Consider the following 57,295-nt stretch of genomic DNA (forward strand, 5'->3'; position numbering starts at 1 on the left):
TTTCAGCTTCTCTTACGTCTTTGAATTTAAACAAAATATTCCAAATTTTCCTGTCATTGTTCGTGTATCTAGTCAATCCTCCTTAAATTTGTATTAATTATGAAATATATTTCAAAAGTTTTTATATTTTTCTAAACTCTCCACGTTCTAAATATCTTATAAATAGAAACATCTTATATTTTTTGTTAAACTGAAAACATGATATCTTTTCTCTTGTACAAAGATATTCCTGCCAAACAAATTATTAAAATTGAAATGCCTTGAAATATCCTTTCATTTTCATCAGAAATTTGCGTGTAATTGATTAAGCTTGGATTACTAAAGCTGGCAATATCCACAAGGAAGTAGTAACTGTTGCAATTTACTTCTTCAACATAGAAACTTTCTGAAAGGAGGATTCCCGTGTATTTATCATATATTATGCTTTTTGAACCTTCACCAAAATTTAGTAAAAATCTATATCCATCTACAAATTCATTATTTGAAATATAAAAAGGTTCTTCATCAATAAAGTTAAACTTCCAACCATTGTATGAACTGCTTCTTTCATAGCTAAATTGGTTTAATAAATAAGGGGGGACATAAAAATGTCCTATGGATGGGGAAATAATCATATCTTCTATAGTATCATTATCGATACACAAATAGCTTTTTAATGTTTCATTTTCAAAGGAAAGCGAAGTTATTGAAATATTGTCTCCAATTTTTTCTAAAGAGATAAAAATTGAAAGTTCAGCAGAATAATTACCAGTATTAAAGCTAGAAGCATTTGGAAATATGTATATATTATATTGTATCGTAGAAGGTATAGCTGAGGGACTGTCTTCACTTTTTGTGCATATATAAAAAGCTAAGTTCAAAAAGAAAATTGTTAATAATATTGCTACTAAAGACTTTTTCATTATTGTTCGCAACCTGACATTTATTTTTTATAAAATAATAAATCATCAGTCATAAAGTTTTTCAGTATTTGTCGCAAATTGGTAAAATTTTTCGATGAAACCTTACTCATTTTTTATGCTTAAAAATGATGCTTACTTTTCAATTGGAAAAGTTAAAATCTACGATTTTTTATTTATTTAATAAATGTAAAAGCTAAAATTTAGAGTGATTATTATGGAAAAAAGACCTGTTAAAGTTAAAGATCGTATCACTGGTAAAGAATATGAATTAGTACCAATAAAAGTGTGGAAGTTATCTCCTAATAAAAAAAGAGGAATAAAGATGGGCTTATTTCAAAATCCGGAGACTAAAATATATTTTAGAGCAAGAGTTCCCGATGACTATCCAGAATATTGAAATCACTTTTAAAATTGTGATTTTCACATAAAATATTTTATGTTTTTATATTATTGAGCGGTGAATTTCATGGTTTTAATAGCACATGCTGCAGATCTTCACTTTGGGCATACTAGAAGAGCAGAAGACATTGAAAGTTCTTTAAGAGAAATGATAGATATACTAAAAAAAGAGCATTTAAAATTTCTCATTATTGCCGGAGATGTTTTCGACCGAGATAGACCTGAAAACATTATATTAAAAAGATTTCATGAAATAATGAAAGATTTTTATGATTCAGGAGGAAGAGTTTTTGCTGTAAGAGGGGATCATGATACCCCCAAGGCATCTAAAAAAGGAAATCCACTTGATACAATTTCCACCTACATCGGCGGCAGTTTTTTAAACTTAGAAATTAACTTAAATGGAAATCCCGCTTACATAATAGAAGAAAGCGGAGAAAAGATATTTTTATATTCGTTTCCATTTGTGCCAAAAGCTGTTAGAAGAAGAGAAGATTATCTCAATATATTTAAGAAAATTGAAAAAAATGCAAAGGAAAATGGCGGAAAAAGTATTTTAATAGGTCACTTTCCAATTTCTGAGCTTTTCCCTTTTGAAGAAGGCTATTCCCTCTCCGAGCTTCCAGATTATATCAATTATTATGCTCTAGGTCACCTTCATTTTAGGATAATAGAGAAAGTAAAGAGAGGAATATTAGCTTACCCTAGTAGTATAGAGATACTTAATGTAAATGAGATAAATGACTGGAAGAAAAATGGCAAGGGATTTTACATAGTGGATTTCTCGGAAGATGTGCCGAACGTTCAAAAAGTGAACTTAAATATAAGACCTATGGAGCTTTTCAGAGGAGAGGATGTAAAGCTATTGATAGAAGAAGTAAAAAGATACCTTAGTGGAAATTTTAGCAAAAGTCCATATATTAAAATAGAGCTGAAGGTAGATAGAGGAAAGAAAAGAGAGGCTAGAATCGCGATTCGTTCAAGTATAAATAAAGAAAAGGTATACGAACTGGAGATAGAAATTAGAGAAAAAGAAGCAAAAGACTTATTTTTAAATAATGAAAGAGTGAGGAAAGAAAGTGAATCTGTTGATATTATAACAAGCAGGTTAGGAGATAAAAATTTAGCTTTATTGCTACTAGAGCTAAAAGAATGTGCTATTGAGAGCAAAGATTTTGAAAAAGAATGCAATGAAATATTAAATTCATTATTTCAAAATCCAACTATAAAGAAGATTTCTGGCTCCCCGTGCATTGAAGGTGTTTCTCAATTTTTGACAAAGCAAGAGGGAGAAAATAAGAACGGTTTACTCAGCTATGTGAGGTAAGATAATGGAGCCTAAGCTTAGCGGACTGATTTTATCTTCTGTTACATTAGAAAACTTTCGTAATTACAGTGAGAGGACTACTTTAAATTTTGGTAAAGGCATTACTGTGCTTGTTGGAGAGAACGGAGCAGGAAAATCAAGTATAGTAGAAGCGATACTTTTTGCGCTAACAGGTGAGCTTCTTAGAGGTACTATAGAGCAGGCTAGAACAAAGGACAGTAAAAAGAAATATTTTGAAGTTGAGCTAGAGCTGAAGGACCGGGATAATACTGTAATAAAAATACTGAGGAGAAGAAAGGAAACAGGAGAGGCTGAGGATGAGCTCAGGATATGCTACTGCTGTGATGAGGAAAAAAGATTTAAATTAATAGCAAGAGGCGCAAATGGAGTAAACGAGAAAATCAGAGAGCTACTACTTTCCGATGAGAACTCAAAAGAAAAGGATTTCTTTAAGAGCATAATAAGACTTTCTATAATAGGACAAGGAGAGCTAATAAATAGGGCAAATGCCCTTCAGTCAAATTCTGCTTCAAAGTTGGACTTTATAGACATCCCGCTTGGTTTATCTTCCTTTGAAAAAGCAAATAAAAAGCTGGGCGAATTTAGCATAAGGCTAGAAAACATTAGTGATCTTATAAGTAGCTTTACATACAAAGTAAATGATAACAGTCTTTCAAATTTATGCGGAAGTAAAAAACTATTGGGGAAAAAGCTCAGTGAGTTAAAAAATGATTATGAAAAGAAAAAAGCTGAGCTGGAGAGTCTTGAGAAAGAAAGAGCTATAGTTGAAAGAGAATTAAAGATGATGGAGGAAAAAGAAAAGGAACTTAATGCTACGATGGAAAATTTACTATCGAAGTCAAAAGAGTTAGAGCAGGCAAGAAGCAAACGTGATGAAAAGGAGGCAAGGTTTAAACTTTTAAAAAACAAATTAGAGGAAAACGAGGCTCGTCTGAAAGAGCTTGAAGAAAAAACCTCCAAGAAAGATGATATAATAAATAAGGTTCAGGCAATCAGATATCTGCTTTTGTATAACGAGGCAAAAAACTGTTTGGAATATATAAAGGAAATATATAATAACTACAAAGATTATTCAGCTTCGTTAAACGATTTGAAGTCAGTACAGGAAAATATAAAACAGTTAGAAAGGGAAGAGAAAGAGCTTGAACGAAATAGAGCTATGCTAGTGAGCAAAAGAGAACAAATAGAGAAAATAAAAGCTGACTTGGAGAAATATGAAAACGAAGCTAAAAAATATTTAAATATGTTAGATTCTAATGAAGCTGATACACTAAAGGGCAAAGATTTAGAAACGAAGATTGTAGAACTGAAAGACCAGTTTAAAGCTAAAATTGAAGACCTGCAAAGAAAGATTAGCTTCATTGAAAGTTCATTAAAAACGTTCAAAGAATATATAAATGAAATAAAAAGAGCTGAAGGGAGATGTCCCTTATGTGGCAGAGAGCTGAATGAGGAACACAAGGTTGAGCTGATACATAAATTTGAAGAAGCTATAAATAACAATATAAATGAAAAAAAGCGACTTGAAAATGAGCTGAAAGATTTAAAGTCAACATACGAAAAAGCATATGAAAGCAAAAATAGCCCTCTTATGAAATATCTCAGCTTTTTGCAACATGAAGCAGATGTCTTAAAAGAAGAAGATATAGAAAAAATTAATAGCGAAATTGAAGAAATTGAGAGAAAAATTTCAGAAAATGAGTCAACTTTAGAAATAATGAAAAAAATAGAAAACGCTTATAGAAATTCTGAAAGTTGCAAGAGGAATCTTATCAGCATAGGCAAGATGCTAGAATTTGAGCAAATCAGTGCAGAAAACATAGAGTTATTAGAAAAAATTGTAAAAGAATATGAAAAGTTAGGAGAAGAATATCTTTCTAAGACAAATGATGGCAATATTGAGATTAGCATTGAAGCATATAACAAGTATAAAAAAATACTTCAAGAAATTAGTAACTCAGAGAGTTTGCTAGATTCAAAGAAAAAGGATATGGAAAACATTAAAAATGAGTTTAATTCCCTTAAGTTGGAAATAGAAGAGCTTGATAAAAAAATCGAGAGCCTAAGAAGTGTGGAAGAAGAACTTAAAAAAGTTAGAAGCGAGATCGATGCAGTTGAAAAAGATATACAGAATAAGCAAAGGGAGAACGGAGAGCTAGTAATAAGTATAGATACGTTGAAAAAAGAGTTAGCTGAATATGAAGAAAAAATAAAGAGCTACGAAAGTGGATTGAGGCAAATAGATGATGCAATATATAAGTTAAATGTGTTGCTTAAAGTTAGAGAGCTATATGATAAGGAAAATATACCAAAGTGGCTCAGGAATGAAGCGATTGCCATTTTAAGCAACGAAATGTCCAATACTTTAAGTAAGCTCGATTTAACGTATACAGAAGTTGATATAGATGAAAACCTGAATATAGAGCTAATTGATAAAAACAGCGCAAGAAGTGTTCTTCTTTCTCAGGCGAGCGGCGGAGAGAGTGTTGCTGTTGCTATAGCTTTTGTTCTAGCAATGCAAAAAGTCATTCAGAAGATGATAGCTGGAGAAGAAGTATTCGACTTTCTTATTTTAGATGAGCCTACAACACATTTAGATGATGAAAGGGTGAGAGACCTTGTTGAAGTCTTTAGGACTTTAGGTGAAAGAGGAGAGGGAGTTCCTCAGCTTATAATAGTAACCCATGACGAACAACTAAAGGAAGCAGGTGATGCAATATATGAAGTCAAAAAAATACCTGGAAAAGGATCCTTTGTTAGTGAGGTGTTAGAGTAATGGCATTTCATGAGGATTTATTTGAAGCAGCTATACGTAAGAGAGATTTAATTATCAGCAAATTGAAGAAATTTATAGACATGTATGATAAAGATATCATTAAGCAATTCAACGAAGTTCAGGACTTTTCAAATACCAAGCGAGAAGACTTATACAGACCAACAAAAATCGCAGGAATTGACGGAGGCTCGCTTCCAAAATCTTTTCTCGGCTTTGATCTTTATTTTATCAAAACATACGCTATAAGGCTTCATCTTAATGAGGAAAAGAACGAATATGTTAGAGGGTCTACATATAAAATTGCCGACATTGATATGTTAATACCTCCAGGAAGCTTGCAAGATAGGATTACAGTTTATAGGCAGGTAACGGAGCTTAGAGCAATACTAGATTCTCTTAAAAATAATTACTTTACTCTTGAAGATGGGAGTGCAGAATCTCTAATTTCAAGGCCAACTCATATAAGACCTAGAATTCTTAACGGCTTGAGCGAATATAGTTGCGAAGACATAGGTAAAATTGTCAATAAAAGCTTTAATGATGAATTTACAAGCATGGGAATTAAATCCTTAATAGAAGAAATATATGAAAAGGAAAAGAAAAGCGATTTAAATGAATTAGCTTTTAAATTGGAGCTCGGCGAAAAGTTTTACTATATTTCTGAAATTTTAAAGGAAATAACAAAAGGCAAAGAGTTATTTTTTGTTACTAAAACAGGAAGAAGTAATGACTTTTTCAACTCCAGTCTTTCAGATCAATATATTATTTCTATGAAAACGAAGGTCGCGGGATTCATAACCAGAAGTCCTTTGCCGTTAAGCAAGGTAGTTGAAGAATCGAAGACCTCTTTCTGCGGAGTAAGCGATTTGATGGATGAAGTATATTTGCTTACAGGATATGCAAGACTTGAGAACTTCGGCCCGGTGCTAAAGGTTGAGTTGCTATTGCCGAAATTTAAAGCTGAATCTATAAGTGATCCGAATAAGTTTTATTATGAAAAGCTACTGCAGATAAGCAGTATATCGGTAAGCGGTTATCCTTATGTTCTGTCGCTTGCGCATCAAGAAGCTCATATATATTTAAATACTGTCGAAGTCATAGTTGATGCTTTGGGGTTGGGCGAAGAGCCTACCGGTAGGGAAGAGATTGAAATTTTATGATTTTCATTCAATTGAATAAAAAGAGTGGTAAGATATGAGTAAAGAAGAAATCGAAATAGATATAGAAAGTCAGGAAATCCTCGGATATGTGATTGGAGAAAGCACTCCATTTAGGATCACCTTTCTCTCAAATTCCCCACCAAGAGTAGGTGAGTATGTTTTTATAAAGCATGATGAAGATTATCTGCTTGGAATGGTGGACAGGTCTTACGCGGGGAATCCATACGTACCTGAAGATATAACAAATATAAATGTTTTCAAAAATTACATGGAAGCTATATCTGTTAGAGAATATTCGAGAGGTTCGGTTAAGATAATTACCAAACTTAAACCGTTGCTTGAAAGGGGGATCTCTGAAGCCCCAAAAACCCCCCCAAAATCTTCATATCCAGTTTATAGAGCATCGGATAAAATCCTGACAAAGATCTTTTCTCCTAATGTTGATAATTGCTATGATGATTATTGCTATGATCCTTATAGGAAAATAGGATACGTAAGAATTGGCGTTCTTTCTAACCATCCAAATGTCCCTGTTTTTGTAAAAGTTGATCCTATAGTATCTAGACACCTTGCAATTTTGGCTGTTACGGGCGCGGGAAAATCAAATAGCGTTAGTATACTCACTGAGAGAATTACTTGTGGACTAAATGGGACTGTGCTAATATTTGATATCCATGGAGAATACGCATCATCTGATATATGTAAAGACAAACAGAATATTGTCCCTCCGAAAATCAACCCATTTTCATTATCTATATTTGAGCTTTTCAGGTTAGCTAGAATAAGGGACGATGCTATAAAACAACAGAGCATTCTGAGAAGGGTATATAAGTACATAAAAGATAATTATAAACCAAGCGATCCTAATACAATAGAATATAAAAGAGAGTTTTTGAACAAGATCCTTGAGGTTTTAAAAAGCGAATTAGAAAAGAAGCTAAAAAAGAAAAATAATACAACAGCGGACAAAGGAATCTTAGGTGGGTTTAAGGATGATGAAATATTAAATGTTATAAACAAGTTAGAAGACTTAGAATCAAACTATTCGGCTGTATTAACACCAGATGCTCCGGAAGAGGTAAAAATTGCAATCAAACCGAATGAGCTAAACATTGTGGATCTTTCTGGAGTAGATGAAAACGGAAGCGATGTTATTGTGTCTTATTATACAAGAAGGCTTTTGGAAGAAAGGAAAAAATATGTTACTACTAGGAGAGAAGGTTATCCCTCGCCGATACTTATAATAGTTGAAGAAGCGCATATTTTAGTTCCCAAAGATGAGGAGACGCTAACTAAAGATATTATAGGAAAGATAGCTAGAGAGGGGAGAAAGTTCGGCGTAGGAATATGTTTGGTTAGCCAAAGGCCTAAAAATATAGATGAGAACTCATTAAGCCAAACCAATAACAGAATCATTTTGAAGATTATTGAGCCAAATGATCTTCAGTATATTCAAAGAGCTACCGAACAAATGAGTAGTGAGCTTTTAGAGTTGCTTCCAGGTTTAAGAACCGGAGAAGCTGTATTGCTAGGAGAGTTTACTAAGATCCCTGCTTTAGTTAAGATAGATGAACATTCTGGGAAAAAGATAGGGAAAGATCTGGAGATTTCATCCCAATGGATCTCCTCAGGAAAGGATAAAAGAGAAGAGTTCGAAAGAATTAAAGATGAGCTTGAAATGATAAAAGGTTAATGCTATGCAAAAAAAGACTCATCTTCTTTTTGGAACAGGTCTATCGCTATATATCATTTCCCTTTTTGGTCAAATTTCCCAAATTTCAATATTGTTCATTGTGATTTTTTCAATATTCCCCGACCTAGACTTAAAAAATAATCATAGAAAATTATTCCACAATATATTTGCACTCTTACTGATTCCTGCTATAGCAGTAGTTTTAAGCTACAATTATCTGATTGATTACCAGCTAACATCAGAATCGGAAATACTTATATACCTTTCAGCAGTAATTTCATATGGGCTTCATTTAATTCTTGATATGCTTACAAAAATGGGAGTATATCTATTTTGGCCTCTATCAAATAAAAGTATTGGTTTAAAGTTAGTTCGTACAGATAATAACTTATTAAATGCTGTGCTCTCAATTATAGGTATGCTCCTTATAATAAAAGTCTTCATTCCCCTATAGGTTTTTTATAAACATAACAGTTTACTAATTGTGAAAAAATATCGCAATATTCTTAAGTAGAGTTGATAAAACTACAGAAATAATTTCTGGAAATTTATTGGATAGTCAAAAGAAAAATTAATATTTATTGATAATATTATTTTATAACGTTAAACATCTAAATAATAGTAGGTGTTATAGAATGGCAAAAGTAAAAGTAACAATTGATAGAAACACATGCATTGGTTGTGGAGTATGTGCAAACCTTTGTCCTGACGTATTTGAGCTTAATCCTAACGACGGCAAGAGTTCAATTGTTGAAAAGTTTAGAGTTGGAGGAGATTTAGGAGCAGGAGAAGTAGATGAAAGCTTAGAAGAATGTGCTAATTCTGCCGCAGGGAGCTGTCCTGTTTCTGCAATTAAGGTAGAAAAAGCTTAAATTTTATAAATACACTTTCTTTTTTTAAATATCAAAATTAAAGGCTTTCTTTAAAATTAGGGAAGAAATCTTCTTATACTTTAAATATTTCTTCGACATTCTCACTGTACTGCATAGATGATCATTATGCATAAATAGAAATTAAAATCTTTAAAAATATTCATATTTCATCTTCCTCTTAAAATTCGAGGCTTTAGATTGCAATGCCTCGACAAGCTGTTTTGAGTTTCATAAAAGTTTATATTTTGATGTTAATGTTTTTTTGCTATTTATAAATCTCTCCGCATTTGAATTCTAGAGTTGAGCTGCTCTGTGAAGGGAAAAGAGCCCTTCCAGAGAACAGCGGTGAGAAGATTGTAGAATTTCTTTAGATGCTTCGCGATAAAATCTATAGAGCCCTCAGATGCTTTAGGATATTGTTGCATGCATAAACATGTTCTCCAAATACCTTGCTCTCGAAAGCCTTTAAGCCATATGCAGAACCAAGAAGGGATGCATCAACTAATATGAACTTATATGAGATCTGAATCCCTCCTGCAATTTAGGGTAATTAGGAGGTCAGATTCCTAACTCTTATAAGAAATTTGATTTTCTTAAAAATGAAGAAATTAATAAGCAAAGTAAATTAAAATGCTATTTTATTTTAAAACTTTGTCAGCTTTCTCACAATTTTATCATTATTATTCACACAAAAAGAGAGAGCAACTTATATGATATGAACGATACTACGATAGCAACATTTATCATATAGCCAGTTACTGCAACGACCCCTTTTATAGACTTGGTTTCTGAATATAAAACAGAAAGCGTAGCAATACAGGGAACATAAAGTGTAGCTGCAAGAAGTACTGCATATGCTTGAGGTGCAGAATATCCTAAGGCACTTATAGCTTCATTTACACTCACATTTCCTCCACTGAGCAAGACTGACGTTTCTAAAAATCCTTCTTTTGCCACAATGCCTGTTTCAAAAAGAAAAGCGGTTTTCCATGCAGTAACGTCATTCATTCCATACATTTTGCCAATTGGAGATAGGAAGCTTCCAATATATGATGCAATGCTGTCTTCTATTGATGGAGCATAATTTCCGCTCGGCGAAAAGTTTAGAAGAAACCAAACAACTATAGAAAGTGCAAATATAATAGTACCTGCTTTTTTAAGAAAATGCTTGCTGTTGTCCCAAACATGCCACCAAATGACTTTTACTATAGGTTTATGTATCGGAGGGACTTCCGCTATCATTTCAGATGGTTCTTTGCTTTTTAAAATAAACCTTCTAATCAATAGCGCAGATAAAAGGGCTATAAGTATGGAAATTGCGTATATAGAGACCATCACAGAAGCTCCTAAAATAGGAGATGTGAAAAATACCGATACAAATGCCATTATGATAACTAGTCTCGCTTGACATGGCACAAAAGGGACGGAATAAATTAGTGAAAGGCGCTCATTTTTATCTTCTAAGCTTCTAGTTGAAAGCACACCAGGAACATTACAACCCAAAGATAAAGTAAGCGGGAATAAAGACCTTCCGGTAAGTCCAAAGATTTTAAAAAACCTATCGAAAGATAATGCGATCCTGATACCTAATCCAGAATCTTCTAAAACGCCTAATAACGCATAGGTAGTCATTATTAGTGGCAAGAAGCTTAACACAGCACCAACGCCCGGTATTATTCCATCACAAATCAATGAGGCAATCCAATTAGGCACGTATAAAGATAAAAACGGAAAGAGAGTTGCAGAGAGCCTATTAAAACCTTCAGATATTATACCGCTTAAACTATAGTTCTCTAAAAGCTCGCCAACCTTTTCAAGTCCTACGTATTTGAATATTACATTTAAAGGAAAACCTATGTTGATTGTAAATGCTATAGCAAAAATCGTAAAGTAAATCAAAATTGAAAACAAAAATCCCAATACTGGAACAAAGAATATTCTTTCGATCATAGAAGGTTTCTTTTCTACAGCTTTTTGTGCAACGTTCTCTTTTACAATTTTTTCAACAAAATCATACCTTCTAGATATTACTACTTCTCTAGGAGTTCTGTTGTAGTTTTCTATATATTTCTTAATAAGCTCTTCAGCCTTTTTCTTTATTTCATCACTACCTAAAGCATTAAGAACATATTTTTCTACAAGCTCGTCTTGCTCTAAAAGCTTAATAGCTATCCATCTTAACCTCCATTTAAGCTTTGATTTAAATGGAATAAGAGCATTTTCCAGCTCTTTAATAAATGGCTCTAGTGACAGGTAATTTATGTTTAAACTTCCTTCTTTTTTGCTTTTATTTATCGATAAAATCTCTTTAAGCAACTCGTCTATACCTGACTTTGTCAAAGAGGATATTGGAATTAATGGAACTCCCAATTCTCTCTGAATTCCATCATATCTTATATGTATTCCCTTGCTATGGGTAATGTCACTTTTCGTAAATGCAAGGATTGCGTTAGAGTAAAGTTCAAGAACCTGCGCTGCAAAATAAAGCGATTTTATTAAATCTAAGGAATCTACGAGTATTAGTATCGCATCCCATTTACCATTTAATATATTTTCAAGCGTTATGCTCTCTTCAGGTGAAAAAGAAGAAAGGTTATAAGTGCCAGGCAAGTCTGAAAAGCATAAGACATTACCATTATATCTTACTCTTCCTTCTTTTTTCTCTACAGTTGTCCCAGGCCAATTTGCTACTGACACGCTCTCTCCTGTAACTGTATTGAAGAATGTCGACTTGCCTACGTTTGGGCTTCCTGCTACTAAAATTTTAAAGTTGCAGAATTCTTTGCTGTTTTCCTCTTTGGCATTGAAAGGCATCATATCTCACTCTTACTCACTCTCATTAAGGTATTTACGGATAAAGATAAAAAATATTGAATATATATATAGAACTTCATAATTATAAACAAAGTAGCTAATAAGCACATTAGTAGTTTTAATTTATTGCAGTTATTTTAATGAATATATATCGAATATAATATGGTGATACCCTTGATTAAAGCTTTAACTTTTGATGTATGGGATACAATACTCAATGAAGATAAATTTTATCAATTGCTATCAATAAATATAGGTAAAAAGCTGGGGAAAAGTGGTGAGGAAGTTTTTAAGAATATAATGAGCATTGATAGAGATGCAATTAAGATCAGACTCGAGGGTGGGTTTAAGAATATAATCTACGATACTGCCGAATATTTTTCAAACAGACTTGGACTAAAAAACCAAGAGGATTTATTTAACAGTGTAATTGAGATTATCGAAAGCGAAGAGATATGCTCTCTTGCTTTTGAAGACTCTATAAGTTCTATACATGAAATTAAAAAAATGGGAATGAAAATTGGATTGGTTGGAAATGTTTTATTTTGGCCTGGTATGATAACAAGGCTTATTTTGAAGCGCAATGGATTGCTTGATTACTTCGATGCTACAATATTTCAGGATGAGGTCGGTTACCAAAAGCCAAGTAAAGAAATATTCCAAATTGCTAGCAAAAGGCTTAATGTAAGTCTGAACGAGCTTGGCCATATCGGGGATTCGCTGGAAAACGACTTTGTCGGAGCAATATCTTCAGGAATGTACGGGTTCTTGATTAAGAGAGATCTGAACGCTAACTATATTGAGCTTGGTAAAAAAGCATATGCGATCAGATCTTTGTCATTCCTTTCAGAAATAATTAAAAAAATAAATAAGGCTTAAATTTCCACGCTTTCTATTTTTACTCCATCGGTTCCTAATTTAGTCCTGAAAGTTAGAGTTCCATGAAGCTTCATAGCTGTTTCAATAACATCTTGATTCTCAGGCGTTAATGCAATTACACATCCTCCCCCACCAGCTCCAGTAAGCTTAGATCCATACGCTCCAGCATCTCTAGCCACATAAACTAGCTCATTTAACCTTCGTGTTGATACTCCTAAAGCATCTAACAATGAATGATTTAGGTTCATGAAGCTTCCAAGCTCATGAAGATTGTTATTGAGAAGTGCGCTTTCCGCTTTTTCTACAGTATTTCCTATAAGCTCCATGATTTTCATATATATTTCTGGATAGCTTTCTATCTTTTTTCTTACCATTGCTACCATGTCTTTTGTTCTGCTTTCCCTTTCTACATAGCCTATAAGGAGAGGAATCTCTTCTTTGACTTCAATGGGGGTCCTTTCAACGGTTTTATCGATGTATTTAATTTTCAAAAATCCTCCAATAGCAGTAATGGATGTATCCATAGGAGAGGCTATTCCTTGGACTTCTTTTTCTACCTGCCATCCTAAGTTCGCTATTTCTTCTTTTTTAAGCTCATATTCATTTACATATGCATAAGCTGCTATTGTGCTCACCGCAACTGCAGCCGATGTTCCAAGCCCTGCACCGACAGGCATCTCTGATCTTATTTCAATATTAACTCCAGCTTTGGTTCCAATATATTTTGAAGTGACTTCTATGGCTTTGTTTATATATGCTATTGCTGGAAGTATGAGTCCATAATCAGTTTCAAGTACAACCTCATTGCCTATATAAGAAATTACAATACCTGGAACCCTTAGGTCTCTAGCATTAATCTTTATTACATCATCATTTCTTTTTTCTGCAATAGCATAAATTCTCTTGTCTATAGATACTACTAATGCGGGATAGCCGTACACAACAGCATGTTCGCCAAAGAGAGTTACTTTTCCAGGTGCAGATGCAATTACCTTTTTATTCATATAAACCACCTTTTCATATCGCCGCAAGAAGAGCTACAATAATTGATGCTCCAACTAGCGTCATAAATAAAACACCAAGAGAAACACCAAGCTTGTTAAGTGCCCCAGAAATAACACTTACAAGCAACATTCCAAAAATTCCTGGAATTCCTGCGTCATAATATGCTAATAATACTGCTATAGCGACAAATAGTCCGTAAAGGGACTCTGCGGAAATCCTATTAAAAACGAATAACGTTAGCCTTCTTGAATACTTCACTATAAGGGGGTAAGAGATTGCAAGGCTAATAATGACTGAATAGATCGCTATTAGTACAATGAAGGAATAAGAATAATGAGTAAGAATGTAGTGAAATGGTTTATCGTTTATTGTTGGTATCATCTGGAAAAATGGTGCAGCTGGTCCTGCGCTCATTGGACCTGTAGCCGCTCCTATTACTAAGAGAGGTATAAGAGTCCCACCTATATACGTTCCTAGCTTAATTCCTTCTCTAACAGTATAGGCAAGGACTGAGCCTTGAAGCCTATTCCTTTTAGTCTCCCTCAGTGTATCTCCAATTAATATTGTAAGCCCGACAGGGGACATGACAGTTGCTAGAATAGAGCTTATGGGCGACCATATAAAAATATGAAGAATTTCTTCTTTGGTTAAGTTTTTAAAGGGATTAATGCTTATTTTTCCTACCTTTGAAAGCTTCACAATTTTTTTGCCTTTCTTTTCCATGCTCTTTCTTAGTTCACCATTAAGAGAGGTGAATATTTCGTAAATTATAGGACCAATTGTAATCCCAAGAAATAAGCTAATGCTGACGGGCTTTCCATAAACTCCTCTTATACCCTGAACAAGAATTGCAAATGCTGGTATTGCAAATAGACCAAGCAACTTGTTTTTAGAAGTAACCGCTAAAAAGATAACGCCACCCAATATTAGCCAGAACCATCTTGCCACCTTGACGCTCATAATTAGATCTGTTGTATTTAACCAAGCCCCCAGCGGCATTAACACATAAGAGACCACTAAAACGAATATAGTAACAGTTATGGCTGCAACTAGAGCGGCTGAATTCCCCTTTCTTAGTAAAGTATCTGCTAGGCCATGCTCTTTCGCAACTAAGGCATCTGGAACTTGTGGAACCGCCATCACTCCTCCTGGGATCCCAGCTAAGGCCACAGGTATAGCGTCTGCAATCTTGAATGCAACTATAGAAGCCATAAACCACGCTAATACCACAATCGGATCAAGACCTGCAAGCAAAAGAGCTAAAGCTACTGGCGCCATTGTAGCTGTTTCATCTGTTCCTGGCAAAATTCCTATAAAAATGTAAATTATTGAAGAAATAGCAGCTAATACGGTAGAGTAAATGATTATGGATGCAACATCCATGTTAATTCTCCTCGATAATTACTCTTTTAACTTTTGTAATTGGTATAGAAATCAAAAAGCCTATAGATGCACCTATTGCTCCTAAAGTTATCTTCAACGCGTTAATGAGAGAGGGGTTAGATCTCATCGCAATATAAGGTGCAAAGTAATAAAGTAAAAATGCAAAAGCTATTGAAATAAGAGATGCAATCGTCAGCTCTTTTAATGATACGTACTCTCCGTACAATTCTATATATGTTTCGGCATCCTCGTCCAACAAATATTCCCTCCAATTACCAAAAATCTTAAGACAATTTCTGAAAAAAACTTTATAAATTTGTCGAATTTTAAAAAATTATTGAGAATCTCTATGCTTAAATGCGGTTTTAACTTGAATACCTGTTTCTACTAAAAATAACTCAACGTATGGGGAAACTTTGGCGGAAATTAGATGCCCTCCTGCAACCTTTTCATGCCCAGTAGCAAAAGTTGCATGCGCATGAAAAGCAATATTGCCATCGCTTTTCACAAAATAGTTACCTGTAATTGAAAGTAATTCTATGGTGCTGTCTCCATTTCTAGTGAATTTAGAAACTTCATACTGGTTCGTTTTTCTATTTAAAACGCCTATTTCAACTTCTTCCAAGCCGCCAATACCTACTAAATATCCTCCTTTTAAACCATTTACTTGTATAAAGGAAATAACAAAGTCAGGCAACTTTGATCCTTCTGGGATTTTTAAAGGTATAACTTGCATTATTTACACCTTAATTATAATTTTTATTTTCTAATTATTTGAACTTATTGTTATTATACAAATTTTTAAAATAATTTTAAAAAAATTAAATTTTTTTAAAAAAAATGTAAAAAAAGTAAAAAATTATCTTTATTAATAAAAAAATTTATTTTTTATATTAAAAATGAGAGGGTGAGAATCTTGACTAAAATGGCTGTAGCGGTATTTTCTGGAAGTATAGATAGATTAACTGGATTGGCAATGCTAGTTAGCGGAGCAGTAGCAATGGGATATGAAGTTGAGCTGTTTCTCCAACTATGGGGAGTATATGCATTTAAGAAGGACGTTGTAAAGAAAAACATGAACTTTAGCGAATTCCAGGACAAGGCTCCAGAAGTGGCAAAAAGATTGCAAGAGCTAAATGTCCCTTCATGGTTCGATATAATTAAAGAAGCAAAGGAAAATGGAAGTGTCAAAATTTATGCGTGTTCAGCAGCAGCTAGCATATGGAACGTTAAAAAGGAAGATCTTGAACTAGTAGACGATATAATTGGCGCTGCAACTTGGATAGAAAAAATGTCTAAAGCGGATATAACTTTATTTATTTAATAATTTTTCCTTTTTTTTAACCTTTTCCCAATCTTAAAGAGAAAAGGGTCTTTCAGGGAACTAGTAGGTTCTCTGCATTTATTCACGAATATTTTTTACTCTGCAGAGAAATGAGATGATCAGAGATCCTTCTGAAATTTTAAAATCCTTCTTGTAAGAAATTTTTATGTGTTTATCTGGGTTTATGTGAGCTATCTGCCCTGAAGGGTATGAGGGTTAGGTTTTCAATTAGAGCTTCACGCCCGCAACTTCATCTAGGGGTTCAGAAGTCTCACCGCTCCCCTTTTCGCAGGTAAATATTCCACGATTTTAATCACGAACCAAATTACTTAAAACCTTTGCCCATTCATTTTCTCGATACAATGTGAGGTTTCTTGAGCGTCCATCTTTATAAATTCTAAAATGAGCATGTTCTATTCCCTATATCATCATTAGCCTTAGGAAGAACTATACTTTCTAGAGAAGCCGGTTTCACCAAGTGTCTTATCCTGCCACTTCTAGGAGTGTATGGGCCAAATAAAATGTCCCTTTTTTCGATAATTTTTATCTTTTCCAACTTTTCTGAAGTTTTGAATCCACAATTATCGCATTTATATCCCTTTCCTTTTCCAGCACTTTTAAGCCTTTTTCCGCACTTAGGACACAGAGGATTAAGCTCCTTTACGGTCGGGGATAGAAAGTATACCCATAGTTTTTCGGCTTCAAATATAATACCTTCATCCTTTTTCTCAACGGCTCCTCCCAATATTCCTATGTTATCACCTTCCTTTAACCTAGAAGCTATCTCATTCATCGGATTAGTTTCAGAGTAAAAAATTACATCGATAGTTCCGCTTCCATCAGAAACTTCAATTAATACATGTCCTCCTTTCTTTACCTCCGGCTTTTTAGTTACAGTACCATATATGTAAGCAGCTTGATATACTCTTAGATCGTTTATTCTTCTGAAAACTTTATGTGCATCAGTATGCTGGTTTGTCTTAAAAATGCACCATTCCCAAATTTTTTCTTCTATCTTCAGTTTATAGAATGCATCAACCATATCTTTAGGCTCATATCCTCTTATGCCTATAAGCACGGGATCTGGACCCTTCGGTGAAGCAACTAAAAGTTTTCTTTTCTCGTCAAAATTGTTAAAAAGAGTTTTATACGAAAGTAAAACTTTTCCTGCAGTTAAATTATCTATCTTTCTCTCTCCGGTTTCTCCTGGCATTCTATATGCTAAAAGTTCGAAAGTTGAGTCATCTCCGCTGTACATATATCCTAATGCAGAAACCGCTCCTATAATGCTCTTTTCTCCTTCAAATACCAAGCCAAACTTGTCTGCAAATCTTATTCCCTCTATTATAGGAACGTAATCTGAAAGTGCTTTTTTATAAATGTTATACGCTTCTTTTTTGACGATATCTACCGGATCTTCAGAAATTAGTATTGTCCCCTTTCCATTTCTTTCGTTTGTGCTAGAATATTTCTCTGAGTATCTTCTATGCAACGACAAAATTTTTTCTACAGATGATCCGCTACTGACATCAACAAGAAATGAAACAGACGCGTTTCCTCTAGTTTTTAGAGGGATGTTAGGATTAAGCCTAACCAAATAAGGTCCTTTAACTAATTTTGCTCCATTTATCTCCTTTAAAATTTTTTTAATTAAAAAAATTGTGTAATGGGTTGTACACCCAGAAAAGTTAGTATCGTAACCATCAAGTGTTATTGCTAAATGCTTCACTTCCTCTTTAGCTCCTTCCCCTCAACAACTATCATTGTAAGGGTAGATCTTACTTTAGGCAGTTTTCTTATATGTGAAGCGATTATTTCTTTAAGTTTATCCATAGTATCTGCTTCAACCTTCGCGATTACGTCATAAACTCCATATACTACGTAAGCTTCTGTTACTTCATTTATTTTTGTTATATCATTGAATACTTCTTCTTCACTTCCAATTTCTGCATTAATTAGTACAATTGCAGATGGCATTTAATTTTCCACCTATATATTATTTCTATGTCATCATATTTAAATAATATGCTTTTATTCAATTTTAACTAATAGTTAAAATTAAATACAAAAAGAAAGACGGCCTTAAAATTAGAATATACTTTAGCGATATTAAATCTGAAATAATAAAGTCAATAATACAATAATCAAGCAGATAGCTTGATATAATGTCGATCCTATGAATCGTGAATTCCTAAAATGGTTGTTTTTCCATTAAAGATTTCTTGTGTTTCTTCAAAGTTTCTCTCTGATCTTATATCCGTGATTTCTTATTCCAGAAAAATAAACATCTGCATCTATATCTTTTTTATAAATTTCTTTCTCTATCTTTTTTCTGATTTCTTCTTCTTTTTCAACTTCGTAAAAACCATATGCGGCAGGTCCCCAGCTGCTTTGACCTATACCTACTGTGCCTGAATGCCTTAAAACTTCGACTGCCTTTTCTGTCTCTTCAGAAGAAAATTCTCCGCCTTGATATTTACTGAAATACTCGCCCATGTGTTTCTGTATGTCTTCAATCCCTTTTCCAAAAAGCCCAATATTTTTAGAAATCAAGCCTCTTATTGTTTTTTCCCAAAGAGATAGCCTTAGTTTTCTTCCAAGTTCTTTTTCTTCATTCGGACTCAGCATAAATTTTTCATCTTCTTCCTTCAAACCTATTTTTTTTCTAGGTACTATTATTACTACTTTCCATCCATAAGGAAATGATATCCTTGTAATGAGTTGTGGGAGGTCTTTAACTTTTGACGGAGGTTCCAGTTTATTCTCTTTACTGAACCTACCACTGTCTACCAAAAATCCCCCATAAATAAAGCCATATATGCCTATTCCAGATATCGTCCCTCTGCCGGCTAGAACTGCTATTTTCTTCAAGTTTATTTTTTTACTGCATATCACAGATAAACCTTTAGCTATAGAAAGGGATAGCTGAGTCGTAGACCCTAGACCTTTTTGACTTGGAGGAGATGTCACAATGCTATATGACACATTCCCTTCTCCACATATATTCAGGTGATAACGGAATATTTTAGCTTCTTCTTTCTTGTATTCATCGCTTTTTTTCTCCTCAATTTTTACGATTGTCTTTGGCTCTTCAATATAAACACCTAAGCTTCCATAAAACCAATTCCCTTCTTTAATGTTGTAAAAACCTAAATGCAATCTGCTACCAGCTTCAACATATATCAAAGCTACCTACCTTGTATGTCTTTTATGAACTCTTCTTCTATTTCCAACACATCTTTTTCGTTACTTGCTTTCACATAATCAATTATCAACTTACTGTTTAAAGAGAAAAAGTTTTCTCCCCATTTAAAATACGAGAGTATTTCCTTTGCCCTCTCTATGCAACCCAAAATTATCAAAGCGGCTGCCAGAGCTTCCGCACTACTTAGTTTATACGCAATGCCATAATTTATAGGATTAGAAGCGATAAATATAGGCAATCTTCTTCTTACACCAAACTTAAATGGAAAAACTTCTCCTCCTTTTTCAAGAATTTTATTCCATGACCTATCAACGACTAATATTCCGTTTAAATTATACGAAATATCGTCCTTTGAAATAACTTTTTGAGAGAAAGGATCTAAGACAATAAATTTCCCTCTCAGCTTTCTAGGATCTCCCACTCTAGTCGCAACCTTCAGCTTGTACAACTTCACAGCTGTGCTGGCCTTATAGTAATCTTCACTAATTCTGTAAACATAAATTTTTAAATTGCTACAATAGTTTTGCAATAGCAATACACCATTAAATTTCTAAACAGACATATCTCTATCCCATTTATCTATAGAAGTTAATGCTATTAGAGAAACCAACTTTTTTTCTATATCCTCACTTTTTCCCTCGAACCTTTTCCCGAATATGTACATAAAAGAATCTAGAGGGCAAAATTTACACTTAAGATTAACTCCAATAGGTTTTTTTGTAACAATGAGGTAGATTTTTTCTTCATTACCAATATCTTTAAGGAGAGACTCAACATCTTTAGCTTGTTTCCTCATAGTCAATCTTCTTATAACCTCGAACTGAAAATTTCTCAGTGAAACTCCTTTGCTTTTAGCATTTAATGCCTCTTCCATAGCCTTAGCTGCATGAATACACGAAAAGATAAGCTTGGATGGAATCTCTATCTGCTCCACAACATATTGAAGATCAGCTTTTTCATCGCTCATGTGAAAGAAAAAAACTTCCTTTCCTACAATAATCTTAATATTCGCACAGATCTCTTTGACACAATTAGAATTCGTAGCTAGACCACCTGGAGTAACTCAAAAACTTGCCTTGTTCTTAATTTTTGTACTTTAATGTATAGTTTCAGGATTGAAAAATGAACGTTCTGATATTATAAGCGTTATTATTCTCTTGACCTCTTCATAACTTAGCCCGAGCTTATCAGAAAATTCCTTTGAAATCTTTTCTACGTCTATTGTTGCTCTGCTTATAATTTTATATTCTGCTTGAACTAACGCCTCAATGGTCTCCCTCTTTTCCCAAGGAAAAACTATCCACTTATCTGTTTCCCCATAGTAGTAATCAGGAATAATTACGCTCCAAGGCTTTACATAAAGAGAAACTGTCTTTAAATTTTTCGGACCATAAAAATTTATAGCACTCAAAGCGGTCTGCAAGCTTTTTCCCGAATCTGCGACATCATCAACGAGAAGCACATTCTTGTTTCTAATATCTAAAACCAGCGGTTGCGTTATAACAGGTCTTTCCATTTTTTCCTCTATTCCTTTATAGAACTTTATTTCTATAGCTCCAATATCCTTTATTCCTAAAAAGTCTGCAAATATCCTTGCTGGAATCCAACCACCTCTTAAAATTCCAACAACAACATTTGGATTAAAATTGCTTTCTATAATTTTTTCCGAGATCGCAGCTACAGCATTTTCTATATCTTCCCATTTTAAAGTAAGGAACTTATTATCAGCGCTCATACTCATCCACCGTGGCTTACAGGTATTATTGTAACCTTATCACTATCTTTCACTACCGGATCGTCTCCAAAAACTCTGTAATCGGCGCCATTAAGCAAAAAAATGTAATTTCCACTTGGCTTACCTTCCAAATCTAATATATCTGGAAGCTTGGGTATCAAAAATTTAAGAGCTTCGCTCAATTTTTCAGCTTTTACATTTATTTTTTCACTACCGACTTTTTCAATTAAATTAGCTATAAGTGTTATTTCTACCAATTTTTCTCCCAATATTTTTTTATTGCAATTCTCCTCTTTGCTTTGTTACTTTTACTAAATGAGTTATGTAACCTGCAATTTTGTTGCTTACTCTTTTGCTATTTACATCGACAAGCTTTCTTATCAATTGCTTATTTTCTTCAAAATCTTCTGTAAATAAATCTGGATGAGCTGTAATTAGTTTCCTAGCCGTTCTCTTAACCATTGCTGTTCTTACCTTTCCCATTTTAAACATCACCAATTATTCACTTTTATTTAAAGCTCATGATATGAATTGATTTAAAAATAAGTTTATAAATCTGACATTAAACTGAGGATGTTTAGATAACATATAAAAGCCTTTAATATTTTTTAATAAAGTGATGATACGTAATGAAAATCAAGCTTCTTCTTCCACGTAAGATTACTAATATGAGTTTAGAAGAAGCGATTTTAAATCGCAGTAGTAAAAGGAGTTTTAAGAAAGACCCCCTAAAATTTGAGCATTTATCTATTATTCTTTGGTCAGCCCAAGGTTTAGTAGAAAGTAAGAAACAGGGGTTGGCAAAAAGAGTGGCACCAAGCGCAGGTGCAACATATCCATTCGAGGTTTTTGTAGCTATAGGAGAAAACAGCATATGTGAAGGGCCTCAAATAATTAGCGGTATATACAAATATATTTCTGAAGAGCACTCTATTAAGCTCAAATTGGAAGGCGATAAAAGAGACGATCTGGCCAGAGCAGCCTATTCACAGAACTCTATAGTACAAGCACCAATATCTATTATATTAGTAGCAAAATATGAAATAACAACACAAGTATATGGAGATAGAGGTATAAGGTACGTTCACTTTGAAGCGGGTCATATAGGTCAAAATATTTATTTGATGGCAACAGCACTAGGATTAGGTACTGTAGCAATAGGAGCATTTGATGATGATGCGGTTTCTGAAGTTTTACATTTAGAGAAGGAGGAAAAACCTCTGTATATATTTCCTATTGGATTTCCAAAATCAATCTCTAAAAGAAGTTTTGATTTGTTTTAAATTCATAAATGATAATAGAACCAGCTAGATATTTGAAGTTTAGATTATCTATATTTTAGCTTTTCAACCAAGGTTTCAACTAGGCTTCGAATTTCAAGAAACTAACGATTGTTCCCTAAAAAAGAATTATTATTGCATATATTCATTTATGAAGCCAACCTATAATTAATCCTATAATAAATCCAGCAAGAACAGGACCAATTAGCAAGATACTCAGAAACTTTGCAAACTGAATTACATATTGCATATATTCTTTTGCTTCAGTCAAATTTCCAAATAAATTGCCATTCGAACCTGAAATAGACCAAACATTTAATATCGCGCCTGCTATTATAACAAGGACAAAAGCAATAATATATTTGAAAGCTTTTGCTAATATATATCCAAGCAGTATCCCCAAGACTAATTGTATAATTATAGCTAGTAGAACCTTAGGGTTTGACTGTATATACTGAAAATAGTTTAGTGTGATGTTTTCGCCTAAAGTAGAAGAATTACTTTCTAGATACACAATTTCCATCATTATATCTCAACAAATATCTTTTTATTTTATTTATATAAAAAACTTTTATTGTAGTATTCCTCTAGTCCTTTAAATTACCATTCTTCCTCCTCTTCTTCCTCTTCCTCCTCTTCTTCCCACCATTCCTCCTCTTCTTCCTCTTCCCACCATTCTTCATCTTCTGACATCAAAATGTAACACCTCATGTTTTTAGTCTAATGAGTTTTTAGTGAATTATAACTTTTCTCTATTTTGTCCTTTTTTAAACTTAACTCACATCATTTTTATATAAAGGAATAAAAATGGTTACCAATGAGGATCCCGCTATAACCCGTCTTCTGTAGTTTCAGCGGTATTCAGCTAAGCGATCCTCTTGCCCATCATGCGGCTTCTCATCTGGGCAAGATCTTGCTCCTTGGGGGTCGGCCGTTTCATCGTAACTCCGGTATCTTCAACCTTTTCTGACCGTTACCGGTCAGAATTTTAGGTATCATAATCATCTGACCGGAGTTCGTCTCGTTTCTGTGCCGTTGCCAGGGGATCTCCCCCTGCCTCTAAAGAGGCCCCAATGCCACAGGGAGGACGGTGTTTCCTCAGGACCAAGGTCCCGTAAACCGCTAGCGGGATCCTCTATTATTTTTAAATAATAAGTATAATATTTTAAAGATTATCTATTATGCTCCTTTATGATGATTTCTTTCCTATAAAATCTTTATTAATTATTAATATTTAATTTAAGTTATAAGGTATAGCATAAATATGTTTATTTTCAAGAGAGTGGTTTAATGTCAAAAAAAGAAGAAGGTTCGAGGAATGAATTTCCCCGTCCCGACGAATCTTCAGTAGTATGTGTAGTCGAAAAAATTCTTGGAGGAGATCACTTCATTGCCAAATGTAGCGATGGAAAGAAGAGGCTAACAAGAATACCTGGAAGACTTAGAAGGAAAATGTGGATTAAAGAAAGAGATGTAGTTCTAGTGGCACCTTGGGACATGCAATCTGATACTAAAGCAGATCTTTTATACAAATATTCTAATAATGAAGTAAGAAAGCTTGTACAAGAAAAATTGATTCCTCCTGAGCTACTTGAGGGTGCTTAAATCTGTTAGAAAATTCTGATTCCATTGATGATTTTATATCATTAAAAAGTAAAAAAGAGGAAAAAAAGGAAAAAACTGAAGACCTTATTAAGACTGTAGAAGAGGTCTTTGATTCATTTACTATTAAGTCTTTATATGAGATAATGAGAAAGTTAGATCTCATTAAAATAAGCGGTGTAGTAAGCGCTGGCAAAGAATCGAGGGTTTACAGAGGTATTGATAAAAATAAAAAAGAATTTGCAATAAAAATCTACCTTACATTTTCAAGCGAATTTAAGCAGGGAATTTTAAAATATATTTTGGGAGATCCTAGATTTGAAAGCATAAAAATAGGAAACACACATAAGCTGATGTCGTTCTGGGCTAAAAAAGAGTACGTAAATCTAAAAAAGATGTACGAAAGCGGGGTTTCGGTCCCAAAACCTTACGCTCAAAACAGAAACATTGTAGTTATGGACTTCATCGGCGAAAATGGTGTAAGAGCGCCTCTGCTGAAAGAGTTAGGAGCAGATCTGGAAAACCCTGGAATTATATATAATGAAATAATCGAAAATATTAAGAAGATTGTGTGTAGAGCTAATCTTGTTCATGGAGATCTGAGCGAATATAACATTATGATATTTAATGATACTCCATTTATAATTGATGTATCTCAAGCCGTACATATTAAACATCCTAATGCGATAGATTTTTTATCAAAAGATATTGGTAATATTAACAGGTTTTTTAAGAGATTGTTCGACTTAAAAATTATTGAGGACAGAGAGTTAATTGAAGAGATAAAAAAATGCATGGAGGAGTGAAGATGTCTAAAAGTAGCATTTCAAGGGCTTATGAGTTAGTTCCAGAAGAAAGAATAGGGGCAGTGATAGGACAAAACGGTAAGGTTAAAGAAATGATAGAGCAGGCTACCTCTACTAATATAAAAATTGAAAGCAACACTGGAATTGTATACATAGAGCCAAGAGATGAAAACACAAAGGCAGATAGCATAATTAAGGCCAAAGAGATTATAAGAGCCATAGCTATTGGCTTCACCCCAGAGGAGGCTTTTAGACTTCTTGACGAGGACCAAATTCTGATAGTAATAAACCTTAAGGAAATTAATGAAGACCCGAACGGAATTAAAAGGATTAAATCAAGAATAATTGGAGAAGAAGGAAGAACTAGAAAAATTATAGAGGAAACTACTGGTTCAAAGGTTGTTATAGGCGAAAGCGCTATCGGAATAATCGGCGATTTTGAACAAGCGTCAATTGCAGAAAGGGCAATAAGGATGCTAATTGATGGTAAGCCTCATTCAGTTGTTTATTCTTATTTAGAAAGAGAGGCCAGAAGATTAAAAAAGAGAAGAATAACTGGGCTATGGAAAACTTACGGAGAAGAGCAAGGCGGGAAAGGGCTATGATGTTTGGTGACGGCACTGAAAAATGATGTTAGCGGCTTTTGTAGCTGAGCCCTTCTACGTAGTATAATGAGGTGTATCAACTTGAGAGTTGCAGTAATTGATTATTCTTTATGCAAACCCACAAAATGTAATCTTGAATGTATCAGATTTTGTCCAGTTAACCGAAGCAGAAGGTCATCAAAAGCTATAGAGATAGATTCTAACACAGGTAAGCCCGTTATTTATGAAAATGTTTGCATAGGGTGTAACATTTGTGTAAAGAAATGCCCCTATAATGCTTTAGAAATTGAGAACTTACCTGACGAATTGAGTAAATTGGCTATCCACAGATACGGAAAAAACGGTTTTAAGCTCTTTGGATTGCCGGTACCCAAGAAGGGAGAGGTCCTTGGAATAATTGGGAAAAACGGTATAGGAAAGACAACTACTATTAGAATATTAGCTGGCGAGCTTATTCCTAACTTCGGTGATAAAGAGAGAAAAGCTTCAGAAAACGAAGTACTAGAGAGATTTAGAGGGACAGAACTCTTCGAATATTTCCAAAAAGTTTATAGCAAGAAGATTAAAGTAGCGCATAAAATACAATATGTCGAGCTAGTTCCAAGATATTTAAGCGGAAAGGTTTCTACGCTTTTAGAAAAAGCGGATGAAAGGGGAATTGCAATCAAACTCGCAAGCGAACTTGGTTTATCTCCAGTTTTAGAAAGAGACGTTAAAAATATCAGCGGCGGAGAGCTACAAAAGATTCTCATTGTTGCCACATTGTCAAAAAAGGCTGATCTTTACATATTTGATGAGCCGAGTAGCTTTTTAGATGTGAGAGAGAGAATAAGAATAGCATCTCTTATAAGGGAACTAGTCCCTAAAGAGAGCTACAGTATTGTAATTGAACATGACATAGCCCTACTTGACTATCTGTCAGACAATATCGTGGTTATGTATGGAGAGCCGGGGGTTTATGGAGTCGCATCTAAGACTTACAGCACTAGATCAGGCATAAATCACTTCTTAGATGGTTACCTTCCTGCTGAAAACATGAGAATAAGAAAAGAACCAATAAGATTTCACGTTTCTGAAGCTCCTCCACAGAGGCATGGCGGTAAATCAAATGAAATCTACATTGAGTGGAGGGACTTTACAATTTCGCTTGATGGCTTTAGGCTCGATGTCAAGCCAGGGAGTGCATCAAAGGGGGAAGTTATTGGCATATTGGGACCTAACGGGATCGGAAAGACTACCTTTGTGAAGAAACTTGTTTCTATGATTAGTGAGGATCGACCCGAAGATGAGGAAATAAAGTTTAGCTATAAACCTCAGTATGTCAGCCCAGAAATATTTGAAAAAAAGACAGTCGAGGAGAACCTAATTAATGCTAATCCTCAGTCGCTATCTACAGGAACTTGGGCTTATGAAGATATAGTCAGACCGTTTGGACTTTATAAGCTGAGAGAAAGGGAAGTATCTGAACTTAGTGGAGGAGAATTACAAAAGTTAGCATTAGCAGTTTCATTGATTAAGGATGCAGAGCTTTACCTATTGGATGAGCCTAGCGCTTATCTTGATGTTGAAGAAAGACTTTCGGTTGCTAAAGTAATTAGAAGGCTTACAGAGTCACGGAGCGTTGCTGCATTTGTGGTAGAGCATGATCTTTCGATTATAGATTATATTTGTTCAAGAATAATGGTTTTTGAGGGAAAACCTGGTGAGCATGGATTTGCCAACTCTCCTATGGAGCTCAGAGAAGGCATGAATAAGTTTCTCAAAATCTTAGATATTACATTCAGGAGGGATCCGTCTACAGGAAGGCCACGAATTAACAAAAAGGATAGCTATAACGATAGAGAGCAAAAGAGAATTGGTGAATATTATTATATCCCTAAGGGAGAGGAGAACTTAAGTGAGAAGCCATGATTTCTATAAACTAACTCAAACTTATGGAATAACTAAAAACAAATCATTTTCAGTAAACACAATTCTTCCTTTCTCTCCTTTACTTGGCTCACCATATACATTTTGGAATGATATGTTGTCAACGTTGTAGCTATCATCTATAACTATAACTCTGTCTGGAAGAACTGCTTGGACAGTTACGCTCTTTATTTCCCCTTCAAAGGTTTTCACGTTTTTCCTTATCTCTTTTAGGTCAAGTTTTATTTCCTTTCTTTCCTTCAGCTTAAATAGCTTTAAGAACCTGCTTGTTCTTTCAATAATTACTGCAGGTGACCCTTGATGCTCTACAATTTCGCCAACTTCTCTTCTTTTGTCTATTCTCAGCGAAATTGTAAGCCTGGAATTTCTTTCGCCTTTTTTCGTAGAAATAAGCTTAAAAGTCTGCTTTGTTTCTCCTCCAAGCTTCTCTGATAAAAATGAAGCTATAAGTCTGGCCTTTTCATGTCCGACGATTTCAACATCTATCCAATCTTTATTTTCAGTTATTGTAACTATATGCTGTTTAAGATCGTAAGGCAATTTTTCGATTAAATTCATTATAATTTTTTTATCTTCAAAGTCTAACTTATTAGTTCCCCTTATTTGTATAACTGAATCATAGCTTCCAGCTTTTCTTGCCAAACACTGAGGGCATATCGTAAATTTATAATCTATGATAGGATCCAAATAAGTTTCATATTTTCCTATTTCATTCTGTACTGTAACTAAAACTTTCTCTTTATATGGTACTGCTTTAAGATCTAGTCCAAACTGAATAAACTTTTTCTTATTGTTTTTTTCTACTTCCTTAGCAAAAATTTCGGAATAAAAGTTTTCATTGGCGAAAATCCAATCGTTTTTATACCGAATTTTTCCGCATATCTTACATTTATTTAATGTAATAGCCTTTATTTCTAAAGGATTTTTATTCAAATAGCATTCAACACATATTCCTCCAACAAAGGGGAGATTTTTAGATTCCTCTCTGCCACATATAGGGCATATTTTTCTCATAATTATTTTCCTCGCTCTTTATCTACAATATCACGTCAAGGTATTTATGAAAATAGCAAATGGGACTCCCTGAACTTTTACAATAGCATCTTTATGTACCAATCCTTCATTTATTCCTAATTTAACAGACTGATCTCCTATTAAAGAAACGTAATCAGCATCTTTTATTTGAACAGCTACTTCTTCTTCATTAGCGCATTCGCCCTCATAATATTCTCTGCTTACATCAAGAATGTAATGCCCTTCAACAAATTTTTTTCCTAGCAACTCGAAATCGCAAACAAGAACGAATTTTCTCCTCTCATTATAAAAAACTTTAAGCGAAAATCCTTTGCATTCCACCTTTTTTAAACACCATTAAAATGGTTTTACTGGTCCCTCTGCACCGCAAGCCTCGCATTTCAGAATCCATATTTTTCCTTTCTTTATTATAACAGTGTCTGGCCTGCCACATGTCGGACAAATTACATATGATTCTATAAATTTGTTAAGTATATTATTCAGCGTTTCAACGTTCAACTTTGAGTTAAGCAACAAAGTGCCACTTTCTCTGTCATAATTTCCGGAGGTTGCCAATCCTTTTAAGAAGTATCTTGCCAAAAGTTCAGGTTCTCTTCTCAACTTATCTGCAACTTCTCTGAAGTTCCTTATTACCGTTTGATTGCCCATTTGATGCGCTATTAATTTAGGTGGTTCAAACCTTTCGCCACTACTTGCTGGAGCAGGGACTTTTTTGTAAAGTCTTTCTAAAAGGTTCTGGTAATTTTTAAAATAATTATCATCAACATTTTCCATTGCTCTTTATTCACCTTTTCTGCAATACTTTTTCTTTTAAATATTCTACTAACTCTCCTATGTTTATATTGTTTAGAGCACTTATAAAAAATATGTCATATACCCCTATTTTTTCAAGTTCACTTCTTATAACATCTTTCTCAAAGTTTTCTATGAGATCAACCTTGTTTACTGCTACTATTACGTTCAGCACTTCTACCCTGAACATTTTGATTAGTTCTAATTGCTCTTTTAAGTTCATCGTGCTTTCTTTAGAAGGATCCATGACAAATACGATAACTCCATTGAATATTTTTAAAGTAGCGAAAGCCCTTCTCTCTATTATATTCATTTCACTGAAGTTCTTCCTTAAGATTCCAGGAGTGTCTAATACAGTTAAATTTATTAATTGAGATGCTTTCAGTCTTCCAGGCACTACTTCCTTTGTAGTAAATGGATAACTAGCTACAATAGTTCTCGACTCAGCGATTTTTTGTACTAATGTACTCTTTCCTGAATTGGGAGGTCCAACTATAACTATAGGTGGAAACTCGCCAGTATCTGCTATCAATTGTAACTCTTTTTTTATATTAATTATATCTTCAAGGAGCTTTTTGTTCCTTTTAACTAGAGAAATAAGACGGGATGCCGCTCTTATTCCTTTTTTCCTAAGATCTCTATCATCGCTTGAAAGCATCTCTATTTTTGCTAGAGAGTATACTTGACTGAGCTTATATTTGAGATAAGATGCTTTCTTTAACTTATTTATAGCATCCTCTCCTAAAACAATCAATAAATATCCTTTCACCTTTTCGTTCTTAGAAATAAGCTTGTAAAGTTTATCATATTCCTCGATTTTATCTTTTATTATATTATATGCAGTATTGAGAAGCTCTATTGCATTTTCTCTTCCATATGAAGTCTTAAGAGTTTTTTGCTTCGCGATAATTTTCCCTACTCTTCTATATACTTTATTATAGATTTCTTCATACTCAGGCAAATGAATATGCTTGATTTCGCTTATACTATCCTCGTTTTTATCTCCAGGCATAATTCTTTATCTCCCTCAATCGTATTGAAATTCATTTTTATCTTGAGGCTGTAATCTGCTTCAATTTTTTCTTTTAAATTCAAAGAAATTACGATACAAAATAAAATTAAAGCTTTATATCGTTTTAACTATAATATCTATTCCAAACGCGGGATTATAAATATGAATATGTACTTTTCGTTGCTAAGGATGAAGGTTTTCAATTTTTATATATTTTTCCTATCAAAATGAAATAAAATATTAAAATATAAAAGAAGATTTTAGGCTAATATGCCGTGGAAACTTGTGGCACTTCGGGTTCAACTTCTTTCTTTCTTCCCTTAATTTTTTCTATTGCCTTAATGAAATCTTCCATGGTAACTAAATCCCTTTCTTCTCTGATAGCATTATATCCCGCTTCTACACAGACAGCCTTTATGTCGGCCCCGACAAATCCTTCAGTAAGTTCCGAGAGTTTCCTTATATCTAAGTTCTTCTCTACATTCATCTTTTTAATGTGAATCTTAAATATCTCAATTCTTCCCTGCTTATCAGGGAGAGGGACCTCTATAATCCTGTCAAACCTTCCAGGCCTAAGTATAGCCGGGTCTAAAATGTCAATTCTATTGGTTGCCGCTATTACCTTTACATTATCTAAAGGATCAAATCCATCCATTTCGGCAAGCAATTGCATCATTGTTCTTTGAACCTCTCTTTCCCCGCTTGTTCCTATGTCTATCCTTCTTGCTGCTATAGCATCTATTTCATCTATAAATATAATTGCAGGAGCCTTCCTTTTTGCTAATTCAAAAACCTCCCTAACTATTCTTGCGCCTTCGCCAATAAATTTCTGAACAAATTCGCTTCCAACAACCCTAATAAAAGTTGCATTTGTTTCACTTGCTACAGCTTTAGCAAGCATGGTCTTGCCCGTTCCTGGAGAACCGTAAAGAAGAATCCCTTTTGGTGGCTCTATGCCTATTTTCTTAAACAGTTCAGGCTTCTTTAACGGAAGCTCAACTGTCTCTCTCACTTCCTGTATTTGCTTCGATAAACCGCCAATATCTTTATACTTTACATTTGGTCTCTCAATAACTTCCATTGCCTTAACATAAGGATCTTCTCTCTGTGGAAGGACCTCTACTATGCTTGAACCTCTCTGATTTATTGCGACGATTGTACCTGGAAGGAGCTGATCTACTGATATATTTCCGCTTACAGTAACTATTAGGTTAGGACCAGTACTACTTCTAACAACCACTCTTTTATCAGGAAGTATATCAAGCACCGAAGCTTCGATTAGAGGTGGAGCTAAAAGCTTTTCCATTTCTTCCTTATAATATTTAACTTCTCTATTAAGCATAAGCTTTTCTTCTTCTAACTCCTTTATTTTTTCCTCTAGATATTTTATGTATTTTTCTTTCTCTTCTTTATAGCTATTTATATCCTTCTCTAGCCTAGCTTTTTCTTCTTCCAGTACTTTCAACTTTTCTTCTAAATATTTTATATGTGCCAAAACATTTGTAGAATTGGCATTCGAAATGTCGTCGGCTGATTCCATGATAAAAATTAACCCCCATTACCAAATTTATAATAGACTAATAAAGTTATATTTTTTGCATTTGGTTTAAATATAGTAGGATATAGCGGGTGCTAAAAATGCCAGAAGCACTATACTGTGAGCTTTGTGGCTCACCGATAGAAGGAAGGGCATATAAGGTAAATATAGATGGCGTTTCTCTAACAGTATGTGAAAAGTGCTATAGGAAGCAAATACAGAAAAGCACTTCTAAAGTAAATGCTGAAGATGAAAAGAAAAACTCTCAAATCCAAAAGCCGAAGATGCAGGAAAAAAAGAAGAAAAAAGAAGAAATAGAATACGAAGTGGTCGATGATTATTACATAAAAATAAAGAACGCAAGAGAAAAGCTAGGTTTAACATTGCTCGCCTTATCGCAAAAAGTCATGGAAAAAGAAAGCGTCTTAAGGAGGATAGAACAAGGGAGGCTGAGGCCATCTATAGAATTAAGCAAAAGGCTAGAAAAGGCGCTAGGAATCAAACTTCTAGAACCAGTTATAGAAGAAAAGAAAGAGGAAGAGTCTGAAGAAGCTTCACTTAACGAATTAACTTTAGGAGATGTAGCAAATCTTAAAAAACGGAGGTAATTAGGTTCTGAAGAAAAATGCTGTTTTTGTCTTTGGCAGAGAATCTCCCAGTTATATAATAGAAGAAATGAAAACCCTATCTGTGCTAATTGGTCTTGATATTCAAGAAAGCGTAACTATTAGGAAAAATAGCGGTAGATATTTAATAAGCGATTATAAGCTTAGAGAAATAGTTGAAAAGAAGGAAAAAGTCAAAGCTGAAGTAATTCTCATTGAGCCTGAACTTCCGCCAAGAGATAAAATAAATATAATAAAAGCAACTAAGGCAGATGTTATAGATAGGACATTGCTATTATTAGAAGTATTTGAATCAAACGCTGGTTCAAAGGAAGCAAAGCTTCAAATATCCCTTGCCAGAAGTGGACATATGCTACCGTTAGTGAGAGAAGTGCTTAACAATTCAAAAAGAGGAGAGTTGCCTGGTTTTTTGGCAGGAGGTACTTATGCTATAGATAAATACTATAGACAGCTTAGAAGACAAGTAGCAAAAACGAGAAGAGAGCTAGAAGAAATTAGAATTAGAAGAGATATATTAAGAGAGAGAAGAAGGGTATCTGGACTGCCTTTAATAGCAATAATAGGTTATGCGAATGCGGGAAAAACCACCCTTTTCAACTTGCTTACTGGTTCTAATAAAGAAACGAGCAATAAGCCCTTTACAACTATTTCGCCTAAAGTATCTCTTTCTAATTTGGGATTTCTCGTTATTGATACAGTTGGCTTTGTAATGAATGTCCCTCCTGAAATAATTGAGGCTTTTTATAGCACACTAGAAGAAATAAGAGAAGCAGATGTCCTTTTACTTTTATTAGATTCTACTGAAGATCTTTTTTTAATAGAAGAAAGAGTTAAACAAGCAAGCGTTACGCTTTCGAATATAGAATCGCTATATAAACCAATAGTTGTAGCTTTAAATAAAGTTGAAAAAACAGGTAGGGATGATATTGAAGAAAAAAGGGCTAAGCTTTACCAAACATGCAAAAGTGTTTTTCCAATGTTTGTAGGCTTGGCAAAAGTAAGCGCTAAAAAAGGACTTGGCATAGATGAAATGGTGAATGTGATATGGAAGGCATTGAACCGCAAGCAGGCATATTAAGGTTAGGACATAGACCAAAAAGAGATAAAAGGATAACCACCCACACGGCCTTAGTTGCTAGAGCATTTGGAGCATCTTATTATTTTCTTTCTGAAGTTTGCGACATGAGCGTTATGGACAATGTATTATCTGTTGAAAAAAGGTGGGGAAGAGGATTTAAGCTGGTGTCCTGCGGATTAAGCTATAAAGATTACATCAGTATTTGGAGAAATTATATGAAGGGCGTTATCGTTCACCTAACTATGTACGGACTTGAGCTTGAAAGAGAAATTGATGGAATAAAAAAAGCAGGGAAGCCCGTACTTATAATAATAGGTTCAGAAAAAGTGCCTGGAGAAATTTACAAAATAGCAGACTTCAATATTTCAGTTGGAAATCAGCCTCATAGTGAAGTTGCTGCACTTGCAATTTTTTTAGATAGACTATATAATGGACAAGAACTATATTATAAATTTGAAGATGCCAAAGTTCAAATTGAACCTTCGGCATCAGGAAAAAAAGTTATTAGTATCGGAGGAAATAAAGATGAGAAGGAAAAATATAACGATGCCTGAAAATGTTGTCCCGAATGATCCTCTTGAAGAATTCATTTCAAAAATGGCAACTAATCCATCACTTTTGATATTTAGGTTTTTAGCGAAAGAGAATTCCGAAGCCACGGAGGACACTTTATCGGAAAAGCTTGGCATGAGCAAAAACCTCGTTAGAAAGCTGCTCTACAAGCTACATGATATCAATGTAGTTGTATATCGAAGAGTAAGAGATGAAGAAACAAATTACTACATATACTATTGGAAAATAAACTGGGAAGGGCTGGCTGCAACCTTACTTGAAAGAAAAAAGGAGGTACTTAAAAAGCTAAAAGAGAAAGCTGCATCCGAGGAAGGAAAAGTTGGAATTTATTACTGTAAAAAGTGCGGAAGAGAGTATACGTTTGATGAGGCTTTAGAAAATGATTTTAGGTGTAAAATCTGTAATGAACCTTTAGAATTTACCCAAAAAGGCAAATATGAAGAATTTCTTCAGAAATATATAAAGAAGCTGGAGGAAGAAATTAAAATTGAATCCGAAAGAAATTACGGTAGTTGATCTTTTTTGTGGTGGTGGAGGGTTTAGCAGAGGGTTCCATGACGTAGGTTTTAAAGTAAAAATAGCTATAGATAATGAAAAAAACGTAGCAAGAACATATAAATATAACTTCCTTGAGACAATTGTGATTGCTGAGGACATAAAAGAAGTAAGTGGTAAAGATATACTTGATGCCCTTGGTAGAGCTCCAGATATTGTAATTGGAAGCCCCCCTTGTGAGCCTTATACTGCTGCTAATAAAAAAAGGATGAATAAACCATTAGATAGATTATATTCGGATCCTATGGGAATCTTAACTCTAAGTTTTTTCCGCATAGTTGGCGAATTGAAGCCTTCAATTTGGATAATGGAAAATGTTCCTGCTATTCTTGAAGATGGGCTAAAGGATGCACTTGAAAAAGAAGCTGAGCGATCGGGATATAAGGAAATTTATTTTAATATATTAAAGGCTGAAGAATACTGCACTCCAAGCAAAAGGACAAGGATATTTATCTCTAACATTGAAATAAAACCAGAAAAATGCAACAAGAAAGTAACGGTTGCTGAAGCTTTAGAAGGACTCCCATCGCCTAATCCTAATTTTCCCCCAAATCATGATTTGACAAATTTGAGTTTTAAAAAAGAGAGAAAAGTTTCAAAGATATCTCCTGGAGAAGCTTTGATTAGATATGAAGGTCACGGCGGCAGAGTTCTACCAAACATGATAAGACTTGAAGGTAATAGAATTGCGCCTACAGTGCTAGGAAGTAGTAGATTTCTGCATCCGGAAGAAAATAGGCTGATCACCGTGAGAGAGCAAGCAAGGCTAATGGGCTATCCAGACGAACATGTTTTCCTTGGAGGAAAAGATGAACAGTATAACATGATTGGCGAAAGCGTTCCTCCAACCCTTTCTAAAGCAATAGCGGCATTTCTAATAAAAAACTTCTAAGCAGTATTCGTTTCTTTATGGGCTTTATTTTTTCTTTTCTCATAGAAATTTAAATTATTTATTGACGAAATATAGAATTATTTAAATATCAATATCCAACTTAACATGGTGTAACTTTTAAATGGAAAAAGACGTTCATATAATTGATCTTATGAAAAGAGTTGTCATAGGAAAAGACTTGCTTAAAGATATAATCCAATATCTTCCGTTAAATTTAAGCAAGAATATTAAAAAGGTATACGTTGTAACAGGGCCTCATGTATGGGACACGTATGGAAAGAAGTTGGAGGAAGGACTGAAAAGTAAAGAACTCGAGCTATATATAAAAAAATCGGAAAGCCCCACCATCGAGGAGGCAAAACAAATAATAAGTGATGCCAAAGGGAAAAGTATTGATTTAATAATAGGATTCGGAGGAGGGAAAAGTATTGATTTAGCTAAATATGCAGCAAGTCAAATTAGCATTCCGTTTATAAGCATACCGACCTCTGCAAGTCATGATGGTATAGCAAGTCCATTTGCCAGCCTTAAAGGAGGAGGCTGGAGCACTTCGGTAAAAGCAGTTGAGCCGATCTGCGTAATAGCTGATCTGGAAATTATTTCCTCATCTCCAAGAAAACTCTTGATCGCTGGAGCAGGTGACGCCATAGCAAAACTCACTGCCGTCTCAGATTGGAGATTAGCTCACTTATTAAGAAATGAATATTACGGCTCCTACGCTGCAGGTTTATCTCTACTATCTGCAAAGCACATAATAAAATACAGCGATATAATTTCAAAAACCGATGTTGAAGCTACTAGAATTGTATTAGAAGCATTAATAAGCAGTAGTGTCGCAATTGGAATTGCAGGTTCTACAAGACCAGCAAGCGGTAGCGAGCATCTCTTCAGCCATGCCTTGGATAAAATTGCTCCAAAACCTGCCTTACATGGTGAACAAACGGGTGTGGGTACAATTATGATGTCAAAGCTTCACAGAATGAATTGGAAGAAAGTCAGGAGAGTTTTAAAGAAAGTAGGTGCTCCTACAACGGCTAAAGAGTTAGGAATTCCAGAAAATATCATTATAGAAGCCTTAACGATAGCACATAAAATTAGGCCTGAAAGATATACAATATTAGGAGATAGAGGGCTCACTTGGGAAGCTGCAGAAAAGCTAGCGAGAGATACGGGCGTAATTTCCTAGTAAAATTAATATATGAAGTTAAAAATAGTATTTTGCAAACTATTAGATAAGTGAAACAGACATGAGTGCTTTTAATATAGGCAACACGAAGGTTTTAGTTACTGCTTCAACCAGAGGGATAGGTTTCGGAATAGCTAAGGTTTTATTGGAAAACGGGGCCAAAGTAGTAATCAACGGACGAAGTGAAGAAGGTGTTATAAAGGCTATTGAAAAACTGCAATATCCGTATAAAAACAATGCTAAGGGAATAGTTGCTGATATCTCTAATAAAGACGAAGCTATTAGATTAGTAAAAGAATCCGCAAAGTCCCTTGGCGGTCTAGATTCGTTAGTTTACGTAACGGGTCCGCCAAAGCCTGGATATTTTAATGAGCTAAATTATGATGATTGGGAAGAAGGTGTTAATTTACTTATAAACTCAGCAATAGTTTTGGCTAAAGAAAGCATACCTTTTCTAAAGGAATCTAAAAACCCTTCAATGATATTTTTAACAAGTATTGCTGTGAAAGAGCCTATACCTAATATTGCTCTTTCCAACGTGTTAAGAATCTCCGTACATGGACTCGTAAAAACGCTTTCAAAAGAGCTTGCGCGGTATAAAATTAGAGTCAATGCAGTCCTTCCAGGACATATAGAAACGGAACGATCTCTGCAACTTGCTTCTGACAGAGCAAAAAGAGAGAACAGAACAATAGAAGAAGTGCTTAATGACATGACAAAGGAGATACCTCTTGGAAGGTTAGGAAAGCCAGAAGAAATTGGCTATACTGTAGCTTTTCTCATAAGTCCCTATTCTTCATATATAACAGGCGCTTTTATTCCAGTGGACGGGGGAGTACTTAGGTCGATTTAATCCTTATAACTTCGTTTTATTTCCTTTCTATGATTTTAATTCGTGAACTACCCCGCCCTTACGGACGGGGCATCTCCATCTCGCGATGGAGATTTCCTGCTTCTTCCAGGAAACTTACTATACGCTCTCTCAGAAAAGGGTATGTATAGCAGAGTTCTCCCGTCCACAGGCTCTAAGGGCAGTCCCGACCCCGCACGAAGAATATTTTATTTTTTGATAACTATAAAAATTTTTATAAGGGGGCTATACATCCCCTCCCTCACGGAAGGGGACTTTCGCTTCTTTAACCCCCAAAATTAAAGAGTATCCGCCTCCTAAAAGAGCAATAAATCTAAATTTTCCATATATTTTTATAAGAAGCTGTAGATTAAATAGTAGGTTTCTTTAGAACTGGGGCTTGTGCTTAAAGAAAGTTCTATACCAAACCTCAAGTAAGAAAACTCTCCAATAAAATCGAGAAAGCTCTCTGTCTATTTTTTCTTTTTCCACATTTTTTATAAGCCCTCTTACCGCATCAGCCTTTAGAAAGCCATCCTTTACAAGCTCTGAATTGGAAAGCACTTCAATAAAATTCTTTTTTAACAATATGAGCCACTCGTATTCTGGTGCTTGAAAGCCAAGCTTCTTCTTCGACCAAAGTATATCTTTAGGCACCAATCCTTCCATTGCCTTTCTATGAATCCATTTAGTATAACCGTTTCTGATCTTCAAGTCTTCTGGCATAGATAATGTAAATTCTGCAAGTATATGGTTAATATAAGGAACTCTTATCTCTATACTGTGAGCCATACTATTTCTATCTTCTACTCTCAAAATTTCCGCAAGTCTCCCTCCAGTTAAGTCTTTATATAAAGCCTCATTCAGAATTGAGATGCTATCCCTACTATTATGCATTTTCAAATCTTTCCCGAGCAAGCTCATTCCTAAACTTTCTCTTTTTCCGATATAAACTTTTAACGCATATTTAGCCTTGTCAAATATATAGTATCTCAGTTTCCAGGTTTCTTTTATAGCGGATATGACACCCTTCTTCCTAAGCACTTCTTTTATATATAAAGGAATATATGCATGGTATCCTCCTAGAAGCTCATCTCCTCCCTGTCCATTAAGCAGAACTTTCACATGTTTTGAAGCCTCTTTAGACAAAAACCAGTGCAGTATAGGGCTCAAGCCTTCTGGAGGCTCTTCTTCGAAATAAATTATCTTTTCGAGCTCTGATAGAAAATCTTGAGGCGAAACAGAGATCTCTATGAGGTTGTCCTTAAGTCCTAAGTATTCAGCAAACTTCTCAGCAATCGAGGACTCGTCTATTTTCACATTTTCTTTTATTTTCACGTTGAAGAGCTTTATGTTTTTGAGATCAAACCCTCGTTCCTTTACTACGCTCTTCTCGAGCATTTCCTTCGATATAGATACCAAGCTTGTAGAATCTATCCCTCCACTAACCTCAAATCCTAAGGGAACATCGCTCCTCAAATGAAGCGAAACGCTTTCGGCAAACTTTTCTTTCCATGCCTTTACATATTTTTCAACTTCATTATTCCCAGCATTTAACGTACTTTCGTATCTTGGATTCCAGTACTTCTCGATCTTTAATCCATCTTTGCTAAGGATGAAATACGATGCTGGAAGGATCTGCTTTATCCCGTCAAAGAACGTTTTCTCAGAAATTTTCCTCTCAAAAAGCAAATACTCAGCCATTCTTTCTTTATTTGGCTTAAGCTCAACTACAGGTAAGAATCCCTTAATTTCCGATGCAAAATAAAAATTTTCCTCATCGTTATAATAGAAAAGGGGTTTTATTCCAAACCTATCCCTTGCTCCATAAAGGGTGTTTTTCGCCTTATCATAAACCAAGACCGCGAACATTCCTATGAACTTTTTTAGTGCTTCATCGAAACCGTACTCTGCAATAGCTTTTAAAGCAACTTCCGTATCGCTGTCCCCATAGAAATTGTAACCTTTATCTTCAAGCTCTCTTCTTATCTCTCTATAGTTGTATATTTCTCCATTCAATACCAAAGCAAAATTTTCGAAAAATAAAGGCTGATGTCCCTTTTCGCTAACATCGATAATAGAAAGTCTCCTATTTGCGAGCGCAACCTTAGCTTTTCCTTTTATGCTTTCAATTGCATCAAACTTTCCAAATAGGGGTGAATCTTTACCAACTGCATGTATGCTTTGTAGATTCTCGGTTAGAATAAAATAGCCTTCATCATCAGGGCCTCTATGTTTAATCATGTCATTCATTTTCTTGATGATATCTACGTCTATTCCATCTCTACTATATATCCCAATAATTCCACACATAACATTTTTTCCCTTTTGGTAAAATTAATTCGAACGATGCAGAAAAATCTGTATAGATTAATATATCTTACTTTATTTTAAAAAAGACATGTTATATAAATTTTTAGAATGAAAACTGAATGAAATGCTTTTTGTGAGCCACGAATCTTTTTTAGCTTAAACATATCCACCTATTCCTGCATATTAAATTGCTCAGAGAAATACAATCCAACCCCTTAGTTGACTTAACCCTAAAACAAATCATAGAATAAAGCTTAGCCCGATTCTGAATACATATAGTCTCATTATTGACAAAATTCTGACGTCCTCCCGCCTTAAAAGGCGAGGCTTTCAGTTTGTAGAAATTAAAATAAAAAGTTTTGAGACACATTGTTTATTGTAGAATAAAAAATAATAATCTGAAATTCTTAAACTTCAAGATGAGAGCCGCGGTAGCTCAGCCCTGGTGGAGCGCTGCCCTGGTAAGGCAGAGGTCCCGGGTTCAAATCCCGGCCGCGGCTTAAAATTTCATGAATAAATTAAAATTTATCATTTATTTATTATCTGAAAAATAAATAATCCACGATTAATTTAGAGATCTTTTATTCCATTAAAAGAGGTGTGTTTTTTGAAAATAGACAAAAAAATTCGAGTATTTCTGATTCTAAGCTTTGTTTCGTTGTTTGCTGATATGACTTATGAAGGTGCTAGATCTGTTGGAGGAGCATATTTAGAAGTTCTTAAAGCCCCCTTAATTTTTGCAGGAATGCTAAGTATAGGCGAATTATTAGCATACTTATTTAGAGCATTTTCAGGGATCCTCGTAACAAAATACAGAAGTAGCTCATTTCTTTGGTTTTTAACAATAACTGGTTACGTAACAAATTTAGCAGTAATTCCTCTTCTTGCCATTAGTGGCAATTGGATAATTGCTTTTATATTGTATATGCTTGAAAGAATAGGAAAGGGATTGAGAGGCCCGTCAAGAGATATAATTCTTTCAGAACTAATAAAGGGCTTAGGCTCTGGAAAAGGGTTCGGAATACATGAATTTCTAGACCAGCTTGGAGCTGTTTCAGGACCATTAATAGTTGCATATTATTTAGCTGGTCATGGTGGATTCTATTATGCATATTTATTCTTAGCTATTCCTGCAACAATTGCAATAGCATTAGTATTTTCTGCAATGATTCAGTATCCAAAAATAGAATCTGTTCACACTGATAAAAGAATAAGCTTTAGAGTCCCAAGAGGAACATTTAGATTCTTCCTTGTTAGCATATTTCTGATATCAGTATCATTTACTCAATGGGGCATTATTTCTTACAGAATTACATTGGAGGGAATCGGGGCTCAATACGCTGCAATTCTCTACGTATTAGCTATGGCAGCTGACGCAGCTGTAGCGATTCCGCTTGGAATGCTTTTTGATAAATATGGAGTGAAAACTATTTATCCTATCCCAATAATTAGCATATTCTCCAATATATTGCTTTTATTTGAGAATTCCCTTTTCCTCTTATTTTTAGGTTCTATACTGTGGGGAACAGTTACTGGCTATTATGAATCAGTGTTCAGAGCTGCAGTTGCTGAACTAGCTAAAGAAGATGTTGCTGGAGGCTTTGGAGTATATTCGCTTGTCCAGGGAATAGCAATGGGTATTGGAGGTATTATTATAGCTGTTTTCTATATAGTCAGCAAAAGTGCACTCATTGACTATATAATAGCATTAAATTTAATAGCGATGTTATTTTTTGCCTTATCGACAAAGCGTTCAATCTAAACTTAATCAAGACAATGCTTTTTTAATAGACGTAAGCAAAGAAGGCGGAATTAAAACTATTACTGGAAAAATATTCTTTATCTCTTCCCAACCTACGTCTTCATTAGAGCTTAAATACCCCCTATATATAGCATCTATAAGCTCAAAATATCTCTCCGGTTCAATTAATGGATCGTCCCAAAACTCGAACAGAAAAAGTAAAGCCAAGTCCCAGGCCTTGGTCTCCTTCTTTTTGCATTCGTGAGTAGATTGCTCAGCATCGATTATTGCCATGTCTTCATTTAAAATTAGAAAGTTTTGCGGTCTAGTGTCACCAAGGCAAAAATCCTTATTGTGAATATTTCCAAGAGCTACTCCAACTCTATAAAGGTCTTCTTGGCTCTTTAGATTTGGGACTCTACCATCAATGTACTCTCTCTTTATGTAATATTTCTCAAAATTCTTTTCAATAATCTTAGGAACTAAAACTTCTCCTGAATAACTCTCAAAAAAATTTACTTCTCTTTTCATCCTTTCTAAAGGATCTACAGTAAATTGATAGAAAAACCATACTATAGGAATATTTAAAAGGAACCATTTGATAAGTCCGTTTGGCTTTATATAATTTTTTACAACTATTTTTTTGCCGTTTTCCTCACGAACTTCTGACTGTTCAAAAAAAGAAGCTAATTGCCAGAGAAAACTTATCCTGATATTCCTATTCTTCATGCTCATAAAATTCACAGCTTAAATGTTTACATATGTGTTGATGGTTGTTCCTCTTTTTCTTCTGCTACTTCTTGGAACCCCTTTTCCATTGCCTTTTTAATTTTCTCATCTATATCTTTAGCCTTGGAAGTCAGGTCTTCTAGATCAATTTCAAATTTTAAATAAGATGAAAGGACTCTTAATATTTCACCGACTGCCATATAATCAACAACATTGCTTGCCACATAGACTTCACTCGTTTCTCCGAGCAGAACAGCTCCCTCAATACCGTACATTTCTGCCAGTGCCGGAATTAATCCGTTTAGCCCCGAGATACCGCCGTTCATTGGCACACAACCAACTTTTGACAGTTCATCGATAAATTCTTTATTTGTCGCCGCAACAAAAACTTTCCTTCCGTTTTTTATTTCAGGAGAAACATATGCAGCTGCAGAAATGATTTTAGAAAAACCTAGGTCTACAAGCTTTTTGCTGAGATCAAATGCTAATGCTGTTTGAGCCTCTTCGCCTTGAGGCTGAAAACTAGCTGTTAGAACTGCAATTTGCAGTGATGATGATGAGTATAATTTTATGGACAATGGCTGTATGATTCCATCCATTACTATTACTGAGCTTGGAGATTGAACAGGAAAGAATTCCACGTATTCTTCGAGCTTCATTTTTGATATGAGAAAATCTGCGGTAGCCTTTCCAACTAAGGCCATACCCGGAAAACCAACTATTAGTGTTTTTCCTCTAAGGTTTTTTGTATCATTTTTTTCTATCACTATCAAAATTAACACTCTCAATAATTTTTTAGAAAACAAGAGATGATTAAGGTTTTCTTTTTAATCAAATAGCTTATTAATCTTATTATTTTTTATTTTTATAAATAGTGGTAATTTCTTCTGAGGAGAGTTTTTAATATGAGTTCATCTCTGAAAGAAAGGATAAGAATAGCCGATGTCTTTTCGAAGAATAACGGAGAAAAAGTGCTTATTGCTGGATGGATAGAAGCAGTAAGAATCATCGGAGGAGTAATTTTTATTGTACTAAGAGACAGAAGCGGAAAAGTGCAAGCAGTAATAAAGAAAAATATAGATGAAAAACTTTTTAATGAGGCATCTGAACTGGGTTCTGAAGATGTTGTAGCAATAAAAGGAGAGGTTAAAGAAGCAAAAACATCTTTAGGAGATAGAGAGATAGTTGTGGAGAAACTATACACAATATCGAGGGCAACTAAGCCTGTGCCTATAGTTCCTGAAGATTGGGAAAAGACAAATATAAATGTCAGACTTGACTGGAGATTTTTGGATTTAAGGGCTACAAGAAATAGGCTAATATTTGTGGTAACAGATGAGGCAGTCAACGCATTAAGAGAATTTTACAGAAGCAATGGATTTATTGAGGTTTTTACTCCAAAAATCGTTTCTGAAGCTACAGAAGGAGGTGCTGAGGTTTTTCCTGTTATCTACTTTGATAAACCGGCTTTTCTTGCTCAGAGCCCGCAACTTTATAAACAAATGATGATGGCAGCAGGCTTTGAAAGAGTGTTTGAAGTTGGTCCAGCATATAGAGCTGAAAAGCATCATACGAATAGGCATTTAACAGAATATGAATCAGTAGATATAGAAATGAGCTTTATTGATAGCCATGAAGATGTTATGAAGATGGTTGAAAATGCTGTAATTTATTCCATAAAAAAAGTCAATGAAAAATACGGAAGTTATATTAAGCAGTACTTCCCAAGAATTCCAGAAATTCCAAGCAATGTTCCAAGAATAACACTTAGGGAAGCCCATAAGTTGCTGGAAAACAAAGGTTTTAAGCAACCTGATCCGAATGATCTTGATACTGAAGGAGAAAGGCTCCTAGGAGAAATTATGGAGAAGGAATATGGTTCACAGTTATTCTTTGTAACTGAATATTCATGGCTATATAGACCATTTTACACAATGAAAAAACCGGAAGAACCAAGCTTAACGAGAAGCTTTGACTTGATATATAGAGGTACGGAGATAGTTAGTGGGAGCCAGAGAGAGCATAGGGCAGACGTGTTGGAGAACCAGATAAAGGAAAAGGGACTAAATGTAAAGAACTTTGAGTTCTTTATAAAGTTCTTCAGATACGGAATGCCGCCTCATGGAGGTGCAGGACTAGGGTTGGAAAGGCTGGTTCAAATGATGCTTGGGCTTAAAAACATAAGAGAAGTAAGGTTGCTCCCGAGAGATCCGGAAAGGTTGTCACCATAGCTTCAAATCAAAGAGAGCTCACACGCTGTTTTTAAAATTCCATAAACTACGGACATTTCTCTTTCTTTGTAATTCATGCCTATTATTATATATAACCCATTTTCAAGCTTCTGTAACTCCTTTTTGATTTCTTTTTCTATTTCATTTCTGATAGAAAGGTCTTCGATTCCTGGAATATTTGTTTCCATATTGCAGTACTGCAATATAATAGAACCTTCGGCTCCCCATCTGATCGCAGAATCTCTCAACATAACTGTTTCCTTTAAAGATATTCTTCTTTTGCATGATTGAGCAATAAAAATAATTATAATTCTTTCCCATGCATTCATTCCACGAAGAAGAAAAGCCTCCCTAATGCGTATAGATTTAAGAACGCTTAATAAGTTTTCTTCTAGTGATTTAATTTTACCTGTTTGCAATATATATGCTTTGTCTTTTAAGCACTTTAATGCTCTTCTTACATAATACTCACTAAATCCAAAAACAGTTGATATTTGAGACCTCCCTATGCTCTTGTTAATAGATAACAGGTAAAGTATGAAAAAAATAAGATCTGGAGGGACTTGGCATTCATTTTTAGAAATTTCATCTATAGTGTTAATAAGAGAACATATATCATGTATCTCGCTAGAACCAGAGCTGTTCATTTACATATCCTCCGTTTTCTATAATCAAAAGAGCAATATCATGAGAGGTTATTTCCTTACTTGAAAGGATCTTTTTCTTCAGAACTTCCTCTTTAGGTTCGGCTTTTATTCCATATTCTTCATATAGCCATTCGGAAATTTCCTCTAGCGAATCTTTCTTTATGGAAAAGAGATCTCTTAAAAGGATCTCTTTAATTTCCCTATCTTTTTCGCTTTTCAAACTGTGCACCTTTCTTTATATTTAACCAATTAGATTTTTTATCGTTTAATTAAATATAATTATTTATAGATTTTGCTGGATTGATCAGAATGGAAAAACATCCTTCACAAAAGATTATTGGCGAAATTTCAAAAGAGCTAGAGGGAAAGAAAATCGTTTTAGGAGTAACGTCGAGTGTTTCTGCTTATAAATCAATAGATCTTGCAAGAACCTTGATGAAAAATGGGGCTGAAGTAACTGTAGTTATGAGCAGTGAAGCAACCAGATTTATTTCTCCATTAATGTTTGAATGGGCAACCGGCAACAAAGTATACTATGAGAAATTTGGAGGAGAGACTGGACATATATCTCTTTCAGAAGAGTACGATGCAATGGTCATCGCACCTGCAACGGCCAATACTATAACAAAGCTCTCTTTTGGGATCGCGGATTCAGCTGTAACATTAGCCGCCTTATCATTTTTAGGAGCCAAGAAACCTGTGATGGTTGTTCCAGCTATGCACATACAGTTATATAGAGCGCCTCAGGTCCAACAGGCTATAAACAAGCTTAAGGAGTATGGGGTTAGTTTACACGAGCCAATTTTGGAGAGAGATAAAGCAAAATTTCCCGATTTAAATGAACTCGAGTGGCATATTGAATCTTTCCTTCTTAGAGGAAACGACATGAATGGAATAAAATTTTTGGTCACAGCAGGACCAACAAGAGAGTTTATTGATACAGTAAGATTCATTAGTAATCCAAGCTCTGGGAAGATGGGAATAGCTATAGCCAGTGAGGCATTATACAGAGGAGGCAAGGTGTCTTTTATACACGGTCCTCTTTCTGTAGAAAAGATCCCCTCTTTCCATTCAACGATTTCTGTAATCAGCACAGATGAAATGCTGAACAGCGTAATTAGTGAAATGAAAATGTTTGATCCAGACGTAATAATTATGTCTGCCGCACCGTCAGATTTCAAACCAATTCAAACACAAACGAAAAAAATCAGTAGCGATAAACCTCTGACTCTTTCGCTTGAGCCTACACCCAAAATACTGAAAGAAATAGTGAGTAGGAAAAAAGAGAGTAGTGTTGTTATTTCATTTGCTGCAGATACCGTTGATAGCGATGAAGAGCTCATCAAAAAAGCAACCGAAAAGATAGAAAAGTATAGAGTTGATGCAGTTGTTGCAAATAATGTTAGCAGAAAAGACATAGGTTTTTCGTCTGATTTTAATGAAGTTATAATCGTCAAAAATGATGGCGAAATAGAAAAAATTCCAAGATCAGAAAAGAAAATAGTTGCGAGAAAGCTAATAGATGTTGTTGGTGAAATTATTGAGAAGAAACGGAGAAGATAGATGTATTAAAATTGCTCATCATATTTCTACTTTTTGGGCTCCTGTATACAAAGATAATGAACTTTATACTGGATCAATTGGTGCGGGAATTCTGATTTCTCCATATGCAATTGCATGCTTAAATGAGGAATCGAGTTTTGAAGAACCTAGCGATTTGATAAAAGAAATCGACAAAATGATGGGAAGAGAAAAAAGCTTGCATTTTAAGTATATAGATGAACTTCCTCCCGCTTACGGCTATGCTAGAAGCGCATCATTAGCTATAGGATACACTTTTCTTTCTTTCATATATGAAAATAAGAAATTCACACTATTTGATATAGGAAGAATAGCTCATGTTGCAGAAGTTAGATCAAAAACAGGACTTGGCGATGTGAGTGCAATATTGGGAGGAAGAAAAATCCCAATAAGGCTTAAGGCTGGTGCTCCGGGAATATCACTTGTTGATTCTCTTATGATAAGAGAAAAGATATCAATAATAACAATACCATTGAAGAAAATAAGCACGAAAGACATGCTAAAAAATAAGGAAAGAGAATTTTACAACGCTGGCATGGAAGCCATGAGGCTTTTTTTAGATGAACCTGATTTTGAAAAGCTCGTTACGCTTGCATATGATTTTAGCAAAAAGACTGGCATGTTAAGCGAAGAGGTAGAATCGGTTATAAAAGAAGTAACAAAAAGTGTTGGCATTATCGGGTATTTTATTAAGAAAGGCATAGTTGTATTATTTGCTGAAGAAGGTACAGAAGATGATGTTATAGAAATGGCAAAAAAGAAGCTTAAAACTCAGCCGTTTAAGCATAAACTCCTTGACACAGGTATAGTTGTTTAAGGAAAGCTCATTAATCTCTTTGCTTCATTTTCTAACCTTTCTTTTATGTATATAATGTACTCTCCAAGTCTTCTTCTGTTATTATAATTACTAATTTTCTTCTTTAATTCTTCTTTTGGCAGTTTTTTCATTATCCTGGCTTTATCTATCATAAGCGGTATAGCTCTAGTAACATTGTCCATTATACTTACATCTGCGGCCATTGATGTACGTGAAAATGGGTTTAGGTCGATTGCTATCACTCTTTTCCCAATCTTTTTTAAAGCTTCAGTTCTATCTCCATCTTCTAGCATAACCAAAACAACATCCGCCTTTAATATTCCCCGAGGATCAACCTTTCTTCTTTCGCTAGATAATCCCGGTATACCTTCAACATACTCAAGTCCTAAAACTTCCTTTGCTCCTCTTTCCTTTAGAAAATCTACTATTTTTTTAACCCTTTCTTCTGTTCTGTAAAAAAGATTAACCTCTATCTTTGCGTCAATTATATTTGAAAGATTAATTATTTCATCAGGTACCAGGGCAGCCGCATTTCCATTAACTGAGATGACAGGATAGTTAGAAAGTAAAAGCATAGCAACAGCCACCTCTATAGAATCTTCTGCTAGAGGTATCGTTTTTTCTCCTATTATATAATCAAATGCTTCTCCTCTTCCCTGAGAGATCAACCCATTTATTACGACTATCCCATTTTTGAAACCTTCGATTATCTTTTCCCTCTCCATAAGGCTTCTATATCTAGGATGATCCCTAGGAACATACTCCATTTTTTAACACCAAATTCTTAGGTCTTAATACCGAAGTAGATTATATTTTTATATTTTATATCACCAATATAAAAATAGGTGAAAATAAATGGTAAGAGCTATGACCAAAGATGCTTTAATAGCTGCTTTTGGAGGAGAATCTATGGCTCATATGAGATACCAGATTTTTGCGGATATAGCAGAAAAAGAAGGTTTTAAAAATGTTTCTAGGCTCTTTCGGGGAATAGCATATGCTGAGAAAGTACATGCTTCCAACCATTATAATGCTCTAAGAGAGTACAATGAAGACCAAATTGCTCATTCAGGTGTACCAATAGGTCCAGGAAACACAAGCAAAAATCTTGAGCTTGCAATAAGGGGAGAAGAATTTGAAGTAAAAGAAATGTATCCTGTTTATATTGATATCGCAAAAATGCAGGGAGAAAATGAAGCGTTGAAAAGCTTTAACTTCGCTTTGAAAGCAGAAGAGATCCATGCAGAACTTTACAAGCAGGCAAAGAAAGATGTGGACTCAGGAAAAGACTTTAATTTGAAGGGAAGAGTTTATGTATGTCCTGTATGTGGATACACGTATGTAGGAGAAGAGCCGCCGGAAAGATGCCCAATCTGCGGAGCAAAGAGAGAGATGTTTAGAGACTTTTAAAATATAATTTTTTTAAAAATTTGAATTTGAAATTATTTGGGGGATGATACTCGATGGGCGGGTTGAGGGCTTCCGATGAAGAGTATTTGCAATGTTGACCCTTTATAATGGTGAAGGTAAATGAGTAAGGATGATGTTGTTAAAAAAAGCGCTGAGCTACTTAGGCAAGGAGCCACTATGCTTTCTTTAACCTGCCCAATATGCGGTTCTCCCTTATTTAAACTTAAAAACGGAGATATTGTTTGCCCTATACATGGAAAGGTAATTATCGCAAGAGATGAAAGAGAGGTAAAGGAAAAACTTTCAGTGAACATTTACGACAGTATTATAGAAATTGCCTACAAAAGACTTAAAGAATTGAGCAAAAAAATCATCGACTCAGAGGATATGGAAAATGAATCAAAAATAGCTGATCTTCTTTATAAATGGATGAATATTATAGAAAAGGCAAAAAGGCTAAAAGAAGAGCAGAGTAAACAAATTTAAAAAATTTTTAATAAAGTTTATTTTAAAAATGAACTATAGGTCTTCTTATAAAGCGGATGCTCTTTTATTTCTTGGATTTCTTTTGCACTCAAGACATATTTCTCGCTTATTCCATATCTATGCTTCCACTTTTTCGCATTCCATTCTTCAAGAGACATTCCATTTTTCCTGAGAATAGGGTCTCTGTATATATCATTTAAGACATTGTATGCGCAGAAGGGTATCACTCTTCCATCAGGAGATGTATAGTGAATATTGCACCTCATTACTCTTTGTACATCATAGTTATATTGATCCATAAAGTGCATCGTGCCCAAGAATAGCAAAGAGTAGTGAAACTCGCCTAATGCACTATAACTTCTCTCAGTTATTATTTTATACAAAAGCTTTTTGAGGCTTTGCCCATTAGGTAACTTATCCTGTTTAATGAATTTTCCTATCTGCATTAGCATGCCAGCAAGTTGTACGTATGTCATGAATTTACCGGAGTTTTCAATCCTCTCTTTCTTTTCATCTAAGTACTCAATAAATCCATCTACATCTAGAAAATCTGTAATTGAGTGGAACCTCTTAAAGCTTCCATCATTGTTTCTTTCTACAATTACATATGTAGCAGCGCCACATGCTATGTGATTGGCCATTAAAAACTGCTCCTTGCCAGTTATCGCCTCAATGAATCTTGCAAACTTTGCTGCAACAGGTATTGGATACCACGATTCGCTTTTTATTTGTCCATCTGTTTGCTCTTCAAGTAATCTGATTAGATCTGGTATGGTTATTCTGAACTTTTCAACCTCGTGTTGCTTCATTCTTCCAGTGAGGCTTACCGGCTGAAAGTTTACTCCTCTTACTATATCCATGTTCTCTGCTGCAAATTTTACTATATTACCTAGGTCTTCATCATTAACAGATTTAATAACTGTTGGAACCAACACTACACTTGTCATACCGCTTTTTCTAAAAGCATCAAATATGAAGGGTATGTCCCAGTGATTTTTCGGATTTGTCTTTGGTGAGACTCCATCGAAGCTCATATATATCGTGTTAACACCGGCTTCCCTAAGCTCTTTTGCCCATTTTATTGCCTCCTCAGGATTCTTTCTGTACAGCTCAGCTAAAGGTATAGCTTCCGTATTCAACTGAATATGCCTTACCCCCTCTTCTTTAAACATCTTAATTATATCAACAATATCGTCTCTCATTAAAGGCTCTCCGCCGGTAATCTGTATAGCTAAAGTTACTTTCTGCTTCTTCAGTGCTCTAACCTGCTCCCTCAGTTGTTCTATAGTAGGCTCATAAACATAACCAGCTTTTTCGGCAAAGAAGAAGCAATACCAACATGAAAGATCGCACCTATTCGTTACAACTATATTAGCAAGTGCTGTATGGTTCTTATGCATAGGACACAGTCCACAATTAAAAGGACATGGTGCTGAAAGAGGAACGTAGATATTAGTCCCTCTTCCCTCTTCTTGATACTTCAAAAACCTATAGTATATTTTTGCACTTCCATAGTAAAGATCTTCAAATTCTCCATGCTCAGGACAAACCTTTCTTATATAGAGCTTGTCATTTCTTTCTACAATTATAGCAGGAATCAGTCTTTCACAGTATGGACAAACGCTCTGCGTGACCCTTACTATCTTTTCCCCCTCCTTCAGTTCGGGAATTTTGCCTCCTATTCCTATAGTTTTACCTTCTATTACAACAGTTTTTCCTTCCATTTTAGAAATTGGAGTCATTGCACTATTGAGGCTTTTCTCGTTGTTAACTTTAGAACTTTCAGTCATTATTTACAACCCTTTTTAGCTTTAACTAAACCTTTATATCTCAAGTTGTCAATATAAATAATTCTACTCTTTTTCCAGTAAAAAGGGAAATTCTTATCAACTATTAAATTTAATATCTCACTTTCAAATTTATTATAATTATATTTAGAAAAAAAGGAGATTATTGTGAGAAGGGAACCTTTTAATTTAATAATAACCCATTACCCCGGTTATGATAATTTTGTAGTAGCCAGAGAGCAGATAAAAAACATCATTGAAAACATAAGAATTGTTGATACCTCACAAAGCATCATATTAGCCATTGTTGATGAGCCATATGCTACAATTGAAAAAATTAAAAGCCTTGAGCTAAAAGAGACGCCTATTTTAAGAATCATTCCTGTAGATAGAGTTACTGATATTTTTGTTGATAGAGTAAAAGAGGTTATACATGAACTGTTTAATACAAAGGTAAAGAAAGAAGAGACCTTCAAAATAAAGCTAGACGGTCACCTCTATAAAAGACAAGAAGGATCTATCGAAAAAATACACAAAGATGAAGCAATAAAAATACTTGCAGAAGGTCTTGAAAACCCGGTGAACCTAAAGTCTCCTTCCTGGCTTGTGTATGTAAAGACTCTCAGGATGTATAAAGCAACTGAGCTAGCTAGTATAACAGTAACAAAGCCTGAAAACATAATAAGTTTAGCTCCTAAAGAATAATGGCAGGCGTTTTAATATGAGTGGAAGCTCAAGGCTTTTTGGAACTGATGGTATAAGAGGTAAATATCTAGAAAAAGTCAAACCTGGTCTAGCATATGATATTGGACTTGCTGTAGCAGCTCATGTAGGTGGAAGGGGAACTATAACAATTGGACATGATATAAGAACAACAAGTCCTCTTCTCGCATTAAGCGCAGGTTCCGGAGCAATGAGTGGTGGAACAGACGCGATATTCTTAGGAATGGTCCCGACACCCGTTTTAGCATACAGCGTTCCACACACAAAAAGCAAAGCAGGTATTATGATAACTGCTAGCCATAATCCCCCTCCAGACAACGGGATAAAGGTATTTCAATATAATGGAATGGAATATACGGAAAGAATGGAAGACGAACTTGAAAGGATAATACAAGTAAAGTCCGAAGTTCATGCATCTTGGGATCAAGTTGGAAGGCTTATAAATGCACCTGAAATTGGAGAAGATTACGTTGATGAACTGTCCTCCATGATGTCCCCTAGAACGGTAAAATATGTGCCAAGGGTATATGTCGATTGCAGTAATGGCGCTGCATCTAACTATACACCAAGACTCTTAAGAAAAATGGGAGCAAAGGTCTTTTCTGCAAATTGCCATCCTGATGGATATTTTCCCGCACATGAACCGGAACCGAGACAAGACGTTCTTGAGCCTTTAATAAATGTGGCCCAGCCTTTATCTCCGGATGTGATATTAGCACATGACGGGGACGCAGACAGACTATCTGCTTTAACTATAAAGAGGGGATTTATAAAACAAGATCACTTAATTGCGCTTTATGCAAAAGAAAAACTCCTTGAAGGCAAAGGCACAATAATAGTTAGTGTCGACGTTGGAAATAGCGTTAGTGATATTGTAGAAAAATATGGAGGAAGGTTGGTAAGAGCAAAATTAGGAAAACTCCACGAAAAGCTTCTTGAATATCCAGGTGCTTTATTTGCTGCAGAGCCGTGGAAGCTTATTGATCCTAAATGGGGCATGTGGGTAGACGGGATATATCAGGCAATTTACCTTACAAAGTTAATGATGGAAGAAGGACTCAGTTTAGATGGGCTTCTAAGTGATATACCATGTTATCCATGGGCAAGAATAAGTATTCCTATAATTAATGATGGAGAGAAGAAAAGAGAGCTATATATGTTGATTGAAGAGAACATCCTGAGTACCTTTGATGGTTATAAAACTTTAACAAAGGTTGATGGAATTAGGTTGGATTTTGATGACAAAACCTGGTTTTTAATAAGAATGAGCGGTACGGAACCGAAAATTAGGCTATATGCTGAAGCGCCTACCACGCAGAAGCTTGAAGAGCTAGTCGATAAACTCAGTAAGATAATAAATGAAATATCATCAAAGCTTGGCGTAAAGCTCGGTAACTACAACGTAAACAAAGGCACATAATTTTTATTAAAAGTTTGTTTCATTCGCTTCCGCATAGCTTTTCTTTAGCCATTTTCTTATATTCTTCTATACATTCAAAAAAACATTTCCCAAAGCATTCAGATTCCCTTGAGCCACATGTATTTTCGCACTTTTTTTCACATACTTGTACTTTAAATCTAACAACGATTACAGTATGCTCACTACTTCCTAGTGAACTGTAAAAACTCTTTACTTCTAAAATGTTTTCCAAACCTAAGTTCCTTACGATCTTAATTAGAGTCTGCACATCAGCATATTCCTCATTAATTATACAACAAGACAAGTAGCTTGTAAGAGAAACGCATAGCCTCTCAGTTATCTCTTTTTCGTTTAAGCTCATCTTTAGTGCACTCTCATATTTTTCGTCTTTCAATAGCATTTATGTAGCTGTCCTGTGGTATATCATCAATAATAACCTCTTCTGAGCTTTTCTTTACTATCCTTAATTTTCCTCCACCTTTCAAAACCTCTCCTATAATTGTGCACTCTATTCCATTGTCTTTTAAAAGACCGATAGCTTCGTTGGCCTTTTCTTTTGGAACAGTTGCCAGTAAAGATCCACTTGAGAGCGAAGTTAGAGGATCAGCCCCTATTATTTTAAGAATTTTAAATGTCAATGGGAGCACTGGAATCTTATCTAAATATATTCTGACATCGTTTCTGGAGGCATATGCCATTTCAAAGGAAGACGCTATGATTCCACCCTCAGTAGGATCATGCATGCTATTTGCTAAGCCATTTTCGCTTAGCAACATTGCTTCTTTATATACTGAAATCTTTCTGATAAGACTTTTTGCAAAATTTATTTCATCACTCGAAACTCCTGATTTTACTAGCAGATCGCCATGATCTAAGGCGGCCAAGGCTGTTGCTTCCAATGCTGCATATTTAGTCATAATAATATAGTCTCCCGGCTGAGCCATTCCTGTAAGCCTTACCTGATTCTTCGATGCCTCACCTATAGCAGTTGTTATTATGACTGATCTATTAACTGAATCTGTAAATTCTGTATGTCCGCCTACAAGGGTTCCATTTATCTCCTTTAAAGCTTCATTTATTCCTGACATTATCTTTATTATGTCATCATAACTTGTTCCAACAGGAAGAAGTAATACTGTTAGAAACCATCTAGGCCTTGCTCCACTGGAAACTATATCGTTAGCAACAACATGAATTGAAAGCCAACCAATGCTATCAATAGCGGATGTAATAGGATCTACATGTGTTACTATAACTTTTTCATTTCCTATATCAATAATAGATGCATCTTCGCCTACTTTTGCACCTACGAGGACTCTATTATCTTTTATTCCTGTATAGCTTAAAACTATTTTTTCTAAAGCAGAAATAGGGAGCTTTCCTGACACTTTTCTCTCCTATTTAAAGTTCAATATTAGCGTGTTTCTGCTTTAAGTCTTCTTCTTTCTTTCCTAATCTGTACATTAAACCAACAACTATGCCATCTAGTACAACAAGTGCCGTATCTTCGAAAAGAGTTCCGAGAGGAGCGAGAGGCTCATGAATTCCCAGAATTTGCCTAGCAAAGTAATCGTGTTCGTCTGCAAGCTTTGTCCTTCCTGGAACCTCTAAAACTAAATCAGATATTTCCCCAAGCGGGCTATTTAAAAAAGATGTCACTGCAATTATTTCGGCTCCAGTCTTTTTTGCCGCTCTTGCTGCAGTAATAATGAGCTCAGTTCTCCCTGAACCACTAATCGCCACTACTATATCTCCCTTTGAAATGCTTGGAGTTATAGTATCGCCAAGGACGTAACTATTAAATCCTAAATGCATCAGTCTCATTGCAAAAGCTCTTCCAACCAGACCACTTCTTCCAGCACCCATAACTAATATTTTGCTCTTAGAGTTATAAGCATCAACTAGCCTTTTCACAACTCTATCCACTTCGTCAAATTTGAGCTCATCTATTGATTTATTAATGAACGTTGCTATTTCCTTCATAGCTTCATATTCGTACTCCATATTTGACCCTTCTCGAATATTTTTTTAACACTCTAAAGGTTATTTTTACGAGGATAATTTACTTTTTATTCTACTAAATTATCAAAATGTATACTTTGCCCTTCTTTTTAAAACTGTTAGCTTTCATAAAGGTTTTTTAGTATTTAATTTGGAGGTCGACAAATTGTCACTAATTAATGAATTTCAAGAAAAAATGCCTGGAGAAGTATTAGTAAAGTTTAAAGACATGCTTTACAAAGAAGCAGAAGAAACAAAAAAGCAAGCTCTTTCTACTATTAAACTCTCTATCGAAGTCTATAAGGATGGAGAAAAGGAACTTGCATTAGTCGTATTAAAAGAGAGCATGAGAATAGCTAAAAGCTATCTTGAATTAATGGATAAGCTAGATGCAGATAAGGACACTGCGATCTCAATAATAACAGCTATTGAAGAAATAGAGGAGCTGATGAATCAAAATGAAAAAGTCTCATACATTTATGATATCTACAATGAATTACAATAAACAACTTTTATTTCTATTTTTAACGTTGGGAATAACATAGTAATTTTATAGCTTAAAGCAACGTCATTTATAGCGGAAAAGAAGCCTGATAAGTTCTTAAAAATATATGTTTCAAATATAAATGTATACCGGTTTTTAAATAATTCCTAAATTCTTATAAAAAGGAGATAAAGCAAAACAAAGAGTTTTGGAAGTGTTCAGAGTATTAATAAAAAATTAATATTAATCAATATTCTAAAATATTTTTAAAAAATTAAACTACTGAGCTATAATTTTCTATAGTTATCTTCTCTTTTCTTCCATTAGTACTCACTTTATCATAGCTTAATAGAAACCTGGTTTTCTCACGTTTACAACTTCCTTATTTACAAGATCTGGAGGCACTCTACCATTAAGAAACTCTATTAAATTAGTTGCAACTTTCATTGCCATTCCATTTCTTGCTTCATGAGTAGCACTTCCGATGTGAGGTACTATAACAACATTATTAAGTTTTGTTAGCTCATGATTTGAAGGAAGCGGTTCTGATTCAAACACATCTAGTCCTGCACCAGCTATCCATCCTTCCTTTAATGCTTTAACGAGAGCTTGCGTATCAATGATTGGCCCTCTAGCCACATTTATTATATATGCAGTCTTCTTCATTCTCTTGAGCCTTTCTTCATTAATTAAATGATACGTTGATTTATTGAGATCTGTATGTATTGAAACTACATCGCTCTTCTCAAGAAGCTCCTCTAAACTTGCATATTGTGCATTCAATCTTTTCTCTTCTTCAGGTGGCAACTTATTTACATCATAATATAATATATTCATTTCAAAACCTAATGCACGCTGGGCAACGGCCCTTCCAATTCTCCCCATTCCAATTATTCCCAGAGTCTTTCCCTTCAATTCCATTCCTAAAAGCATTAATGGGTGCCATCCAGTTCTAGATCTCTCCCAGCTTCCATCTCTAACAAATTTATCTGCCTCTACAATTCTTCTAGTTATAGCTAAAATCAAGGCAAAAGTGAGATCTGCAGTTGAGTCTGTAAGAACTCCTGGTGTA

At 34.8% G+C, this 57,295-nt stretch carries 62 protein-coding genes, 1 tRNA gene, 1 other RNA gene and 1 pseudogene (2 of these 65 cut by a window edge); 31 read left to right on the forward strand and 34 right to left on the reverse strand.

All coding sequences use genetic code 11. The features are described from left to right. Both FFONT_RS03895 and FFONT_RS03900 read right to left on the reverse strand, forming a co-directional pair. Nucleotides 1-76 carry the beginning of a cation diffusion facilitator family transporter gene (locus tag FFONT_RS03895; protein ID WP_148683629.1) on the reverse strand. Its footprint begins 845 nt before the window's first position, so 76 of the gene's 921 nt are visible here — the first part of the coding sequence; its start codon is at nt 74-76; its stop codon lies beyond the left edge, outside the window. A 109-nt stretch (nt 77-185) separates the two neighbouring features. Continuing rightward, nucleotides 186-902, reverse strand: coding sequence for a hypothetical protein (locus FFONT_RS03900; protein ID WP_014557929.1), 717 nt, complete (start codon nt 900-902; stop codon nt 186-188). Nucleotides 903-1,116: 214 nt separating this feature from the next. On the opposite strand from FFONT_RS03900, the gene FFONT_RS03905 reads away from it, so the two are divergent. The 7 genes from FFONT_RS03905 (at nt 1,117) to FFONT_RS03935 (ending at nt 9,150) form a co-directional block, all read left to right on the forward strand. Further along, nucleotides 1,117-1,299, forward strand: coding sequence for a chromatin protein Cren7 (locus tag FFONT_RS03905; RefSeq protein ID WP_014557930.1), 183 nt, complete (start codon nt 1,117-1,119; stop codon nt 1,297-1,299). A 69-nt stretch (nt 1,300-1,368) separates the two neighbouring features. After that, on the forward strand, nt 1,369-2,628 hold the full coding sequence (locus FFONT_RS03910) for a metallophosphoesterase family protein (RefSeq protein WP_014557931.1): 1,260 nt from the start codon (nt 1,369-1,371) through the stop codon (nt 2,626-2,628). Between the two features lie 4 nt (nt 2,629-2,632). Next, a complete protein-coding gene (locus tag FFONT_RS03915; RefSeq protein WP_014557932.1) occupies nt 2,633-5,425 on the forward strand; it encodes an AAA family ATPase in 2,793 nt (930 codons plus the stop codon). Further along, a complete protein-coding gene (locus FFONT_RS03920; protein ID WP_014557933.1) occupies nt 5,425-6,585 on the forward strand; it encodes a DNA double-strand break repair nuclease NurA in 1,161 nt (386 codons plus the stop codon). The genes FFONT_RS03915 and FFONT_RS03920 overlap by 1 nt, the downstream gene beginning before the upstream one ends. A 34-nt stretch (nt 6,586-6,619) precedes the next feature. After that, nucleotides 6,620-8,278, forward strand: a complete 1,659-nt coding sequence (locus FFONT_RS03925; RefSeq protein WP_014557934.1) for a helicase HerA-like domain-containing protein — start codon at nt 6,620-6,622, stop codon at nt 8,276-8,278. Between the two features lie 4 nt (nt 8,279-8,282). Further along, nucleotides 8,283-8,732 (forward strand): metal-dependent hydrolase, encoded by a 450-nt coding sequence (locus FFONT_RS03930; protein WP_014557935.1) that lies wholly within the window; start codon nt 8,283-8,285, stop codon nt 8,730-8,732. 181 nt (nt 8,733-8,913) lie between these two features. Next, complete coding sequence (locus FFONT_RS03935; RefSeq protein WP_014557936.1) at nt 8,914-9,150, forward strand: ferredoxin; 237 nt, start codon at nt 8,914-8,916, stop codon at nt 9,148-9,150. A gap of 684 nt (nt 9,151-9,834) precedes the next feature. On the opposite strand, the gene feoB is transcribed toward FFONT_RS03935, so the two are convergent. Continuing rightward, nucleotides 9,835-11,964, reverse strand: a complete 2,130-nt coding sequence (gene feoB / locus FFONT_RS03940; RefSeq protein WP_158308308.1) for a ferrous iron transport protein B — start codon at nt 11,962-11,964, stop codon at nt 9,835-9,837. Nucleotides 11,965-12,138: 174 nt separating this feature from the next. Between feoB and FFONT_RS03945 the strand changes: the two genes are divergently transcribed. Then, nucleotides 12,139-12,843 carry an HAD family hydrolase gene (locus FFONT_RS03945; RefSeq protein WP_158308309.1) on the forward strand — a complete coding sequence of 235 codons (705 nt, stop codon included), beginning with the start codon at nt 12,139-12,141 and terminating at the stop codon, nt 12,841-12,843. Here FFONT_RS03945 and mvk read toward each other — a convergent pair. From mvk to FFONT_RS03965, 4 genes are all read right to left on the reverse strand, one after another. Further along, nucleotides 12,840-13,847: a mevalonate kinase gene (mvk, locus tag FFONT_RS03950; protein WP_014557939.1), complete on the reverse strand. Its 1,008-nt coding sequence runs from the start codon at nt 13,845-13,847 to the stop codon at nt 12,840-12,842. The genes FFONT_RS03945 and mvk overlap by 4 nt on opposite strands. Before the next feature lie 13 nt (nt 13,848-13,860). Further along, entirely contained in the window at nt 13,861-15,231 is a 1,371-nt protein-coding gene (locus FFONT_RS03955) for a tripartite tricarboxylate transporter permease (protein ID WP_014557940.1), read from the reverse strand. 1 nt (nt 15,232) lies between these two features. Next, the gene (locus FFONT_RS03960; RefSeq protein ID WP_014557941.1) at nt 15,233-15,487 is read right to left on the reverse strand and encodes a hypothetical protein; all 255 of its coding nucleotides are present in this window, start codon (nt 15,485-15,487) and stop codon (nt 15,233-15,235) included. 78 nt (nt 15,488-15,565) lie between these two features. After that, nucleotides 15,566-15,967, reverse strand: coding sequence for a PPC domain-containing DNA-binding protein (locus tag FFONT_RS03965; RefSeq protein WP_014557942.1), 402 nt, complete (start codon nt 15,965-15,967; stop codon nt 15,566-15,568). A gap of 189 nt (nt 15,968-16,156) precedes the next feature. On the opposite strand from FFONT_RS03965, the gene FFONT_RS03970 reads away from it, so the two are divergent. Then, entirely contained in the window at nt 16,157-16,555 is a 399-nt protein-coding gene (locus tag FFONT_RS03970; RefSeq protein ID WP_014557943.1) for a DsrE/DsrF/DrsH-like family protein, read from the forward strand. Between the two features lie 397 nt (nt 16,556-16,952). Here the strand turns inward: FFONT_RS03970 and FFONT_RS03975 are convergent, their stop codons facing one another. From FFONT_RS03975 to FFONT_RS04010, 8 genes are all read right to left on the reverse strand, one after another. Beyond that, complete coding sequence (locus FFONT_RS03975; RefSeq protein ID WP_014557944.1) at nt 16,953-18,284, reverse strand: tRNA(Ile)(2)-agmatinylcytidine synthase; 1,332 nt, start codon at nt 18,282-18,284, stop codon at nt 16,953-16,955. Further along, nucleotides 18,281-18,532, reverse strand: coding sequence for an Lrp/AsnC family transcriptional regulator (locus FFONT_RS03980; protein WP_014557945.1), 252 nt, complete (start codon nt 18,530-18,532; stop codon nt 18,281-18,283). Before FFONT_RS03980 ends, FFONT_RS03975 begins: the two co-directional genes overlap by 4 nt. Before the next feature lie 255 nt (nt 18,533-18,787). Next, a complete protein-coding gene (locus tag FFONT_RS03985) occupies nt 18,788-19,741 on the reverse strand; it encodes a beta-ribofuranosylaminobenzene 5'-phosphate synthase family protein (protein ID WP_014557946.1) in 954 nt (317 codons plus the stop codon). Between the two features lie 2 nt (nt 19,742-19,743). Beyond that, complete coding sequence (locus FFONT_RS03990) at nt 19,744-20,289, reverse strand: DUF367 family protein (RefSeq protein ID WP_158308310.1); 546 nt, start codon at nt 20,287-20,289, stop codon at nt 19,744-19,746. A 21-nt stretch (nt 20,290-20,310) separates the two neighbouring features. Next, the gene (locus FFONT_RS03995) at nt 20,311-20,727 is read right to left on the reverse strand and encodes a hypothetical protein (RefSeq protein WP_014557948.1); all 417 of its coding nucleotides are present in this window, start codon (nt 20,725-20,727) and stop codon (nt 20,311-20,313) included. Nucleotides 20,728-20,856: 129 nt separating this feature from the next. Continuing rightward, on the reverse strand, nt 20,857-21,495 hold the full coding sequence (locus FFONT_RS04000; RefSeq protein ID WP_014557949.1) for a phosphoribosyltransferase: 639 nt from the start codon (nt 21,493-21,495) through the stop codon (nt 20,857-20,859). 2 nt (nt 21,496-21,497) lie between these two features. Continuing rightward, nucleotides 21,498-21,752: a MoaD/ThiS family protein gene (locus tag FFONT_RS04005; protein WP_158308311.1), complete on the reverse strand. Its 255-nt coding sequence runs from the start codon at nt 21,750-21,752 to the stop codon at nt 21,498-21,500. A 19-nt stretch (nt 21,753-21,771) separates the two neighbouring features. Continuing rightward, nucleotides 21,772-21,978 (reverse strand): 30S ribosomal protein S17e, encoded by a 207-nt coding sequence (locus FFONT_RS04010; protein ID WP_014557951.1) that lies wholly within the window; start codon nt 21,976-21,978, stop codon nt 21,772-21,774. Nucleotides 21,979-22,163: 185 nt separating this feature from the next. Here FFONT_RS04010 and FFONT_RS04015 point away from each other — a divergent pair, with 185 nt between their 5' ends. After that, on the forward strand, nt 22,164-22,778 hold the full coding sequence (locus FFONT_RS04015; RefSeq protein ID WP_014557952.1) for a SagB/ThcOx family dehydrogenase: 615 nt from the start codon (nt 22,164-22,166) through the stop codon (nt 22,776-22,778). 142 nt (nt 22,779-22,920) lie between these two features. On the opposite strand, the gene FFONT_RS04020 is transcribed toward FFONT_RS04015, so the two are convergent. After that, complete coding sequence (locus tag FFONT_RS04020) at nt 22,921-23,301, reverse strand: hypothetical protein (RefSeq protein WP_148683633.1); 381 nt, start codon at nt 23,299-23,301, stop codon at nt 22,921-22,923. 294 nt (nt 23,302-23,595) lie between these two features. Next, nucleotides 23,596-23,910: RNase P RNA component (gene rnpB / locus FFONT_RS04025), an RNA gene on the reverse strand. 155 nt (nt 23,911-24,065) lie between these two features. Between rnpB and FFONT_RS04030 the strand changes: the two genes are divergently transcribed. The 4 genes from FFONT_RS04030 (at nt 24,066) to FFONT_RS04045 (ending at nt 27,699) form a co-directional block, all read left to right on the forward strand. Further along, nucleotides 24,066-24,380 (forward strand): translation initiation factor aIF-1A, encoded by a 315-nt coding sequence (locus FFONT_RS04030; RefSeq protein ID WP_014557954.1) that lies wholly within the window; start codon nt 24,066-24,068, stop codon nt 24,378-24,380. Nucleotides 24,381-24,523: 143 nt separating this feature from the next. Then, nucleotides 24,524-25,183: a serine protein kinase RIO gene (locus FFONT_RS04035; protein ID WP_014557955.1), complete on the forward strand. Its 660-nt coding sequence runs from the start codon at nt 24,524-24,526 to the stop codon at nt 25,181-25,183. A 2-nt stretch (nt 25,184-25,185) separates the two neighbouring features. Then, a complete protein-coding gene (locus FFONT_RS04040) occupies nt 25,186-25,788 on the forward strand; it encodes a KH domain-containing protein (RefSeq protein ID WP_211206211.1) in 603 nt (200 codons plus the stop codon). A 66-nt stretch (nt 25,789-25,854) separates the two neighbouring features. Then, nucleotides 25,855-27,699: a ribosome biogenesis/translation initiation ATPase RLI gene (locus FFONT_RS04045; protein WP_148683635.1), complete on the forward strand. Its 1,845-nt coding sequence runs from the start codon at nt 25,855-25,857 to the stop codon at nt 27,697-27,699. 21 nt (nt 27,700-27,720) lie between these two features. Here the strand turns inward: FFONT_RS04045 and FFONT_RS04050 are convergent, their stop codons facing one another. From FFONT_RS04050 to FFONT_RS04070, 5 genes are all read right to left on the reverse strand, one after another. Next, nucleotides 27,721-28,731 (reverse strand): 60S ribosomal export protein NMD3, encoded by a 1,011-nt coding sequence (locus FFONT_RS04050; RefSeq protein WP_014557958.1) that lies wholly within the window; start codon nt 28,729-28,731, stop codon nt 27,721-27,723. Nucleotides 28,732-28,761: 30 nt separating this feature from the next. Beyond that, the gene (locus FFONT_RS04055; RefSeq protein WP_014557959.1) at nt 28,762-29,073 is read right to left on the reverse strand and encodes a DUF424 domain-containing protein; all 312 of its coding nucleotides are present in this window, start codon (nt 29,071-29,073) and stop codon (nt 28,762-28,764) included. Between the two features lie 15 nt (nt 29,074-29,088). Beyond that, the gene (locus FFONT_RS04060; RefSeq protein WP_014557960.1) at nt 29,089-29,526 is read right to left on the reverse strand and encodes a translation initiation factor IF-2 subunit beta; all 438 of its coding nucleotides are present in this window, start codon (nt 29,524-29,526) and stop codon (nt 29,089-29,091) included. Between the two features lie 10 nt (nt 29,527-29,536). Then, entirely contained in the window at nt 29,537-30,556 is a 1,020-nt protein-coding gene (locus FFONT_RS04065) for a GTPase (protein WP_014557961.1), read from the reverse strand. A 265-nt stretch (nt 30,557-30,821) separates the two neighbouring features. Then, a complete protein-coding gene (locus FFONT_RS04070) occupies nt 30,822-32,096 on the reverse strand; it encodes a proteasome-activating nucleotidase (RefSeq protein WP_014557962.1) in 1,275 nt (424 codons plus the stop codon). 98 nt (nt 32,097-32,194) lie between these two features. Here FFONT_RS04070 and FFONT_RS04075 point away from each other — a divergent pair, with 98 nt between their 5' ends. From FFONT_RS04075 to FFONT_RS04105, 7 genes are all read left to right on the forward strand, one after another. Beyond that, nucleotides 32,195-32,701, forward strand: coding sequence for a multiprotein bridging factor aMBF1 (locus FFONT_RS04075; RefSeq protein WP_148683636.1), 507 nt, complete (start codon nt 32,195-32,197; stop codon nt 32,699-32,701). 67 nt (nt 32,702-32,768) lie between these two features. Further along, a complete protein-coding gene (locus FFONT_RS04080) occupies nt 32,769-33,797 on the forward strand; it encodes a GTPase (protein ID WP_014557964.1) in 1,029 nt (342 codons plus the stop codon). Beyond that, the gene (locus FFONT_RS04085; RefSeq protein WP_014557965.1) at nt 33,764-34,351 is read left to right on the forward strand and encodes an RNA methyltransferase; all 588 of its coding nucleotides are present in this window, start codon (nt 33,764-33,766) and stop codon (nt 34,349-34,351) included. Before FFONT_RS04080 ends, FFONT_RS04085 begins: the two co-directional genes overlap by 34 nt. After that, entirely contained in the window at nt 34,323-34,886 is a 564-nt protein-coding gene (locus FFONT_RS04090; protein ID WP_158308312.1) for a transcription factor, read from the forward strand. Before FFONT_RS04085 ends, FFONT_RS04090 begins: the two co-directional genes overlap by 29 nt. Beyond that, a complete protein-coding gene (locus tag FFONT_RS04095; RefSeq protein ID WP_014557967.1) occupies nt 34,858-35,817 on the forward strand; it encodes a DNA cytosine methyltransferase in 960 nt (319 codons plus the stop codon). Before FFONT_RS04090 ends, FFONT_RS04095 begins: the two co-directional genes overlap by 29 nt. Nucleotides 35,818-35,938: 121 nt before the next feature. Further along, the gene (locus FFONT_RS04100; protein WP_014557968.1) at nt 35,939-37,003 is read left to right on the forward strand and encodes an NAD(P)-dependent glycerol-1-phosphate dehydrogenase; all 1,065 of its coding nucleotides are present in this window, start codon (nt 35,939-35,941) and stop codon (nt 37,001-37,003) included. A 61-nt stretch (nt 37,004-37,064) separates the two neighbouring features. Next, nucleotides 37,065-37,856, forward strand: a complete 792-nt coding sequence (locus FFONT_RS04105) for an SDR family oxidoreductase (protein ID WP_014557969.1) — start codon at nt 37,065-37,067, stop codon at nt 37,854-37,856. 47 nt (nt 37,857-37,903) lie between these two features. On the opposite strand, the pseudogene FFONT_RS07315 reads toward FFONT_RS04105, so the two are convergent. Together FFONT_RS07315 and asnB are read right to left on the reverse strand one after the other, a co-directional pair. Then, nucleotides 37,904-38,062 (reverse strand): annotated as a pseudogene (locus tag FFONT_RS07315) (RNA-guided endonuclease InsQ/TnpB family protein); the annotation flags it as partial. A 178-nt stretch (nt 38,063-38,240) separates the two neighbouring features. After that, nucleotides 38,241-40,166, reverse strand: a complete 1,926-nt coding sequence (asnB, locus tag FFONT_RS04115; RefSeq protein ID WP_014557970.1) for an asparagine synthase (glutamine-hydrolyzing) — start codon at nt 40,164-40,166, stop codon at nt 38,241-38,243. Between the two features lie 425 nt (nt 40,167-40,591). Here asnB and FFONT_RS04120 point away from each other — a divergent pair. Together FFONT_RS04120 and FFONT_RS04125 are read left to right on the forward strand one after the other, a co-directional pair. Continuing rightward, a tRNA-Thr gene (locus tag FFONT_RS04120) sits at nt 40,592-40,666 on the forward strand. A 107-nt stretch (nt 40,667-40,773) separates the two neighbouring features. Beyond that, complete coding sequence (locus FFONT_RS04125) at nt 40,774-41,928, forward strand: MFS transporter (protein ID WP_148683638.1); 1,155 nt, start codon at nt 40,774-40,776, stop codon at nt 41,926-41,928. Between the two features lie 6 nt (nt 41,929-41,934). On the opposite strand, the gene FFONT_RS04130 is transcribed toward FFONT_RS04125, so the two are convergent. After that, a complete protein-coding gene (locus FFONT_RS04130; RefSeq protein WP_014557972.1) occupies nt 41,935-42,642 on the reverse strand; it encodes a BUD32 family EKC/KEOPS complex subunit in 708 nt (235 codons plus the stop codon). 20 nt (nt 42,643-42,662) lie between these two features. Continuing rightward, nucleotides 42,663-43,403: a PAC2 family protein gene (locus FFONT_RS04135; RefSeq protein ID WP_014557973.1), complete on the reverse strand. Its 741-nt coding sequence runs from the start codon at nt 43,401-43,403 to the stop codon at nt 42,663-42,665. Nucleotides 43,404-43,541: 138 nt separating this feature from the next. Here FFONT_RS04135 and aspS point away from each other — a divergent pair, with 138 nt between their 5' ends. Then, the gene (gene aspS, locus FFONT_RS04140) at nt 43,542-44,867 is read left to right on the forward strand and encodes an aspartate--tRNA(Asn) ligase (RefSeq protein WP_014557974.1); all 1,326 of its coding nucleotides are present in this window, start codon (nt 43,542-43,544) and stop codon (nt 44,865-44,867) included. Nucleotides 44,868-44,869: 2 nt separating this feature from the next. Here aspS and FFONT_RS04145 read toward each other — a convergent pair whose 3' ends face one another. Beyond that, a complete protein-coding gene (locus tag FFONT_RS04145) occupies nt 44,870-45,514 on the reverse strand; it encodes a DUF4443 domain-containing protein (RefSeq protein WP_014557975.1) in 645 nt (214 codons plus the stop codon). After that, nucleotides 45,495-45,734, reverse strand: a complete 240-nt coding sequence (locus tag FFONT_RS04150; protein WP_014557976.1) for a hypothetical protein — start codon at nt 45,732-45,734, stop codon at nt 45,495-45,497. The genes FFONT_RS04145 and FFONT_RS04150 overlap by 20 nt, the downstream gene beginning before the upstream one ends. 89 nt (nt 45,735-45,823) lie before the next feature. Here FFONT_RS04150 and coaBC point away from each other — a divergent pair, with 89 nt between their 5' ends. Next, nucleotides 45,824-47,077, forward strand: a complete 1,254-nt coding sequence (gene coaBC, locus FFONT_RS04155) for a bifunctional phosphopantothenoylcysteine decarboxylase/phosphopantothenate--cysteine ligase CoaBC (protein ID WP_014557977.1) — start codon at nt 45,824-45,826, stop codon at nt 47,075-47,077. Then, on the forward strand, nt 47,055-47,912 hold the full coding sequence (locus FFONT_RS04160) for a pantoate kinase (protein WP_148683640.1): 858 nt from the start codon (nt 47,055-47,057) through the stop codon (nt 47,910-47,912). The genes coaBC and FFONT_RS04160 overlap by 23 nt, the downstream gene beginning before the upstream one ends. Here FFONT_RS04160 and FFONT_RS04165 read toward each other — a convergent pair. After that, nucleotides 47,909-48,679, reverse strand: coding sequence for a 4-phosphopantoate--beta-alanine ligase (locus FFONT_RS04165; RefSeq protein WP_014557979.1), 771 nt, complete (start codon nt 48,677-48,679; stop codon nt 47,909-47,911). The genes FFONT_RS04160 and FFONT_RS04165 overlap by 4 nt on opposite strands. An 88-nt stretch (nt 48,680-48,767) precedes the next feature. Here FFONT_RS04165 and FFONT_RS04170 point away from each other — a divergent pair, with 88 nt between their 5' ends. Continuing rightward, nucleotides 48,768-49,322 (forward strand): rubrerythrin family protein, encoded by a 555-nt coding sequence (locus FFONT_RS04170; protein ID WP_014557980.1) that lies wholly within the window; start codon nt 48,768-48,770, stop codon nt 49,320-49,322. Between the two features lie 120 nt (nt 49,323-49,442). Next, entirely contained in the window at nt 49,443-49,808 is a 366-nt protein-coding gene (locus FFONT_RS04175) for an Sjogren's syndrome/scleroderma autoantigen 1 family protein (protein WP_014557981.1), read from the forward strand. A gap of 17 nt (nt 49,809-49,825) precedes the next feature. Here the strand turns inward: FFONT_RS04175 and tes are convergent, their stop codons facing one another. After that, nucleotides 49,826-51,598, reverse strand: a complete 1,773-nt coding sequence (gene tes / locus FFONT_RS04180) for a tetraether lipid synthase Tes (protein WP_014557982.1) — start codon at nt 51,596-51,598, stop codon at nt 49,826-49,828. Nucleotides 51,599-51,763: 165 nt separating this feature from the next. Here tes and FFONT_RS04185 point away from each other — a divergent pair, with 165 nt between their 5' ends. Together FFONT_RS04185 and FFONT_RS04190 are read left to right on the forward strand one after the other, a co-directional pair. After that, nucleotides 51,764-52,300, forward strand: coding sequence for a THUMP domain-containing protein (locus FFONT_RS04185; protein WP_014557983.1), 537 nt, complete (start codon nt 51,764-51,766; stop codon nt 52,298-52,300). 16 nt (nt 52,301-52,316) lie between these two features. Continuing rightward, on the forward strand, nt 52,317-53,738 hold the full coding sequence (locus FFONT_RS04190; RefSeq protein WP_014557984.1) for a phosphopentomutase/phosphoglucosamine mutase: 1,422 nt from the start codon (nt 52,317-52,319) through the stop codon (nt 53,736-53,738). A gap of 19 nt (nt 53,739-53,757) precedes the next feature. Here FFONT_RS04190 and FFONT_RS04195 read toward each other — a convergent pair whose 3' ends face one another. Genes FFONT_RS04195 through hxlB form a run of 3 tightly spaced genes read right to left on the reverse strand, consistent with a single transcriptional unit; the run spans nt 53,758 to nt 55,742 of the window. Continuing rightward, complete coding sequence (locus FFONT_RS04195; RefSeq protein WP_148683642.1) at nt 53,758-54,099, reverse strand: hypothetical protein; 342 nt, start codon at nt 54,097-54,099, stop codon at nt 53,758-53,760. Between the two features lie 13 nt (nt 54,100-54,112). Then, nucleotides 54,113-55,126: an AIR synthase-related protein gene (locus FFONT_RS04200; RefSeq protein ID WP_014557986.1), complete on the reverse strand. Its 1,014-nt coding sequence runs from the start codon at nt 55,124-55,126 to the stop codon at nt 54,113-54,115. Between the two features lie 13 nt (nt 55,127-55,139). Continuing rightward, a complete protein-coding gene (hxlB, locus tag FFONT_RS04205; protein ID WP_014557987.1) occupies nt 55,140-55,742 on the reverse strand; it encodes a 6-phospho-3-hexuloisomerase in 603 nt (200 codons plus the stop codon). Between the two features lie 163 nt (nt 55,743-55,905). Between hxlB and FFONT_RS04210 the strand changes: the two genes are divergently transcribed. After that, on the forward strand, nt 55,906-56,244 hold the full coding sequence (locus FFONT_RS04210; protein ID WP_148683643.1) for a hypothetical protein: 339 nt from the start codon (nt 55,906-55,908) through the stop codon (nt 56,242-56,244). A 324-nt stretch (nt 56,245-56,568) separates the two neighbouring features. On the opposite strand, the gene gyaR is transcribed toward FFONT_RS04210, so the two are convergent. After that, on the reverse strand, nt 56,569-57,295 hold the 3' portion of the coding sequence (gyaR, locus tag FFONT_RS04215) for a glyoxylate reductase (RefSeq protein ID WP_014557989.1). Its footprint extends 287 nt past the window's final position; only the last 727 of its 1,014 coding nucleotides appear in the window; its start codon lies off the right edge, out of view — the gene reads right to left on this strand; its stop codon occupies nt 56,569-56,571.

It is taken from the genome of Fervidicoccus fontis Kam940 (assembly GCF_000258425.1).
Classification (GTDB): Archaea; Thermoproteota; Thermoprotei_A; order Sulfolobales; family Fervidicoccaceae; genus Fervidicoccus; species Fervidicoccus fontis.

Coding starts and splice junctions, on each gene's coding strand:
- FFONT_RS03915 (WP_014557932.1), top strand. CDS start 2,633: ATGGAGCCTAAGCTTAGCGGACTGATTTTATCTTCTGTTACATTAGAA.
- FFONT_RS04085 (WP_014557965.1), top strand. CDS start 33,764: ATGGAAGGCATTGAACCGCAAGCAGGCATATTAAGGTTAGGACATAGA.
- tes (WP_014557982.1), bottom strand. CDS start 51,598: ATGACTGAAAGTTCTAAAGTTAACAACGAGAAAAGCCTCAATAGTGCA.
- FFONT_RS04060 (WP_014557960.1), bottom strand. CDS start 29,526: ATGGAAAATGTTGATGATAATTATTTTAAAAATTACCAGAACCTTTTA.
- FFONT_RS04145 (WP_014557975.1), bottom strand. CDS start 45,514: ATGAACAGCTCTGGTTCTAGCGAGATACATGATATATGTTCTCTTATT.
- asnB (WP_014557970.1), bottom strand. CDS start 40,166: ATGTGTGGAATTATTGGGATATATAGTAGAGATGGAATAGACGTAGAT.
- FFONT_RS04100 (WP_014557968.1), top strand. CDS start 35,939: ATGGAAAAAGACGTTCATATAATTGATCTTATGAAAAGAGTTGTCATA.
- FFONT_RS04030 (WP_014557954.1), top strand. CDS start 24,066: ATGTCAAAAAAAGAAGAAGGTTCGAGGAATGAATTTCCCCGTCCCGAC.
- FFONT_RS04010 (WP_014557951.1), bottom strand. CDS start 21,978: ATGGGAAAGGTAAGAACAGCAATGGTTAAGAGAACGGCTAGGAAACTA.
- hxlB (WP_014557987.1), bottom strand. CDS start 55,742: ATGGAGTACGAATATGAAGCTATGAAGGAAATAGCAACGTTCATTAAT.
- FFONT_RS03930 (WP_014557935.1), top strand. CDS start 8,283: ATGCAAAAAAAGACTCATCTTCTTTTTGGAACAGGTCTATCGCTATAT.
- FFONT_RS03980 (WP_014557945.1), bottom strand. CDS start 18,532: ATGCCATCTGCAATTGTACTAATTAATGCAGAAATTGGAAGTGAAGAA.
- FFONT_RS04105 (WP_014557969.1), top strand. CDS start 37,065: ATGAGTGCTTTTAATATAGGCAACACGAAGGTTTTAGTTACTGCTTCA.
- coaBC (WP_014557977.1), top strand. CDS start 45,824: ATGGAAAAACATCCTTCACAAAAGATTATTGGCGAAATTTCAAAAGAG.
- feoB (WP_158308308.1), bottom strand. CDS start 11,964: ATGCCTTTCAATGCCAAAGAGGAAAACAGCAAAGAATTCTGCAACTTT.
- FFONT_RS04040 (WP_211206211.1), top strand. CDS start 25,186: ATGTCTAAAAGTAGCATTTCAAGGGCTTATGAGTTAGTTCCAGAAGAA.
- FFONT_RS04195 (WP_148683642.1), bottom strand. CDS start 54,099: ATGAGCTTAAACGAAAAAGAGATAACTGAGAGGCTATGCGTTTCTCTT.
- FFONT_RS03910 (WP_014557931.1), top strand. CDS start 1,369: ATGGTTTTAATAGCACATGCTGCAGATCTTCACTTTGGGCATACTAGA.
- FFONT_RS04065 (WP_014557961.1), bottom strand. CDS start 30,556: ATGCCTGGAGATAAAAACGAGGATAGTATAAGCGAAATCAAGCATATT.
- FFONT_RS04175 (WP_014557981.1), top strand. CDS start 49,443: ATGAGTAAGGATGATGTTGTTAAAAAAAGCGCTGAGCTACTTAGGCAA.
- mvk (WP_014557939.1), bottom strand. CDS start 13,847: ATGAATAAAAAGGTAATTGCATCTGCACCTGGAAAAGTAACTCTCTTT.
- FFONT_RS03935 (WP_014557936.1), top strand. CDS start 8,914: ATGGCAAAAGTAAAAGTAACAATTGATAGAAACACATGCATTGGTTGT.
- FFONT_RS04050 (WP_014557958.1), bottom strand. CDS start 28,731: ATGAGAAAAATATGCCCTATATGTGGCAGAGAGGAATCTAAAAATCTC.
- FFONT_RS04045 (WP_148683635.1), top strand. CDS start 25,855: ATGAGGTGTATCAACTTGAGAGTTGCAGTAATTGATTATTCTTTATGC.
- FFONT_RS04000 (WP_014557949.1), bottom strand. CDS start 21,495: ATGAGCGCTGATAATAAGTTCCTTACTTTAAAATGGGAAGATATAGAA.
- FFONT_RS04015 (WP_014557952.1), top strand. CDS start 22,164: ATGAGTTTAGAAGAAGCGATTTTAAATCGCAGTAGTAAAAGGAGTTTT.
- FFONT_RS03905 (WP_014557930.1), top strand. CDS start 1,117: ATGGAAAAAAGACCTGTTAAAGTTAAAGATCGTATCACTGGTAAAGAA.
- FFONT_RS03995 (WP_014557948.1), bottom strand. CDS start 20,727: ATGAGCGATGAAAAAGCTGATCTTCAATATGTTGTGGAGCAGATAGAG.
- aspS (WP_014557974.1), top strand. CDS start 43,542: ATGAGTTCATCTCTGAAAGAAAGGATAAGAATAGCCGATGTCTTTTCG.
- FFONT_RS03955 (WP_014557940.1), bottom strand. CDS start 15,231: ATGGATGTTGCATCCATAATCATTTACTCTACCGTATTAGCTGCTATT.
- FFONT_RS04170 (WP_014557980.1), top strand. CDS start 48,768: ATGGTAAGAGCTATGACCAAAGATGCTTTAATAGCTGCTTTTGGAGGA.
- FFONT_RS03900 (WP_014557929.1), bottom strand. CDS start 902: ATGAAAAAGTCTTTAGTAGCAATATTATTAACAATTTTCTTTTTGAAC.
- FFONT_RS03925 (WP_014557934.1), top strand. CDS start 6,620: ATGAGTAAAGAAGAAATCGAAATAGATATAGAAAGTCAGGAAATCCTC.
- FFONT_RS03970 (WP_014557943.1), top strand. CDS start 16,157: ATGGCTGTAGCGGTATTTTCTGGAAGTATAGATAGATTAACTGGATTG.
- FFONT_RS04190 (WP_014557984.1), top strand. CDS start 52,317: ATGAGTGGAAGCTCAAGGCTTTTTGGAACTGATGGTATAAGAGGTAAA.
- FFONT_RS03965 (WP_014557942.1), bottom strand. CDS start 15,967: ATGCAAGTTATACCTTTAAAAATCCCAGAAGGATCAAAGTTGCCTGAC.
- FFONT_RS04020 (WP_148683633.1), bottom strand. CDS start 23,301: ATGATGGAAATTGTGTATCTAGAAAGTAATTCTTCTACTTTAGGCGAA.
- FFONT_RS03920 (WP_014557933.1), top strand. CDS start 5,425: ATGGCATTTCATGAGGATTTATTTGAAGCAGCTATACGTAAGAGAGAT.
- FFONT_RS04075 (WP_148683636.1), top strand. CDS start 32,195: ATGCCAGAAGCACTATACTGTGAGCTTTGTGGCTCACCGATAGAAGGA.
- FFONT_RS04070 (WP_014557962.1), bottom strand. CDS start 32,096: ATGGAATCAGCCGACGACATTTCGAATGCCAATTCTACAAATGTTTTG.
- FFONT_RS04090 (WP_158308312.1), top strand. CDS start 34,323: ATGAGAAGGAAAAATATAACGATGCCTGAAAATGTTGTCCCGAATGAT.
- FFONT_RS04035 (WP_014557955.1), top strand. CDS start 24,524: ATGAGAAAGTTAGATCTCATTAAAATAAGCGGTGTAGTAAGCGCTGGC.
- FFONT_RS04165 (WP_014557979.1), bottom strand. CDS start 48,679: ATGGAGTATGTTCCTAGGGATCATCCTAGATATAGAAGCCTTATGGAG.
- FFONT_RS04130 (WP_014557972.1), bottom strand. CDS start 42,642: ATGAGCATGAAGAATAGGAATATCAGGATAAGTTTTCTCTGGCAATTA.
- FFONT_RS04080 (WP_014557964.1), top strand. CDS start 32,769: ATGAAAACCCTATCTGTGCTAATTGGTCTTGATATTCAAGAAAGCGTA.